A 57,671-nucleotide genomic window follows, 5' to 3' on the forward strand; every position below is an offset into this window, starting at 1 on the left:
GCGAGGCGGTGTGCCAGAACGACCGCGTCAGCCCCTCTCGCCAACAAGTTGGCTCCTACCGGGATCTCGATTGCAGCAGTTCAATTGCAGGGGCATGCGGATGTTATTGACGAGTTAAAGCGCTGGCTTGAGGAAGGTGCAGCGATTTACATCTGCGGCAGCCTTGATCGAGCTTCCGGTAGGAGCGAACTTGTTCGCGAGGCGGTGTGCCAGAACCACCGCGTCAGCCCCTCTCGCCAACAAGTTGGCTCCTACCCGGATCTCGATTGCAGCAGTTCAACTGTAGGAGCATTCGGAGGTTACGACGGGCGCGATCGCGGTGTGTCAGACATACCGCCATCGCTGGCCTCGTAACCTCGGTGAGCTCCTGCAAAAGCCGGTTTAAGCCGCCACAAACTGCTCCGCGTAATGGCAGGCAACCTGACGGTTGTCGACCAGACGCAGGGCCGGTTCTTCAGTGGAGCAGCGCTCGGTCGCGTACGGGCAACGCTTGTGGAAGGCGCAGCCGCTTGGCGGATCGAGGGGGTTAGGCAGTTCGCCGACGATCTTGATCTTGGGCTTCAGTGGGTCCGGATGAATCGTCGGGGTCGCCGACAACAATGCCTGAGTGTACGGGTGCAGCGGACGGTTATAGATCTCTTCCTTCGGACCCATTTCCGCCGGGCGCCCCAGATACATCACCAACACCGTGTCAGCAACGTGACGCACCACCGACAGGTTGTGGGAAATGAACACGTATGCCGTGTTGAATTCCTGCTGCAGGTCCATGAACAGGTTCAGCACCTGTGCCTGAATCGAAACGTCCAGTGCGGAAGTCGGCTCGTCTGCCACCAGCACTTTCGGCTGCAGCATCATGGCGCGGGCCAGGGCGATACGCTGACGCTGACCACCGGAGAACATGTGCGGATAACGCTGATAATGCTCAGGACGCAACCCGACCTGAGCCATCATCGCCTGTACTTTTTCGCGACGTTCCTTGGCAGAAAGACTGGTATTGATCAGCAGGGGCTCACCGAGCTGATCACCAATTTTCTGCCGGGGATTGAGGGACGCGTACGGGCTTTGAAAAACCATCTGAACGTCTTTACGCAGCTGTTTGCGTTGTTCCTTGCTGGCACCGGTGACTTCCTGACCGGCGATTTTCAGCGAGCCGGATGACGGCTCCTCAATCAGGGTCAGTGCCCGAGCCAGGGTCGACTTGCCACAGCCGGACTCGCCAACCACTGCCAGGGTTTTACCGGCTTCAAGTTCGAACGAGACGCCATTAAGGGCGCGCACCAATGCGTGCCCCTTGAACAGACCACGGGATACTTCGTAGTGACGGGTAAGGTCGCGGGCGGTAAGAACGACGCTCATTACGCCACCTCCTGATTCAACGGATAGAAGCAACGCGCCAGGCTATGGGCTTTTGGATCAAGGCCAGGGCGCTGGGTGCGGCAGTTGTCCTGCACGTAAGGGCAGCGTGGCGAAAGCAGACAGCCTTGCGGACGGTCGTAACGGCCTGGAACCATGCCCGGCAATGTCGCCAGACGCTCGGCACCCATGCTGTGTTCCGGAATTGCGGCCAACAATGCTTCGCTGTACGGGTGCGCAGGCACGTCGAACAAGCCGGGCACCTGACCTACTTCCACGGCCTGGCCTGCGTACATCACACAGACGCGTTGAGCCGTTTCAGCAACAACGGCCAAGTCGTGCGTGATCAGCACCAGTGCCATGTCCTGCTCTTTTTGCAGGCTCAGCAGCAGGTCCATGATCTGCGCCTGAATGGTCACGTCCAGCGCAGTGGTCGGTTCGTCCGCGATCAGCAGCTTGGGTTCGCCAGCAATGGCCATGGCAATCGCCACACGCTGACTCATGCCGCCCGACAATTGGTGCGGATAGGCATTGAGACGCGAGGCCGCTCCCGGAATTTCAACTTTCTGCAGCAATTCAAGGGCACGTTGACGCGCCGCTTTGCCGGACAGGTTCAAGTGTTGACGCAGAACCTCTTCGATCTGAAAGCCAACGGTGTAACTTGGGTTGAGCGCGGTCATCGGGTCCTGGAAGACCATCGCCATGTCTTTACCGATGATTTTGCGACGTTGACGCGAGCTGAGCTTGAGCAGCTCGTTACCGTCAAAGTTCAGCGAGTCGGCGGTGATGACGCCTGGGTGATCGATCAGGCCCATCAGCGCCATCATGGTCACGGATTTACCCGAACCCGATTCGCCGACGATGGCCATGACTTCGCCTTTCTCGACGCTCAACGACAGGCCATCGACAACAGGCACAGCGCTGGTATCGCCGAAGCGGACGCTGAGATTCTTGATTTCTAACAGTGACATGCGAATCTCCTCAGGCGGCATTTTTGAGTTTCGGGTCCAGCGCATCGCGCAGCCCGTCGCCCATCAGGTTGATTGCCAGCACGCTGAGCAAAATAGTCAGACCCGGCAGGCTCACTACCCACCAGGCGCGTTCGATGTAGTCCCGAGCCGAAGCGAGCATGGTGCCCCACTCAGGTGTTGGCGGTTGTACGCCCAGACCAAGGAAGCCCAGCGCCGCAGCATCAAGGATTGCCGAGGAGAAACTCAGGGTGGCCTGAACGATCAGCGGTGCCATGCAGTTAGGCAGCACGGTGATGAACATCAGGCGCGGCAGGGTAGCGCCCGCCAGACGGGCAGCCGTCACGTAATCACGGTTCAGTTCGCCCATGACCGCAGCGCGGGTCAGACGAACATACGCAGGCAGCGAAACGACGGCGATAGCAATCACGGTGTTGATCAGGCCAGGGCCGAGGATTGCGACGATGGCCACTGCCAGCAGCAGCGAAGGCAGCGCAAGCATGATGTCCATCAGGCGCATGATCGATGGACCGAGAATACGCGGGAAGAACCCGGCGATCAGGCCCAGGAGGATGCCCGGAATCAGAGACATGACCACCGACGACAGACCGATCATCAGCGACAGACGCGAGCCTTCGATCAGGCGCGAGAGCAGGTCACGGCCCAGTTCGTCGGTGCCCAGCAGGAATTGCCATTGACCGCCTTCAAGCCAGACCGGCGGGGTGAGCAGGAAATCACGGTACTGCTCGCTCGGGTCATGCGGCGCGACCCAAGGGGCGAACAGCGCGCAGAACACGATCAGGGTCATGAACATCAGGCCGGCAACTGCACCTTTGTTTTTCGCAAAGGCTTGCCAGAATTCTTTGTACGGCGAGGGGTAAAGCAGGCTTTGATCGACTGCTACCGAAGGAGTAGGTGTGCTCATAGTCAAGGATCTCAGCGCTGGTGACGGATGCGTGGGTTGGCAAAGCCGTAGAGGATATCCACCACGAAGTTGACCAGGATCACCAGGCAGGCGATCAGCAGAATGCCGTTTTGCACCACCGGGTAGTCACGCGCACCGATGGCTTCGATCAGCCACTTGCCGATGCCCGGCCAGGAGAAGATCGTTTCGGTCAGTACCGCACCGGCCAACAGCGTGCCGACTTGCAGGCCGAACACGGTCAATACCGGGATCAGCGCGTTACGCAGGCCATGAACGAACACCACGCGGGCAGGCGACAGGCCTTTGGCGCGAGCGGTCCGCACGTAGTCTTCACGCAGCACTTCCAGCATCGACGAACGGGTCATCCGCGCGATCACTGCCAGCGGAATAGTGCCGAGCACGATCGCAGGCAGAATCAGGTGATGCAGTGCATCGAGGAAAGCGCCTTCTTCATCGCTGAGCAACGTATCGATCAGCATGAAGCCGGTTTTTGGCGGAATGTCATACAGCAGGTCGATTCGTCCGGAGACGGGTGTCCAGCCCAGGGTTACCGAGAAGAACATGATCAGAATCAGGCCCCACCAGAAGATCGGCATCGAATAGCCCGCCAAGGAGATGCCCATCACCCCGTGATCGAATAACGAGCCCCGTTTGAGCGCCGCGATGACGCCGGCCAGCAGCCCGAGAATGCCCGCAAAAATCAGTGCTGCAATCGACAGCTCCAGAGTGGCAGGAAACAGTGCGGTGAATTCGGTCCACACACTGGTCCGCGTGCGCAACGATTCGCCGAGGTCGCCTTGAGCGAGTTTGCCGACGTAATCGAGGTATTGCGCATACAACGGTTTGTTCAGGCCCAGACGTTCCATGGCCTGAGCGTGCATTTCCGGATCAACCCGGCGTTCACCCATCATGACTTCGACCGGATCGCCCGGAATCAGGCGGATCAGGGCAAAGGTCAGCAAAGTGATGCCGAAAAACGTGGGTATTAACAACCCCACTCGGCGGGCGATAAAACTAAACATCGTGTGGTGTTCCTCATCGGCCGGTTAGGCGTGCTCCAGCGGATCTCGGGTAGTGAGTCCGCCGGATTATTTTTCTACTTCACCCTGGTAGTGGCGAAGTTGTTATTAGTCAGCGGGCTAATTTGATAGCCTTCGACGTTGCTACGCATTGCAGTAAACAGTTTTGGATAAGCAAGGCTCAGCCAAGGCACGTCTTTGGCAAATATTTGCTGAGCTTGTTCGTAAAGTGCAGTCCGTTCAGCCGGATCGGTCTTTTCCCGGGCCTTGGAGATTGCCTCTTCAAACGCCTTGTTACACCAGCGGGCGTAATTTTCACCATTCTTCGCGGCTTCGCAACTCAGGTTCGGTGTCAGGAAGTTATCCGGGTCGCCATTGTCGCCAGCCCAGCCTGCAAACACCATGTCGTGCTCACCGGCCTTGGCCCGTTTAAGCATCTCGCCCCATTCCATGACGCGCAGATTCAACTTCAGACCGATTTTGGCCAGGTCCGCTTGCAGCATTTGCGCACCCAGCGCCGGGTTCGGGTTAGTCACTGCACCGCCGTTACGCAGGAACAGGCTGAACTCCTGGCCTTCCGGTACGCCGGCTTCTTTAAGCAGTGCGCGGGCTTTTTCCTGATCGTGTGCGGGGTTCTTGATGTCGTGAGCATAGCCGAGCAGCGTTGGCGGATACGGGTTTACCCCTTCAGTCGCCTTGCCTTCGCCGAACAGCGCTTTTATGTAAGCCTTTTTGTCGAACGCCAGGTTGATCGCTTCCCGCACACGCACATCGCTCAAATACTTGTGCGAAGTGTTGATGGCGATGTAGCTGGTCATCATGGCTTCCATCTCATCGATCTTGAGCTTGGGGTCTGCCTTGATGGTTGCGATGTCGTCCGGTTTTGGATAAAGCGCGACCTGACATTCGTTGGCCTTGAGCTTTTGCAGGCGCACATTGCTGTCCAGCGTGATCGCAAAAATCAATGTTTCGCTGGGCACTGCACCCTTCCAGTAATCCGGGTTGGCTTTATAGCGAACTTGGGCATCCTTGGCATAGCGAGTCAGGATGAACGGGCCTGTTCCGATGGGCTTACTGTTCAGTTCGCCGGTTTTGCCTGCCTTGAGCAGTTGATCTGCGTACTCGGCGGAGTAGATCGACGTGAACGGCATGGCCAGGTCACGCAGGAACGGTGACTCGGGACGTGTCAGAGTGAACTTGACGGTGTGGTCGTCGACTTTTTCGACGCTTTTAAGCAGGTCATTGAAGCCCATGCTTTCGAAATACGGGTAGCCGGTCAGAGACTTGTCGTGCCATGGGTGCTTCGGGTCCAGCTGACGCTGAAAGCTCCAAAGGACGTCGTCGGCGTTCATCTCGCGGCTTGGTTTGAAGTAATCGGTGGTCTGGAACTTGACGCCTTTACGCAGGTGGAAGGTATACGTCAGGCCGTCGTCGCTGACGTCCCAGCTTTCAGCCAGGTTGGGTTCAGTTTCGGTGGTGCCCGGTTTGAATCCGACCAGTTTGTCGAGGAAGGTTTCGGCCGTGGCATCAGCCGTGACAGCGGTGGTGTATTGAACGATATCGAAGCCTTCAGGGCTGGCTTCGGTGCAAACCACCAAGGGCTTGGCGGAGACGCTCAGCGCCGCGCTGAACAGAGCCAGGGCGATCGAGTTGCGTAGCGATAACAGTTTCAATGTGAACCCTCCGTTGATGTAACGCCTGTGCGACCGATCCGGCGCGGTGTTGGCCCCCGCGCCGGATCGGTCATGGTGCGAGTTACAGGATGTTGAATGGAATGGTGGTTACCAGACGGAACTCGTTGATGCTGCCATCAGCCTGATTTTCGCTGGCGCGGTGTGTGGTGTAGGTCGCGCGGATCGCGGTGGCCTTGAGAGGGCCGGACTGTACAGCGTATGAAGTGCCGATGCCGTACTCGTAGTGGGTTTCGCCGTCCATAGTCCGAACGCCAGTCGCTGCGCCGGTGACTTCGTCGATACCACCGTATGCACCGCCTTTGTAGTGAGTACCGTCGATACCCCAACCGCGGGCCTGGTAGATGTTGAATTTCAGGCCGGGCACGCCGTATTCGGCCATGTTCAGTACATAAGCAACCTGCAGTGACTTCTCGTTCGGGCCGTTGAAGTCCGAGAGCAGGGAGTTGGCCAGGAAGATGGCGTTGGTGTCGTGGGCGTAATCGAAGTATTCGTTACCAGCGACTTCCTGATAGGCAACGCTCAGGCTGTGGGCCTTATGCGTACCGGTGAAGGAAAGGCTGTAGGTATCGTTGTCGATCGGACCCAGTTTGCGCTGGCCCGAATCTTTGGTTTTGTAGTAGTTCAGGTTTGTGCTCAGGCCCACTACGTCGGTGTCACCCATTTCGTGAGTGAAGGCAAAGTAGTACTGGTGCCAGAAGTCTTCGAGGTTGGAGGCGTAGAAGCTGGTGGTCAGGCTTTCGAACGGCTTGTAGTCGGCACCGAACATATCGAGACGATCAGCGGTCTGGCTGCGATCACCGTACTCAGAGCGGAACTTGTCCAGGCTTTGCTCCATACGTGGCGACACACGGTCGAAGCTACCGCCCTGGAAAGACAGGTTGTTGAGCTCGTCGCTCTGCACGGCAACACCCTGGAAGCTGGAGGGCAGTGCACGGTTGCCGATGAAGGCAATAACCGGGGTGTTCACCGACTGGCGACCCATGGTCAGGGTGGTGTTGGAGACACGCGCCTTGACGTTGCCCAGGCCCATTTTGCTCCACTGGCCTACTGCGTCGCCGTCACTGTCTGCCAAGGTGCGGTTGGATTTGCCAGCGAAGTCATCGGTATCACGGTCCAGCGCAATGGCGTTATACAGCGCCAGTTCGGTGGAGAAGCCTACAACGCCTTGGGTGAAGCCCGAGGTGTAGTTGATGATGGTGCCTTGTTGCCAGTTGATGCGACGCGAGGTGGATTTCTCTACGCCGTCATCGTTGTAGCCGAAAGTACCACCGCGGCGCAGCAACTCGTTGGCATACCAGTTACGAGTCGTACCGGTCAGATGTGAATCTTCAATGAAGCCAGCGGCCTCACCCTGTGCGCTTTTGGAACTCAGCTGGGTTGGCACGAATGCCTGGCTGACAGGTTCTGCCTGTGCCATTGCGCTCAGAGAAGCAATGGAAAAAGCGACTGCTGCGGTACTGACTTTTCTCACGATTGAAGCTCCCTTTACTACTTTATAGTTGCCAGTTTTTTGGGTCTGGCTCTGGTGGTGTGGGGCTTTTTTTGCCCCGTTCTTTTTTGATACATCTGCTAACAAAACGAATTTCTGGAACGGTGAAACTCGCCGCCCTGGTCAGGGGCAGCGAACATCTGTTGGTGAGTTGAGTTACTCGGCGACGCTGACGCCGGTGAACGTGTTACGCCCGAACGGGCTGACTTTGAAACCCTGCACTTCTTTACGCAGCGGCTGGTTAACCGTGGAGTGTGCGATTGGCGTGATAGGTACTTGCTGTTTCAGGTACTGCTGGGCCTGTTTGTAGAGGTCGGTGCGCTGGGCGCGGTCGGAAGTGGCAACCGCGGCCTTGACCAGTGCGTCGTATCTTTCGTCACACCACATCGAATAGTTGTTACCGCCAATGGCCGCACAGCTGTACAGCGTGCCCAACCAGTTGTCCGGGTCACCGTTGTCACCCGTCCAGCCGATCAGCGAAATATCGTGCTCGCCGTTCTTGGTGCGCTTGAGGTATTCGCCCCACTCGTAGCTGACGATCTTGACCTTGATGCCCACCTTGGCCCAGTCAGACTGCAGCATTTCAGCCATCAGCTTGGCGTTGGGGTTGTAGGGACGTTGAACCGGCATGGCCCACAGGGTCAGCTCTGTACCTTCTTTAATGCCCGCTGCGCGCAGCATCTCTTTGGCTTTTTCCGGGTTGTACGGCGTGTCCTTGATGGTGTCGTCGTAAGACCATTGAGTCGGCGGCATGGCATTGACGGCCAGTTGACCGGCGCCCTGATACACGGCGTTGATAATGGCTTGCTTGTTGACGGCCATGTCCAGCGCCTGACGCACTTCCAGTTTGCCCAACGGCTCATGGCGTACGTTGTAAGAGATGTAGCCCAGGTTGAAGCCAGCCTGTTCGATTACCTTGAGGTCTTTGTCTTCCTTGAGTTTCTGGAGGTCGGCAGGGCGTGGGTTGAGCGAGACCTGGCACTCGTTGGCCTTGAGTTTCTGCATCCGTACCGACGCGTCGGTATTGATCGCAAAAATCAGGTTATCGATTTTCACGCGGCTCGGGTCCCAGAAGTCCTTGTTGCCCTTGTAACGAATTTGCGAGTCTTTCTGATAGCGCTGGAAAACAAAGGCGCCGGTGCCGATTGGCTTCTGGTTGATGTCGTGCAGGTTGCCGGATTTCATCAACTGGTCTGCGTATTCAGCGGACAGAATCGAGGCGAAGTTCATCGCGACGTTCTGGATGAACGCGGCATCCACTTTATTGAGGGTGAATACCACGGTCAGCGGATCGGTTTTTTCCACTGACTTGATGTTTTTATTCAAGCCCATGCCGTTGAAATACGGGAATTCGGTCGGGTAAGCGACACGAAACGGGTGATCCTGCTTGAGCATGCGGTTAAACGTGAACAGCACGTCATCGGCGTTGAATTCGCGCGTTGGCTTGAAGTAAGGCGTGGTGTGGAATTTAACGCCTTCGCGCAGATGGAACGTGTAGATCAGGCCGTCTTCGGAAACATCCCACTTGGTTGCAAGTGCCGGAATGACGGCGGTGCTGCCTTGTTCGAATTCGGTGAGGCGGTTGTAGATTGGTTCAGCGGCATCGTTGTCGGTGCCGGCTGTGTACTGGGCGATGTCGAAACCGGCCGGGCTTCCTTCCGAGCAAAACACCAGATTGCTGGCGGCCTGCGCCGCAGGCGTCAGGGTCAGCAAGCCAAGGCTGAACAACGACGACATGGCAATGGTTTTACGCATGATGATCCTTATCCTTCAAGTGAGTAGTAAGTGCCCAACAATTGCCAGGCAAAGCATTGCCTGCAAACTGGAAGCCTTGGCGACCGCTCAGTAACAAAATGAAATAGCTTGGCCCGCGCCCACGAAGGTATGTCCGTCAGGCGGGACTGTATGTAGTACCGGATGCCTAAAAACGCGTAGGAAACTTCTGTATGTAATTAGCGCAGTTTATGTAGGAGCTGCCGAAGGCTGCGATAACGTCGTATCTGACGCACCGCAATTCGCAGCCTTCGGCAGCTCCTACAAAATTTGTGCAACTAACTTTATTTAACCGACGAATGGAAATAACTGCGCTGTGTTACAGCGCAGTTATTTGATTCTTACTTGCCGGTAACGCTAACCCCGTAGAACGAGTTCAGACCAAATGGGCTGATCTTGAAGTCCTGAACGGTAGTGCGCATCGGTTGGTAAACCGTTGAGTGCGCAATAGGTGTCATCGGGACGGCATCTTTGAGGAGATGTTGTGCCTGTTTGTACAGCTCAGTGCGTTTGGCCTGATCTGTCGTTTCCTTGGCTTGGTGAATTAAGGTATCGAAAGGCTTGTCGCACCATTTGGCGAAGTTGTTACCTTCCAGGGCATCACAGCCAAACAGGGTGCCGAGCCAGTTGTCCGGGTCACCGTTGTCACCGCTCCAGCCAATCAGCATCGCGCCGTTCTCGCCCGCTTTGGCACGCTTGATGTATTCGCCCCATTCGTAGCTGACGATCTTCACGTTGATACCGATCTTCTTCCAGTCGGACTGAAGCATCTCGGCCATCAATTTGGCGTTCGGGTTGTAAGGACGCTGAACCGGCATCGCCCACAGGGTGATTTCGGTGCCTTCCTTGATGCCGGCCTGCTTGAGCAGAGCCTTGGCTTTTTCAACGTCGAACGGTGCGTCTTTGATGGTGGTGTCGTAGGACCACTGGGTTGGCGGCATGGCGTTGACGGCCAGTTGGCCTGCGCCCTGATACACCGCATCAATGATGCCTTGCTTGTTCACGGCCATGTCCAGCGCCTGACGAACTTCCTTGATGGCCAGAGGGTTTGGCTGATCGCTACCCTTGATCTTGTCCATGGTGTTGTAGGCGATGTAACCCAGGTTGAAGCCTGCCTGATCCGGCATCTTCAGGTCCTTGTCGGCCTTGAGTGGAGCAAGGTCGGCAGGGCGTGGGTAAGCGGTGATCTGGCATTCGCCCTTTTTCAGCTTCTGTGCACGAACCGAAGCATCAGTGGTAATGGCGAAGATCAGGTTGTCGAGTTTGACGTCTTCAGGCTTCCAGTAATCCTTGTTGCCGGTGAAGCGGATGTTGGAGTCTTTCTGGTAGCTCTTGAATACAAACGGGCCGGTGCCGATCGGTTGCTGATTGATCAGTTCAGGCTTGCCTTCCTTGAGCAGCTTGGCTGCGTATTCAGCGGACTGAATGGACGCGAAGCTCATGGCCAGGTTTTGAATGAATGCAGCATCCACAGTGCCGAGAGTCAGTTTGACCGTGTGCTCGTCAACTTTTTCGACTTTCTTGATGTTGGTGTCCATCGCCATGTCGGTGAAGTACGGGAACTCGGTCGGGTACGCCTTACGGAACGGGTCGTCTTTGTTGATCATGCGATTGAGCGTGAACAACACGTCATCGGCATTGAATTCACGGGTCGGCTTGAAGTACGGGGTGGTGTGGAACTTGACGCCTTCACGCAGGTGGAAGGTGTAAGTCAGACCATCCGGGGACACGTCCCAGCTGGTCGCCAGGCCTGGTACTACCGCGGTGCCGCCACGTTCGAACTGGCTCAGACGGTTGAATACGGTCTCTGCCGATGCATCGAAATCGGTGCCGGTGGTGTATTGGCCTGGGTCGAAACCGGCCGGGCTGCCTTCGGAGCAGAACACGAGGTTCGATGCCGCTTGAGCGAAAGGAGCTGCAGTGATCAAGCCTGCACTGAGTAGAAACGGAATGACCGCGTGTTTGAGCATGGTGGCCTCAGTTGTTGTCATTTTTAATTTTGAGGATCTGACCTTGTGAGCCGATCTTGCCGATACTTATGCAGGGGCCATACCCAAAGCAAGGCGTTGGCGCCAGAGAAGTATCAAAGAGTGGCACGAGCGTACAGGAATGTCGCATCAGTGTAATTTTTGACGCATTTGATCGTTTGCGCGTCGTATCTGGAAAGGTTTTGCGCACCAATCGCGAGCAGTCATTTGTGTTGAATGCACTCGATTGGCGCGACAGTGTTACCAATTTTTCTAATGGTTCGTTTATTTGGTCAGGCTTACACCATAAAAAGGCGTGAGTCCGAAGGGGCTGAGCTTGAAGTCCTGAACTTCCTTGCGCACCGGCTGGAAGACTTTGGAATTGGCGATCGGGGTGATCGGCACCTGCGCCTTGAGGATCTGCTGCGCCTGTTGGTAGAGCTTGATGCGCTCGTCGCGATCCGCGGTCAACTTGGCTTTCTGCACCAGCTTGTCGTAGGCCGGATCACACCATTTCGCGTAGTTGCTGCCTTTAACCGCCGCGCAGCTGTACAGCACGCCCAGCCAGTTGTCGGGGTCGCCATTGTCGCCGGTCCAGCCATAAATCATCGCGTCGTGCTCGCCGGCCTTGGCGCGCTTGATGTACTCACCCCATTCGTAGCTGACGATGTTGGCCTTGATGCCAACCTTGGCCCAGTCGGCCTGAATCATCTGGGCCGACATGCGGGCGTTCGGATTGGAAGCTCGTTGCACGGTCATGGCCCACAGATTGATCTGGGTACCCGGTGCAACACCTGCTTCCTTGAGTAACTGTTTGGCCTTTGTCGGGTCGTGCGGTGCGTCCTTGATGCTCGGGTCGTAACTCCACTGGCCTGGCGGGATGGCGTTCTGGGCCAGTTGTCCGGCGCTTTGGTAAACCGCTTTGATGATCGCCGGTTTATCGATAGCCATATCCAGCGCCTGACGCACTTTCAGTTGATCCAGTGGTGGATGGGTCACGTTGTAGGCCAGGAAGCCAAGGTTGAATCCTGGCTGACTGATCACTTTGATATTCGGGTCTTTTTGCATCTCTTCGATGTCTTGCGGGCGCGGATAGCCGCTGACCTGGCACTCACCGGCCTTGAGCTTCTGCATCCGCACGGCCGCATCGCTGTTGATGGCGAAGATCAGGTGATCGAGCTTCACGTCCTCGGGCTTCCAGTACGCCGTATTGGCGTCGTACCGAATCTGCGCGTCTTTCTGATAGCGCTTGAACACGAACGGTCCGGTGCCTATCGGTTTCTGGTTGAGCTCTTCGGCTTTGCCCTGCTTGAGCAACTGGTCCGCATATTCAGCCGATTGCACCGAGGCAAAGCTCATTGCCAGGTTCTGCACGAACGCTGCATCGACATTGTTCAGGTTGAATTTCACGGTCTGGTCGTCGACTTTCTCGACGCTCTTGATCGTGGTGTTCATGCCCATGTCGACGAAATAGGGCGACTCCGAAGGGTATGCCTTGCGGAACGGATGATTGCCGTCCAGCAGTCGCTGGAACGTGAACAGCACATCGTCTGCGTTGAAGTCCCGGGTCGGCTTGAAGTAATCAGTGGTATGAAACTTCACGCCGGGGCGCAGGTGGAAGGTGTACGTCAGACCGTCATTCGAGACATCCCAGCGAGTGGCAAGCCCGGGCTCTACTTCGGTGCCGCCGCGCTTGAACTGCGTCAGACGGTTGAATACGGTTTCAGCGGAGGCATCAAAATCAGTGCCGCTGGTGTACTGGCTCGGATCGAACCCTGCCGGACTGGCTTCGGAGCAATACACCAGCGTGCTGGCTGCCTGAGCAATGGGCATGCAGGCCAGAAGGGCGGTGGTCAGGAGCAGTGGTTTGAATACGTTTTTTCCCATGGAACCCTCGCGAGTGCGGCAATGGCTGCCTGAATTTCCGTCTGGCAGTTGGACAGCGCAGAATGTCGCACTGGCAGGTTGCTCACAAGTGTTGCGTCTCGCGATTCGAAACTGCACCCGATCACCGCTTTGCTCAAACCGCTTTGCTGCTGCCCATCGCCTTGACGCTTTGACGCTGCTTTATCTCAGCGACATCTTTGAGCCCGATGCTGCTACCGAGTTTCTTGAGATAGTCCCACGTGCCGAGACTTTCTTTCGCGAACCCCTGAAAGTTCTTGCGCGCTACCTCCAGCAATTCCTGCTGCAGATGTTCGAGTTCGGTTAACGAACTGGCACGTTTGATTTGCTCGGGATTTTTGCTCGCCCACTCGAGAAAGATATCGTCCAGTTGGTACGTGTCTTCCGGGTGTACAAAATAGCTGAGGGCAATCTCTGTCGGTTTCATCTCCGAGCCAAAACGCCAGTAATTGAGCATGGCGCCCGCCACTTCCCTGATCGCGCTCGACGCGCAGTTCGCTGCCAGCTTGTGCAGCGGATGATTCGCATGATCTTTGGATAACTGGGAGTGCGACGGATCCGTATTGCCGGGCCGATGGGGGTCAGGGCCGGTATGGGTCTGTATGTCATCAATACTGTTGCCGATGAGTTGCAGGATTCCCTGGAAAATCGCGCTGTAGGCGTTGCCTGCCAAGCGTAAGGGGCTGGAGATAACCCAATAGTAGAGTTCCAGCAAGTTGAAACCGGGAATTGAACTGGCTTTGTCACGAGCAGCGAGGAAGTCCTGGAACGCCTCCAGTAACCACGCTTCGTCATGTTCGTTGAGCAGGATCAGCAGCATTTGCTCCGAGTCCGAGCGAGCGCCGGGTTTCGTCGGGGTGAACTTCCATAGCTCGGCGGGGGCCAGAATCTTGGCGATTGGTCCTGCAAGGCTGGCGACAGTATCACTTCCACCAAATGTCCCAGTCACTAATGGCAGCTTGTGTTTGCAGTCCGCCGGGCCTGTCCAGGGCAGGACGCCTTTATGATTCAGGCTGATCAGGTTCAACTCGACAAAATTGGAGTGGGCGAAAAAGTCTTCGAGAATATGCAGGGCACCGCCCAGCTTGCGCAGCCCTTCCGGGGTGTAACCCTCTCTCATGGCGGCCGACAGCTCCCTGTACATCTTTGCCGCTGAGCGATGTATGTAGGATTTCATCGACGTCTCATAGTCGACTTCCAGCAAGGGATCATCGGCGAGCACCCAGGGCTCGAACTCCGGATCGCGTTCAGCGGGATCAGCGGGCGTGGGATTCTCGACTTTCGGGTTGTCGATGTGGTGGCTCGGGCGGTAAACCCCCAGTTTTTTCTCGGTCACTTTGTAGCTGAAGCTGTCTTTGGCGCGTAACCCGGAAAACTTTCTGGCTGCCATTACGTCGACGACTGCCGTCAGCGCTTCACGGGACATGACCGCGGGGAAATCTTTCTTTTGATCTTTGCCCCGGACGATCTTGGGGTCCAGTAATTGCGCATGATCCCGAAGCCAGTTGCCGAAATACATGGCTTGTAGATCCTCATCGGCAAAGCCGATCGCTTGCAAGCCTGCTTCAATCCGCTCGTGGCTGAAAAGCCCGTCGCCGCTGCCATCTGCCTCGAACGCTTCTCGGTCGGGGTCTATCGCGTCTCCATCCATCCGCGCAATGTCGCTTTGTCTTTCCCTTACCGCTCGCATGCCTTGGGCGTAATTGATTTTGATGACGTACTCCACGTTGTCCCCTTCGACGTACGTGCCCAGGATCAGATCGCCATCTTCCTGCATCCCGGACCTTGCCATATGCGTGGCATAGCGGGCGCCTTCTTCTCCGACGGAATCCGAATGCAGGTCCAGAGTGTCTTGTGCGTGAAGGGGGGCGATGTCCCGGCGGATGACATCATCCAGGTGGTGGCCGAACTCATGGAGCAGCACCGCCAGCAGTTCCCATGCCGCTTGGGGGTGTTTGACGATGTGTTCCAGCGCCTGAGCGTGAATCCGGACAGTCCGGTCGCGGTTGTTGTAGTCGGCGGGATACGTCCCTGACGAAACAATCTTGTAGCGGGGCAGGGGAATTGCGTCTGCCAACAAGGCCTTTTGTAGTTCCAGGTACACCTTGGGAGGGATGTCCAGGCCGAAGATCGTTGCCATTTCCATGATGAATTGCGGCGCGGCCCGGTCGTGCGCCAAACGGGTCAGGAGGTCCAGGGCAAATGTACTGTCCAGTCGCCCAGGTTCCATACGGAGCGCAAATGCGAACGCGTTGCCAGTTTTACCGCCACGCATCAGTTGGTTTATGTAGCGATTGTTTTTTTTCGGTGAAGCAATTGGAGGATTCATCCGTGAGTCCTTGAAAGTGTGCGAACGCGGACGCCCACGTCGCATAGAAATGATTGGGGGTGGTGCCGGATGAAGTTTACGGACGCGTCCTGACCGAAAAAGCAGGACATGCCTTCAATTGCTGTAAGGTGGGGAGTCGAACGGTGTGCGAGTGGTGGGAGCGGGTATCAGGAAACGGCGGCAACCACGGGCTGCCGCCTTTCAGCTTACAAACGAATAGCTCAATGAGCTGCCTGAGATGCCATCAAGGGATTGCGACTTCGATCACGCCATCAGCGGCAACGGTCACGTCGCTGGTGCCGGCTTCAACGTCCGGGGTCGGTGCCCTATCCGCACTGGCGGCTTTCATCATCATGACCGGTGCACGCAGGTACGGTTGCGGATAACCGGACGTGTTGAAGTTCAGGTTGACCACTTTGTAGCCAGTGCCACCCAAGGCTTCGGTGACCAGTTGGGCGCGGGCGCGGAACGCCGTCACGGCTTCTTTGAGCAAGGTGTCTTCACTGGCCTTGCGGGTCGGTTTGGAGATCGAGAAGTCCATGCCGCCCATTTTCATGTCGCCCAGCAGTTCGCCGGTCAATTTGGACAAGGCCGCGAAGTCGGCGCTTTCCAGGCGAAGCTCTGCGCGCTCACGCCAGCCGGTAATCTTCTGGCCTTTGTCATCGTAGATCGGGTAGCTGTTGCGATTGCCCTGACGAATCGTGACGTCTTTGACCTGACGTGCCTGACCCAGGGCTTTATTCAGGGTCTCGGTGATTTCGGCAGCCAGTTTGGCCGGGTCAGTGTTCTGCGCTTCGCTGTACACAGTAACGTTCATCAGGTCGCGGGTGACTTCCTGATTGACCTCGGCGTGTACGGAAACCTGGTTGTAATTGATGCTGTCTGCCAACGCTGGAACGCTGGTCAATGCGGTGGCGCCCAGGGCTAGCAGGGCGGCAGTAGGGCGAAGGCTGAACATTGGAAACTCCTTGTTATGAGGCATGCGTATAGCAGGCAGGCCTGCGACGGACGCCGGCAGGGCGCAAAGCTATAAGACTGTGAGTGTGAGGTGTGGTTCCGGCAGCTTCATGGGTTGCCGGGCGGTCTGATCGCGGAGGCGAAAGGTAAATTATTCATGAAACCTGTGGTGGTTTGCCGCAGTTTGCGCAGTTTTTATTGTTGCTTGGTTATACTCGCATCGATTCGCCTGGAGCACTCATCAGGAGAGCTCATGCTCGCCCCCGTCAAATTGTTGTCCGCTACTCGTCAGAACCTCTGGCGTCTGACCTTTATCCGTACGCTGGTACTGGCCGCTCAGGCCGGTTCTGTGGGTATTGCGTACCTGTTTCATTTATTGCCGCTGCCGTGGATGCAACTGGCGATCACCCTCGGATTCTCGACGATCTGGTGTGCGGTGACGGCGGTTCGGCTGCGTACGTCGTTGCCGGTGACGGAGCAAGAGTACTCCGTGCAGCTGGCATTCGACCTGTTTATCCACAGCGCCCTGCTTTATTACTCCGGCGGTTCGACCAACCCGTTTGTTTCTTATTACCTAGTCCCGCTGACCATCGCGGCGGTCACCTTGCCATGGCGCTATTCGCTGATACTGTCGGGCATCGCGCTGGCCCTCTATAGCTGGCTGATGGGGCATTCCTATCCTTTGGACACTTATCCGATCTCGCGGGAAAACCTGCAGGTCTACGGGATGTGGCTGAGCTTCGCCCTGGCAGCCGCAGTGATCACGTTCTTTGCGGCAAAGATGGCTGAAGAGCTGCGGCGTCAGGAGCAACTGCGCGCCGAGCGTCGTGAAGAAGGGCTGCGCGATCAGCAACTGCTGGCGGTTGCGACGCAGGCTGCCGGTGCGGCCCATGAACTGGGCACGCCGCTGGCGACCATGAGCGTACTGCTCAAGGAAATGCGTCAGGACCATAAGGACCCGGCGTTGCAGGATGATCTGGAAGTCCTTCAGGAACAGGTCAAACAGTGCAAGCAGACACTGCAACAGTTAGTGCGCGCCGCAGAGGCCAATCGCCGTCTGGCCGTTGAAATGCAGACCGTCAGCCACTGGCTCAACGAATCACTGGACCGCTGGCATTTGATGCGTCCTGAAGCCAGCTACCGGTTTCAGTTGCTCGGCAAGGACGCAGCCCCCATGCTTGCGCCGCCGCCTGACCTGACTCAAGCGCTGCTCAATCTGCTTAATAACGCCGCTGATGCTTGCCCAGAGGGCCTGGAAGTGAGTCTGAACTGGGACAGCACAGAAATCTGTATCAGCATTCGCGACCACGGCCCCGGCGTGCCACTGGCAATTGCCGAACAAATCGGTAAACCTTTCTTTACGACCAAAGGCGGCAAAGGCTTCGGCCTTGGTCTTTTCTTGAGCAAAGCCAGCGTGACCCGCGCGGGCGGCTCGGTCAAACTCTACAGTCATGAGGATGGCGGCACGCTCACCGAGCTGCGCCTGCCCCGTGACGCCCGAGGAGATGATGCATGAGTGACGAAACCCAGGTTGAAGGCGAAGAACTGCCGCATCTGTTGCTGGTTGACGATGACGCCACGTTCACCCGTGTGATGGCGCGGGCAATGTCCCGTCGCGGCTTCCGTGTCAGCACGGCCGGCTCCGCTGAAGAAGGCTTGATCCTGGCTCAATCGGACATCCCTGAGTTCGCGGCGCTGGACCTGAAAATGGACGGCGATTCCGGTCTGGTGCTGCTGCCCAAGTTGCTGGAGCTGGACCCTGACATGCGTGTCGTGATCCTCACCGGTTATTCCAGCATTGCCACGGCCGTTGAAGCCATCAAGCGTGGCGCGTGCAACTACCTGTGCAAACCCGCCGATGCTGATGATGTACTTGCGGCTCTGCTGTCGCAGCATTCGGATCTGGACACCCTGGTGCCGGACAACCCGATGTCGGTGGACCGCCTGCAATGGGAGCACATTCAGCGTGTGCTGACCGAGCACGAAGGCAATATTTCCGCTACCGCCAGGGCGCTGGGCATGCACCGTCGTACCTTGCAGCGCAAATTGCAGAAGCGTCCCGTTCGCCGCTAACGGCCGCTGTTTGTCATGGATGATCGCGTAGTGCGTCCGCCGCTCACGCCCGGACGTTGAACTTCACTGTGAAGTCGAGGCATCACCATGAATCGCAATGCCGAGTACACAACTGTAAATGACAGCGTGCGGGAGAAATTCTTCTCCCGCGTCTGGAAACTGATCACCCCCTACTGGCGTAGCGAAGAGAAGGGCCTTGCCTGGGTCCTCCTGATTGCTGTAATTGCGCTTTCGCTGTTCAGCGTGGCCATTTCGGTGGTGCTCAACAGTTGGTATCGAGACTTTTACAACTCGCTGGAAAAGAAGGATCTTGAGGCCTTTACCCAGTCGATTCTGTATTTCTGCGGTATCGCCACCGTGGCTATTCTGGGCGCGGTTTACCGTTCCTATCTGACGCAGATGCTGACCATTCGCTGGCGGCGCTGGCTCACCGAGCAGCATTTTGCCAAATGGCTCAGCCACAAAAGCTACTACCAGCTGGAGCAGGGCGGTTACACCGATAACCCTGACCAGCGGTTGTCCGAAGACCTCAACAAATTCACCAGCGATACCCTGACGTTGGGGCTTGGGCTGATCAAGACCATCGTCAGTCTGGTGTCTTTTTCGATCATCCTGTGGGGTGTGTCCGGCAGCATCGAATTGTTCGGCATCGAGATCCCCGGCTACATGTTCTGGGCCGCATTCCTTTACGCGGTGGTGGGCAGTTGGCTGACGCATGTGATCGGTCGGCGACTGATTCCCCTGAGTAACCAGCAAGAGCGATACGAAGCAGACCTGCGTTTTTCGCTGGTTCGTGTCCGCGAAAACGCTGAAAGCATCGCGCTGTCGGACGGCGAGCCCAACGAGAACGAGCGTCTAAGCTCCCGCTTCGGCATGGTCTGGAGCAACTTCTGGTCTATGATGCGCGTGCAGAAACGTCTGACGTTCTTTACGGCCGGTTATTCACAGATCGCGATCATCTTCGCCTTCGTGGTCGCCGCGCCACGCTACTTTGCGGGCAAGATAGAGCTGGGCGAGCTGATGCAGATCAACTCTGCCTTTGGCAACGTGCAGGAAAACTTCAGCTGGTTTATCGATGCCTACGCCACGTTGGCGTCGTGGCGGGCAACCTGTGATCGTCTGCTGAGTTTCCGACAGGCCCTGGACCATAACGAAGCTCACGTTTCAGCTATCGAGATCAGCCATACAGGCCAGTCGCTGAGCCTGGCCGGGCTGGCGTTGCAACTGGGGGCGAGCCGACAGTTGCTGAAGAACACGAGCCTGAACATCGCAGCGGGGGAGCGGGTCATGGTGGGCGGTCGATCCGGCAGTGGCAAAAGTACCTTGCTGCGTGCGTTGGGCGGGTTGTGGCAAAACGGTAAAGGCCACATTCAACTCCCTGCCGAACCCTATCTTTTCCTGCCGCAGAGGCCTTATCTGCCCATCGGTACGTTGCGCGAGGCCATGAGTTATCCACAGGCCGTTGAAGCTTACCCGGTGGAGCGCTTTGCCGAGGTGCTGGAAACCTGTCGACTGGGGCACCTGATTCCGCGTCTGGACGAGAGCAATCACTGGCAACGCATGTTGTCGCCGGGTGAGCAGCAGCGTGTAGCGTTTGCGCGTGCGCTGCTGTTCCAGCCACGCTGGCTTTATCTGGATGAAGCGACCTCTGCAATGGATGAAGAAGACGAGGCGTTGCTGTATCAGGCGCTGATCGATGAGTTACCGGATGTAACGCTGGTCAGCATCGGCCATCGCAGCAGTCTTAAGCGGTTTCATAGACGGTTGCTGCGTATCGAGGACGGGGATTTGCGCGAACAGCCGCATTCTCTGGCTGTTGTATGATCGGGGCGTACTATCCATTCGGTTTTTATGAATGTGTTCGTATAACCCGGTGAGCTATCATCACTTCTTTCATTGCTCGAGATCGACGTTGGATATGGAAAATCAAAGCGCACTGCCTCGCGCACGCCGCAAGCACCGCAGCCTTGCGCAAGAGCTGGTAACTGAACTGTCCGAGCGTATTCGCAGCGGGCTGCTCAAGCGTGGCGACAAACTGCCCACCGAATCGGCCATCATGGAAGAACAAGGCGTCAGCCGCACGGTGGTACGCGAGGCTATCTCGCGTCTGCAGGCGTCCGGTCTGGTGGAAACCCGCCACGGCATCGGCACTTTCGTGCTGGATACGCCAAGCCCGAGCGGCTTCCGTATCGACCCGGCCACTATTGTCACGCTGCGTGATGTACTGGCGATTCTCGAATTGCGTATCAGCCTTGAGGTCGAGTCGGCCGGATTGGCGGCGCAGCGCCGTACCGATGAGCAATTGCTGGCCATGCGTCAGGCGCTGGACGCACTGAATGAAAGTGCCGCCCATGCCGCCGACGCGGTGGGGTCGGACTTTCAGTTCCACCTGCAGATCGCGCTGTCGACGGGCAACCGCTATTTCACCGACATCATGACCCACCTGGGTACAAGCATCATTCCGCGTACCCGTTTGAACTCGGCGCGCCTGGCCCATGACGATCAGCAGCACTATATGACCCGTCTAAGTCGTGAGCACGAAGAAATCTACGACGCCATCGCCCGCCAGGACTCCGACGCCGCCCGCGCCGCCATGCGCCTGCACCTGACCAACAGCCGCGAACGGTTGCGCCATGCGCATGAAGAGGCTGAATCGCAGCGGGCTTGATCGGATGGCGGTTGCGCTTGCCCGCGACGAGGCAGGACGCGATGGACCTGCTATCTGAGTCCCCTTATCCCGCGCAAGCCCCGCAGACAGGATTCAATGATGACGTGGGACCGGCTTCAGCCGGGAAGAGGCCGGGACAGACGCTGGATTTTTATCTGCACAAATACCGCCTTCCCGGCTAAAGCCGTTCCCACGTCGTCAGCTTGCGGGCAAACATAGAATCTCCCACAGAACCCACACAGTCCCGTAGGACCGGCTTCAGCCGGGAAGAGGCCGGGACAGACGCTGGATTTTTATCTGCACAAATACCGCCTTCCCGGCTAAAGCCGGTCCCACGTCGTCAGCTTGCGGGCAAACATAGAATCTCCCATAGAACCTGCGTATTCCCGTAGGACCGGCTTTAGCCGGGAGGACGTCCGGATATTCGCTAAATTTTCTTCGGCAGGAATACCGCTCTCCCGGCTAAAGCCGGTCCTACGGGGAAACGCGTATCATCAGGTCCGCCTGCCCCCCATTTGGCCCGGTGATCATACGACCTTAGTCTATTCAAATCCCCGTCAAGGCCCATTCCTCCGGGGCCTGCGCTAGTATCTGCCACAGCTTAAGGAAAAAACCAAAAATCCCTGTTGAGTGATTTTATGATCAGTTGTACGATGACTTACGACATCGGCAGACGACCGGTGATCCATTCACAATAAATGCTCCCAGGGTGTTCGAATAATGAATCCACAAGAACTGAAGTCCATCCTCTCCCACGGTCTGCTGTCTTTTCCGGTTACCGATTTCAATGCGCAGGGCGACTTCCATCGCGCTGGCTACGTTAAACGTCTTGAGTGGCTGGCCCCTTACGGCGCAAGCGCTCTGTTCGCTGCCGGCGGTACAGGTGAGTTCTTCTCCCTGGCAGCCAGCGAATACTCCGAAGTAATCAAAACCGCGGTCGATACCTGCGCCACCAGTGTGCCGATCCTGGCGGGCGTTGGCGGTTCGACCCGTCAAGCCATCGAATACGCTCAAGAAGCCGAACGTCTGGGCGCAAAAGGCCTGTTGCTACTGCCGCACTACCTGACTGAAGCCAGCCAGGACGGCGTAGCCGCTCACGTTGAAGCAGTCTGCAAGTCTGTGAAAATCGGTGTGGTCGTTTACAACCGGAACGTCTGCCGCCTGACGGCTCCGCTGCTGGAACAACTGGCCGAGCGCTGCCCGAACCTGATTGGTTACAAAGATGGCCTGGGTGATATCGAGCTGATGGTTTCGATCCGTCGCCGTCTGGGCGATCGTTTCTCTTACCTGGGTGGTTTGCCGACCGCTGAAGTCTACGCTGCTGCCTACAAGGCGCTGGGCGTACCGGTCTACTCGTCTGCGGTGTTCAACTTCGTGCCTAAACTGGCGATGGACTTCTACCACGCCATTGCCAAGGACGATCACGTTGCCGTTGGCAAATACATCGACGACTTCTTCCTGCCTTACCTGGACATTCGTAACCGTAAGTCCGGTTACGCCGTCAGCATCGTCAAGGCGGGCGCAAAAATCGCCGGTTACGACGCCGGTCCAGTGCGTACACCACTGACCGACCTGACTGCCGAAGAGTACGAAATGCTCGCTGCGCTCATGGACAAGCAAGGCAAGCAGTAACACACCACGGAAACAAAGCCGCTGAGCGATCAGCGGCTTTGTGCCATGGGCGGGTTGCCAACAACACAGGGCTGATGAGGTCTGCGTCAGTTCGTAGGGATGCGTATCAACTGTGGGTGGGGAGTGTCGCTAACCACGACTTTTTCCAAGGGGCCGACAGGCGCAAGCAACACGAAAAAAACAGATATACCCGCGTAAAAAAAATAATTAGTGGGAGTTCACACACATGCAACAGTCCAAGCCGACTCACGTCCGCTATTTGATCCTGCTCATGCTTTTTCTGGTGACCACGATCAACTACGCCGACCGCGCCACCATCGCTATCGCGGGCTCCAGCCTGCAAAAAGACCTTGGTATCGACGCTATCACTCTCGGGTACATCTTCTCTGCGTTCGGCTGGGCCTATGTGGCTGGTCAGATTCCGGGTGGCTGGCTGCTCGACCGTTTCGGTTCCAAGAAAATCTACGCACTAAGCATTTTCACCTGGTCGCTGTTCACCTTGCTGCAAGGCTATGTTGGCGAGTTCAGCATTGGCTCTGCGGTCATCGTGCTGTTCATGCTGCGTTTCATGGTGGGCCTGGCCGAAGCGCCTTCCTTCCCTGGCAACGCGCGCATCGTTGCGGCCTGGTTCCCGACTGCCGAGCGCGGTACCGCCTCTGCGATCTTCAACTCCGCACAATACTTCGCCACCGTGCTGTTCGCTCCGCTCATGGGCTGGATCGTTTACAAATTCGGCTGGCAGCATGTGTTCGTAGTGATGGGTGGCATCGGTATCGTGTTCTCGGCGATCTGGATGAAAGTTATCTACAGCCCGCGCGAACACCCACGCATCAACAAAGAAGAGTTCGATCACATTGCCGACAACGGCGGCATGGTCGATATGGATCAGGACAAAGGTAAAGGCAAAAGCGGCGGCCCGAAATGGGACTACATCCGTCAGTTGCTGACCAACCGCATGATGCTCGGCATCTACCTGAGCCAGTACTGCATCAACGGCATCACCTACTTCTTCCTGACCTGGTTCCCGGTTTACCTGGTTCAGGAACGTGGCATGACCATCCTCAAGGCGGGCATGATCGCCTCGTTGCCAGCCATCTGCGGTTTCATCGGTGGTGTATTGGGCGGCGTGATTTCGGACTATCTGCTGCGCAAAGGCCACTCGCTGACCTTCGCTCGCAAAGCACCGATCATTGGCGGCCTGCTGCTGTCGACCACCATCGTTGCCTGTAACTACGTTGATATCGAGTGGATGGTCGTTGGCTTCATGGCCCTGGCATTCTTCGGTAAAGGTGTAGGCGCGCTGGGCTGGGCGGTGATGTCCGACGCTTCGCCGAAGCAGATCGCCGGCTTGAGCGGTGGCCTGTTCAATACCTTCGGTAACATTGCTTCGATCACTACGCCTATCGTGATTGGCTACATCATCAGCTCCACCGGCTCGTTCAAATGGGCACTGGTGTTTGTGGGTGCCAACGCAGTGGTTGCGGTGTTCAGCTATATCTTCATTGTTGGTGAGATCAAACGCGTTGAACTGAAAGAGCCTCCAACCAAGGGGCCACTGACTGGCGATGACGCCAGCGACCTTTCTCAAGCTAAATCCTGAGGAAACCGTGATGAACCTGATTCAACATGCCGACTCCCCACGCTACATCCGGCTGCACGAGCTGGATAACGTGGTGGTAGTAGTCAACGACCAGGGTGTGCCTGCCGGTACCGAATTTGATAATGGTCTGGTGACCGTCGATAACGTTCCGCAGAGCCACAAAGTCAACACCGTCGATATCGCTGAAGGCGAGCCGATCATCCGTTACGGACACACCATCGGATATGCCTTGCGGCCGATTCCACGGGGCAGTTGGGTCAGGGAAGATCAGCTGCGTATGCCATCGGCGCCGGCGCTGGACAGCCTGCCGATGTCAGACGCGGTGCCGGAAAGAGGCGCGCCGCTGGAAGGTTTTACCTTTGAGGGTTATCGCAACGCCGACGGTACTGTCGGCACGCGTAACATTCTGGGCATTACCACCACGGTGCAATGCGTGACCGGAGTGCTTGATCATGCGGTCAAGCGCATCCGTGAAGAGCTGTTGCCCAAGTACCCCCACGTCGATGACGTGGTGGCACTGACTCATACTTACGGTTGTGGTGTGGCTATTACCGCGACCGACGCTTACATCCCGATCCGCACGGTGCGTAACCTGGCGCGCAACCCGAACCTGGGTGGCGAAGCCTTGGTGATCGGCCTGGGCTGCGAGAAATTGCAGGCCGGGCAGGTCATGCACGAAGACGACCTTTCTGTTGATCTCAGCGATCAGTGGATGTATCGCTTGCAGGACTCCAGCCATGGCTTCAACGAAATGATCGAGCAGATCATGGAGTTGGCTGAAGTGCGCTTGAAGAAGCTTGATCTGCGACGTCGTGAAACCGTGCCTGCATCAGAATTGATTCTAGGCATGCAGTGCGGCGGCAGTGACGCGTTTTCTGGCATCACTGCCAACCCGGCATTGGGTTACGCCTCGGACTTGCTGCTGCGCGCAGGCGCCACCGTGATGTTCTCGGAAGTGACTGAAGTACGCGATGCCATCTACCTGCTGACGTCCCGCGCCGAGACTCAGGAAGTCGCCGAGGAGCTGGTTCGGGAGATGGACTGGTACGACCGTTATCTGGCAAAAGGCGAGGCAGATCGTAGTGCCAATACCACGCCGGGTAACAAGAAGGGCGGGCTGTCGAACATTGTCGAGAAATCCCTCGGGTCGATCGTCAAGTCGGGCAGCAGCGCCATCAACGGCGTGCTGGGCCCTGGCGAACGCTTCAAGCGCAAAGGCCTGATTTTCTGTGCCACACCGGCCAGTGACTTTGTCTGCGGCACCCTGCAACTGGCGGCCGGGATGAACCTGCACGTGTTCACCACCGGGCGTGGCACCCCGTACGGTTTGGCGATGTCCCCGGTGGTCAAGGTATCGACCCGTACCGAGCTGGCGACGCGTTGGCCTGATCTGATCGACATCGATGCCGGTCGTATTGCGACGGGTCGTGCAACGATTGAGGACCTGGGCTGGGAGCTGTTCCACTTCTATCTGGACGTGGCCAGCGGCAAGAAAAAAACCTGGACCGAGCATTATCGTTTGCACAACGACATCACGCTGTTCAACCCTGCGCCGATTACCTGATATCAGCGCTTTCGAATACAAACTGTAGGAGCTCACGAGCACCGCGAGGCAGCGATGGCGGCCTGTCTGATACACCGCGATCGCGGCCTCGCGGTGCTCGTGCGCTACAGAATTGGTTCCTGGCGCAGAGCCGATGTGCTGTTTGCAGGAGCTGCCGCTTTAGATAAAACACCCTCACTTAGTTCACCCCATCGGCCCGGCGGCGACAAGATTAACCACTGGTCATCTTTGCTTTAAGGCCCTCTGAACTTACATCTTCTTCGCGTTTTCCCTTGTTAGTTCCGGGCGCTTTTGCCCGACTGGCTTTATCGCCTGCAAGGAGAGAAAAATGCGCGCACTGACTTATCACGGGTCTAACGATGTCCGGGTTGATACCGTTCCTGATCCGGTCATTCAAGAGGTCGATGACATCCTGCTGAAGGTTACTGCCACAGCGATCTGCGGCTCTGACCTGCACTTGTATCGCGGCAAGATTCCAGCCACGGAATCGGGCGATATTTTTGGTCATGAGTTCATGGGTATCGTGGAAGAGGTGGGTTCACAGGTCACCACGGTCAAGCCTGGCGACCGGGTTGTTATCCCTTTCGTGATCGCCTGCGGCAGTTGCTTCTTTTGCCAGCTTGACCAGTTCGCTGCATGCGAAACAACCAACACCGGACGTGGCGCGATTCTGAACAAGAAGTCCATTCCGCCTGGAGCTGCGCTGTTTGGTTTCAGCCATTTGTACGGCGGCATCCCGGGTGGTCAGGCTGAGTACGTGCGCGTGCCCAAAGGCAACACCGGCCCGTTCAAAGTGCCGGGCACACTGTCCGACGACAAGGTGCTGTTCCTTTCCGACATTCTGCCAACCGCGTGGCAAGCGGTGCTCAACAGTGGGGTAGGTCAGGGTTCGAGCCTGGCGATCTACGGTGCCGGGCCGGTGGGTTTGCTCAGCGCTGCCTGCGCAAGAATGCTGGGCGTCGAGAAAATATTCATGGTCGATCACCATGCGTATCGTCTGGCTTACGCGCAAAGCACTTACGGCGTGATCCCGATCAACTTCGATGAAGACGATGATCCAGCTGACACCATCATCAAGCAGACCCGTGGCATGCGCGGCGTGGATGGTGTGATCGATGCGGTCGGGTTCGAAGCCAAGGGCAGCACGACTGAAACCATTCTCGCGACCCTGAAGCTTGAAGGCAGCAGCGGCAAGGCTTTGCGCCAATGCATCGCCGCTGTGCGACGCGGTGGTGTGGTGAGCGTGCCGGGTGTTTATGCCGGTTTCATCCATGGCTTCCTGTTCGGCGATGCGTTCGACAAAGGCCTGACGTTCAAAATGGGCCAGACCCATGTACAGCGTTATCTGCCCGAGTTGCTCGAACACATCGAAAGCGGGGCGCTGGCGCCGGAGGCGATCATTACCCATCGCATGTCGCTGGAAGATGCCGCCGAGGGTTACAAGATCTTCGACAAGAAGCAGGAGGAATGCCGCAAGGTGATTCTGGTGCCGGGGATGAGTAGCGCTACAGCGACCTAAACACCGACTGTAGGTGCTGCCGAAGGCTGCGATAGCGGTGTAACTGAATAATCGCTATCGCAGCCTTCGGCAGCTCGTACATAGGTTTACGGATCCGTCAGGAATACTTCGCCGAATGGTGCGGGTAATCCACAAGACGGGCACCGATGACCATCTCACTGATCCAGTTGGTCAGCATCGAGCTGTAGATACTTTGGCTCAGGTCGCTGCTCAACGCATGGTCGGCGCCGTCCACCAGGCGGTAGGTCAGGGAGTGAGCCAGTTCGAAGGCGCCGCGGTAGCTCATCAGCGTCGCGTGAGGCACATAGTCGTCCTGTTCTGATTCAATCAGCAGCACATCCCCGTGAAATTCTTTGCAGGCTGCCAGTGCACGGTTGTCGGCGGCGGTCACCGCTGAGCGGCGATAATGGGCCAGCTTGTCGCGATCCAGTTCCTGCTTGGGCATCTCCCAGTCAGCATCCCAATACAGCGCCGGTACACGCAACGCCAGCCATTTGACCGGGCGCATAGAGCTGAGGATAGTTGCCAGATAACCACCATAACTGCTGCCGATGACGGCGATGGCATCGCTGTCGACCGCCGGGTGGCTGACCAGCCGGTCGTAAGCTGCGAGCAAATCCGCCAGGCTCTGCTCCCGAGACACCTTGCCACGCATTTCGTGAGTGCGCTCATGTCCCCGCAGGTCGAACGTCAGGCACACGCAACCCAGGCCAGTAATATTTTTGGCGCGTGCCAGATCCCGTTGCTGGCTACCGCCCCAGCCATGGACGAACAAAATACCTGGGATTTTCGCCCCCGGCGTCAGGATCGTTCCGGAAATGGATTGGCCATCTACTGCAATCTCAATGCTTTCACTGCTGACACTCATAAGGTTTGACCTTTGTGAATTTGCTGATGAAACCAACCTCGGGATCGTCGCCTTCGTAAAGGACGCTGGCGTCCGCCGGGATTGTGGTTTCGCCGTATATTTCGTGAGTCGACGCGCAGATACGTTGCAAGGCTGGATCGGCCGCAAAAGCCAATAAAGCCTCGACCTCGGCCGGACTTGCACCCCCGATCCGCCAGGATTGTTCCAATACGCCGGAGCAGCGTTCGCCCTTGGCGTTGGTGCCTTGAGCAATGTCGTAGTTACGCCTTGAGGAGATGAAGTCGGGGAAATGTTTGAGCGCTGCGTTCTCGTAGTGCATGGCTTGAGTCACGGCGCGCCGAACCGGCTCATCCAACTCAAGTGCAAGCAGTGCTTCATAACCGCCGCGCACGATCCACAACGTGGAGCCGCCGTAAACCGTCTCGCCCTTGTTGTCCTCAGTCAGGCATTGGGTACCGTGATAACTGGCGGTGATGCCGGCGACCTGAACCAGGCCAACACTCAGGGTGACGACGTCAGTGAGGTCTTCTTCGATCACCAGCCCCCATGTTGCGACTTCCTCCATGTCTTGCTCGGCAATCGCCGTCTTGAGTTGGTCCTGATCAGTGACCACGATTTGCCCACGTCCAGCCGTCGCCAGCACCGGTTTTATCCGCGCCGGTCCATTGGCCAATACCCGTTCACCGGCACGCACTGCGTCGGCTTCATTGAAAACGGTAAAGCCTGCGAGGACGGAGTCAGCGGCATCCTCATGAATGTGTCGCGACCAGCCGGGGGGCTGCGCCGTGGCGTCATCCAGCAGGGGATGGGAAATGGCCTTGGTGGCCATAAAGGGCTCGGCGATCAAACCACCGAACAGGTCGTCGTAAGACCGAATGTTCAGGGCGCTGTTTTCTTGCTTGCCAATCAAGGTGTCAGACGGGATGAAGTACAGATTCATGCCCTTGTGGATGGTGCTGTCGTACAGCCCGAGAAATTCACAACCCAACAGCATCGCGATTTTCTCGGCCAGTTTCTGATGCACTACGACTTCGTGTGTGGCCAGTTTTTTGTGTGTAGGCAGAAGAACTACGGCAGCTTTTTCAGTGCTCGTTCCGGATCCGCTCATGGACGACTCCCTGTGTAGGCCAGTGGCTCGCTACGAGGTTTTTATACGTCGACTACCTGTTTTATGAACGGAGGGGCGGTTATAGAGTTCCCCGGCGCGGACCGCCGGGCCGTCGCATCAAGGCTCGGTTTTAGCCGGTGAGCCGAGAGCCTCGGTATCACCAATCGCTCTGTATTCCTTGCGCAGCGCACGAAGCTCTTTGTGATCCAGCTTGTCCAGGCTCAGCAATGCGTTTTGCGCGTCCTTGGTCGCGCGCAGCAGTTCGTCGATCTTGATGTGCAGTACATCGTTGTCGCGGTTCTGGGTGTTCTGAATCAGGAACACCATCAGGAAGGTGATGATGGTCGTGGACGTATTGATAATCAGCTGCCAGGTATCGTTGTAATGAAACCAGGGGCCGGTGATGGCCCACAGGCAGATCAGGGCAATCGCGGCGATGAACGTTCGTGCGCTGCCTGCCCATTTGGACAGCCCTTGGGCAAATCGGGAAAACTTCATGCGGTGTGGCCTTTCGTAGAATCTGTGAACTACAGACCACACCTGTTTCTTGAAATTTCTTCTTACAAATACTTTCATCTTCGTCAGCGGTGAAACCCTTTTGCAATGCTTAGCTGTTTACATCAGCGCATTGAATACTGGAAAGGGAGAAGTGCTATGCCGATGATCGCGAGATGGGCCCTGCAAGGTGTGGCGCTGTTTTTGTTTGCCTGGATGGCAGCGATGACAGGGCAGTGGAGCAGCGAAGTCATGGATGGCAGCCGATCAGACCGGCTAGCGGTGTTGGGCGAGGCGGCGTCGGTCAACAGTAAAACGGTTGCCAGCAATGAGGCCGCAAGCACCGCGCAGTAGTCTTTCAGAGCCGGATGAAATGGGTTTTCTGTAGGAGCTGCCGAAGGCTGCGAAGCGCTTATCCTGACGCGCCGCTATCGCAGCCTCCGGCAGCTCCTACAGGTCCAATGCTCAAATCCCAGACAAAAAAAGACCCGCTACGAGGCGGGCCAGGAGATTCAACAGGAGTGACGCTAGGTTAAAAGCGCTGCCGTGAAAATCATGTGAAAAGGATGTCGCAGAAATGGAAAGCCCGGCGAGTGAGCCGGGCTTTTTTGTTCCTGATCTTTAACCTGATCTCAGCCGACATGCGCCGCCGTCTGGTTGACCGATGTCGAACTGAACCTGCCGGGCAACGAATGCGGGGCGTTGATTCGTGATTGCATTTTTTCAGCAAATTCGCGGGCTTCATCCCTGCTGCGACATTTGACGGGGTAGTTATCCAGCTTCACGACCCAATTGGCGCCGTGGGTCCCTTCTTCTATTTGGATTAGCATCGGTAAGCATCTCCATCAGTAGTGAGGTGAACGAAACGCCGAGTCAACGGCGGCTGAAAACGTCGGGAAAATCCTGCGCCGAAAATGGCAAATGGGCTACACAAAAATTACCTATCCGATGAACGTAATAGCCCCGCATTTATTGGCCGAAACGGCTTATGTTCAAGATGGCAAAAATGCCGCTGTTCAGGTGCGTAAGTGGCGTTTTAATATCGTCTCGGCGTTATAAGGACGGTGAGTTGCGGGAGCTCCCAACTGTCCCTGACACCACGCTGTCGCGAAGCAAACACAGGACCTGTAGGAGCTGCCGAAGGCTGCGATCGCGGTGTATCAGAAGAAATGCTTCGCAGCCTTCGGCAGCTCCTACAGAAAATGTATTTCAATCTAGTGGCTTGCACGTTGTTTGATGAGAACAAGCTCTGCCCCCACAGACTCACGTCAGCCCGGATCATGCCGAAACCGACTGATATCCGGAGTAAAGGTCGTTTGGTATTGCCCTTGCATCGGATCAAGAATGAAGCCGTTATTTTCGTGTGCAGTTCTGGCGGGGATTAGTTCGAGATGGATCAGTTGCGTGAAAAGTGTTTGTGGGAACAAGTCACGACTCGTCAGATTCAATCTGCTGCGCTGAGCGAATCGCTCAAGGTCGATGTCTGCGTGATCGGCGGTGGCATCACCGGTTTGTCGGCGGCATTGCACCTGCTGGAAGGCGGCAAGTCCGTCGCGCTGCTGGAAGCCTCGCGCATTGGCACCGGAGGATCGGGGCGCAATGTCGGGTTGGTCAATGCCGGTAGCTGGATTGCACCCGACGATGCTGCTGCGGTTCTCGGCCCCGGCGTCGGGGAGAAATTCAACACGGTCATGGGCCTCGCCCCGGCACTGGTCTTCGACCTGATCGAAAAATACGCCATCGACTGCCAGGCCCGTCACGAAGGCACCTTGCACATGGCTCACAACGCCAACGGTGCCAAAGACATCCAGGCGCGCCACGATCAGTGGAGGCGTCGCGGTGCCGACGTCGAACTGCTGACCGGCGCCAAGTGCCGTGAGTACTGCGGCACTGACAAAATCCCTACCGCATTGCTCGATCGCCGTGCAGGCACCATTAATCCGATGGGTTACACCGTTGGCCTGGCAGAAACCGTGCTCAAGCTCGGCGGGCAGATTTTCCAGAATTCGCCCGTGCAGGCAGTCACTCGCGAAGGCTCCGGCTGGCTGGTCAGCACCGCAGACGGCGCGGTATCGGCTGACAAGGTCGTGGTATCAACCGGCGCTTACACCGAAGGCGAGTGGGCGGGCATCAAGCAGAACTTCTTCAAGGGTTACTACTACAACGTCGCCTCCGAGCCACTGACCTCAAGTGCTGCGGATGAAGTGCTCAAGTACGGCCAGGGCTCGTGGGATACCCGCCTGGTGTTGAGCAGTATTCGTCGCGACAACGAAGGCCGTTTGATCCTGGGCAGCATGGGCAAAATGAACAATAAACCCGACTGGTTCATCAGCCGTTGGGCTGATCGCATACAAAGCCACTACTTCCCGCAACTGGGCAAAGTCCAATGGCAGATGCACTGGACGGGCTGCATCGACTTCACCCCGGATCACATGGTCAAGTTGTTCGAACCCGCACCGGGGCTGGTGGCCGCCAATGGCTACAACGGTCGCGGTAATACCACGGGCACAGTCATGGGCAAGGCTTTCGCGGACTTTCTGATCAAGGACGATCCAAGTGTATTGCCGATTCCATTTGCCCCAGCGCCAGAGCTGAAAAGCGCGGGCGTGCGGGCGCTGGCTTATGAAACAGGTTTCAACCTGTACCATGCGGGGCAGTGTTTGCGGGTTATTCTTTAAGGCGTTGACAGTCGTCTAAGCTGAGCCACATTTTGTAGGAGTTGCCGAAGGCTGCGAAGGCAGTGCGTCTGACACCCCGCAATTCGCAGCCTTCGGCAGCTCCTACAAGTCACCGTTCCAATTCAAGGAGTCTTCCCATGCCCACCGACTGGCACAGCAACGCCATCACCCGAGCCACTCCGGTGGACAAGACCTACAAAAACACCCAGAACGTTCGACGGTTCATGCTTGAACAGTGCGGTGAAAAATTCAAATTCGACCGGGATTTCATGGCCTGGGTACGCAACGACATTCCCAAAACCATGGGCGATGTCGCTGATGAGTGGCAGCGTCGGCAGGCGTAGGAGCTGACGAGCACCGCGAGGCTGCGATGGCGGTTAGTCTGACACTCCGCCATCGCTGGCCTCGTAACCTCGGTGAGCTCTCATCAAACAAAATATAACGACCTGATCTGGAATACTTTTTACTGTAGGAGTGACCGGGGTGGCGATCCACATTGCTCGCGATTGCGTAACGTCAGGCAACAATTTATCGAAACAAAAATTGAATCGCGAGCAAGCTCACTCCTACAGGGTTCATGTTTGCTGCGCGACTCCCGGATCAGGCCAACGGTGCGATGCCCAGCGCTTGCGAGCACTCCAGCAGCGAGCGGCGCTGGGTGTCGGCGTAGAGCTTGAGATCATTGATGGTGCCGCGACCTAATGCGCGTTCGAAATCCTGTTGATTGGAGCTGGTGCCGTAGTGGGACTGCGCGTCATCGCCCAGGTTGGACTGGAAAATCCCCGCCGCACTGACCGGTAAAAAATCTTCATAAACCAACGGCTCGAAGTGCACGTCACCCGCGTTGATCAACTGCTCAAGGTCCACGTTCTGCTCTATGCCTGCGCCCTTCGCAATACCTTGTTCAGTTGGGAAGTAACGGAAATAAGCCAGACCCTGATCGCGCATCTGCTCGTAGCTGTCCGGGAACGCCTTGAAGGTTTGCCCCAGCAATTCGGCGTAACGCACGGCATTGCCTTCGTTGGGGAATTCACCCAGCGCGTCCCGAGCCTCGTTCAGCAACTGGTCATACAGCTCGCGGCCTTTGGGCGTCAAAGCTGCGCCACGCTGTTCGATTTCACCGAAGCGCGCCGAGTGGCTGCCTGCCTCGTGAGTGGATTGGCCGATAAACGTGATGGGCTCTTCCAGCGCTTTGAAACTGGTCTGGCGCAGCAGGATCGGGCAGTTGCGGCGCGGCGGTCCTTCAACCACAGCTTTGGGCGTGATGCATTTTTTAGGCATGCCTTCCTGCACGGCGTCGATGTCCAGCGTACGCGGGGTCAGGTGGTTGATGTGCGGACCATGAAACGCCACCACGTCCGCGATCAGACGATGCTGGGCATTGAGTTGCTTGTACTGATCCAGACTCACCGTGGCAGTGCTGTGCCAGCGAAATGTTTCCAGTGCTTGCTCGACGAAGTCCTGCGCGTCGGCTTCGGTCAGGCCGCCGTCCAGCTCAGACTTTTCAATCAGCTCAAGGGCGCGTGGGGTGAAGATCTTGCGCTGGCTGAGCACCTGACTGGCGAAGTCGCGCAGCTCGGGATTATCGATCAGCTCCAGACGCAGCAATGATGTGAACACCCGAAACGGGCTGACTTGCAGGGCGTGCTCATGCACGGCGCGAAAAGCCGTGGAGTGCACCGGTACGCCCGCGGGCGTCAGGTCGTAATAGCCCACCGGCTCCATGCCCATGACTGCAAATAACCGACTCAAGGTTGCCAGCTCAGTGGCGGTGCCGACCCGGATTGCGCCATGGCGCTCCATGTCCAGGCGCTGGATTTCACCGGTCTGTTTCAAGTTTTGCGCAACCTGCGAATTGCTCGCCAGCACACCTTGGTTGGTTTCCGCGACCAGTTCCATCAGCGTGCCGTACAGCGGCACTTCGGTCTTGTACATGTCCGACATGGCTCGGGAAAAACGGGCACGGATCTCGTCACGGTTGGCGAAGCTTGAAGCTGTCATTGCGGTGATTCTCCTGTTATTCGCATTAGGCGTCGTCCGCCTTTATCGACGACGTAATCCACGGCTGCCGGAGCTGTAATGCCATCTATGTGGGAGCTGAGCTTGCTCGCGATTCAGGCATCTCGGTTTACCTGATGCACCGGGTTGCCTGAATCGCGGGCAAGCGTCGCTCCCACAGGTGCTCATGCAGTCTGTAGAAATGATGATTACTCCAACCCCGCCAGACACCGCTCAAAAATATCCAGCCCTTCGCGCAACACTTCTGGCTCGATCGTTAGCGGTGCCAGCAAGCGAATGATGTGTCGCGACTTGCCACTGGGCATCAGCAAAAGACCTTCTTTACGGGCCGATTCCAGCAATTGCGCGAGCTGTTGAGTGCCCGGGGCACCGTCAGCGTTGATCAGCTCGATACCGCGCATGGCCCCCACGCCTGTCAAACGCCCCAGATGAGGCGACAACTTGTTGGCCTGCCACGCCTCGTAACGGCTGACGATCATGCTTTCCTGCAGCTCGCCCCAGGCCGACAGGTTCGCGTCGTTCAACTGGTCGAGGCTGGCGATACCCGCCGCGCACGCAATCGGGTTGCCGGAATACGTGCCGCCAAGGCCGCCTTTGGGCAGCGTGTCCATCAATTCTCTGCGACCCACCACTGCGCCCATCGGAATGCCGCCTGCAATGCTCTTGCCCAGCAGAATCAGATCGGGCTCGATGCCCAGTCGGCTGAACGCAAAGCGCTGCCCGGTGCGGCCGAACCCTGACTGGATTTCATCGGCAATCAGCAGAATGCCTTTGTCATCGCAGAACCTGCGCAGCGCCTGGGCAAAATCAGGCTCCATGGCCAGAAAACCGCCTTCACCCTGTACGGCTTCGAAGATGAAACAGGCAACGTCGCTCACGTCTATTTCGACGCTGAACAGCCGGTCCATGGCCTTGAGCGCTTGCTCGGTGGTCACGTCGTTGTCTTTACTGGGGTAGGGGATATGAAACACCGGGCCGGGCAACACGCCGACTTTTTGCTTGTACGGCGCGACCTTGCCATTGAGGTTAAGGGTCGCCAGGGTGCGACCATGGAAGCCGCCATCAAAGGCAATCACTGCGGTTTTGCCCGTAGCACCACGGACGATCTTCAGCGCATTTTCTGCCGCTTCTGCACCGCTATTGGTGAGCATGCCGCTGAGCGGATACGACACCGGGACAAATTGCTCCAGTTTGTCCATGAATCTGACGTAGGGTTCGTGAGGCACTGCGTTGAAGCAATAGTGTGTAAGTTTCGTGGCCTGATCCTGAATCGCCGCCACCACTTGTGGATTGGTATGCCCCAGATTGAGCACACCAATGCCGCCGACAAAGTCGATATAGCGCTTGTTATCGGTGTCCCACACTTCGGCGTTTCTGCCGTGGGACAGCGTCAGCGGGTGAACATGAGAAATGGATTGGCTGATGTTTTCGCGACTCATGATCAGTTTTTCTGCCAGAAGAGATTGCCCCTATATAAGCGAGTAAGGCCAATCACCCACAAGCGAAATAAACTCGCGGCGTCATTCCAATAATTCGGGACGTGGTACACCTGACCTATTCCCCAAGGAGCTCACGAGCCCCGCGAGGCAGCGATGGCGGTCTGTCAGACAAATCGCTATCGCTGTCTCGCGGGGCTCGTGAGCTCCTACAGGTTGTGTATTAAAACCGGCAAGGCGCTCGGCTCACAGGGCAAATCGAGAGACAAGCCTGTTCAAACCGACAGCCAGTTTCGACAGCTCGGTGCTGGCGATGGACGTCTGGCTGGCGGCTGACGAGCTCTGGATGGACAGATCGCGAATACTCACCAGATTCTGATCCACCGCCCGCGACACGTGAGCCTGCTCTTCAGAGGCCGTGGCAATCAGCAGGTTGCGCTCGTTGATATCAGACACCGCCGACGCGATGTCGCCGATGGCGATATTCGCTTCTTGTGCGATGGTCAACGTCAAGACGGCCTCGCTGTTGCTTTGCACCATGGAGTGCACCGCTTTGGCCGAGCCTGTCTGAATACCTTTAACCATTTGCTCGATTTCAAGGGTCGATGTCTGGGTGCGATGCGCCAGTGCGCGGACCTCGTCAGCGACCACGGCAAAGCCTCGACCCTGTTCACCCGCGCGCGCCGCTTCGATGGCGGCGTTAAGGGCCAACAAGTTGGTTTGCTCGGCAATCGAACGAATCACGTCGAGTACCTTGGCAATGTCCTGGGTTTGCGTCGCCAGGCCTTCGATTTCAAGGGTGGTCTGTTGCACGGTCTGGCTGAGTTGCTTGATCGATTTAATGGTTTCCGCGACTTTACCTTTGCCAATCGTTGCGGATTTTTCCGAGTCCTGGGTGTATTGCGAAGCCGCCACTGCGTTACGTGCCACTTCTTCAACGGCCGCTGTCATCTGGTTCACGGCGGTCGCGGCCTGTTCGGTCTGCATGTTCTGTTTCTGAATACCCGACAGCGACTCTTCGGTGATGGAACTCATTTCTTCCGCCGCCGCTGCCAATTGGCCGGAGGAGTCCGAGATATGCTGAATCGTGCTCTTCAGGCTTTGAAGCATGGCGTCGGTGGAGAGCTGTAACTCTGTTAATTCATCTTTGCCAGACACTTCGACGGTAGATCTCAAGTCACCTTCTGAAATCTGCTTGATGGATTGCACCAACTTTTTCACCGGCGCGCTGATGCTGTGGGTAAAGAGAAACGCAATAAACATCGACAGAATAATCGTGCCAATCATGATCGCAACGGTAAACGTAAAGCCCTGATCGTATTGCGTCTGCGCAGCAAGGCCTGATTGAGTGGCGCCGCTATCATTCACACTGATCAGATTGTCGATCGAGGTTTGCAGGGCAGTAGCCAACGGCACAGTGACGGTATTGATATAGACGGTGGATTCTTGTGTTGAACGGGTTTCGCTTTGAGCGATTAATACATCCAGTGTTTCTTCATAGCGCTTAAGGCCTTGCATTATATCGTTGTAAAGACGCTGTTCTTCTGGACCGGATACCAGCCCGGCGTAATCGCTTACCTGTTCATCCAGTTCTTTTTTCAACTGACCCATCTTGATGATCGACGCAGCTTTTTTGTCGTCCCCATCAGCGGTGTAATGCAGCGCTTCAAGCCTCAGGCGCAACAGCGTGGCGTCTACCTTGCCTGCCTGACGTATGCTGGGCAGCCAATCGGTTTCCAGCTCTACGGTGGATTTGTGAACCTCGCTGATCTTGTAGAGCGAGAGGCCACTCAGGCCCAGCATCAGCAGGCAAATGGCGCCAAAACTGAGCAGCGCCCTAGGGGTTAATTTGAAATTTCTCATGAACATGAGTTCACCTGTAAGGAAAGACTAGAGCGTTTGAATGACTTAATGTCCATGTGCCATCACTCTTGCCGCCTAAGATCTTAAAAAAAGTCTCTATATGCAAGAAATTTCAGAGGAGTGGAGATTGTAAAATTCAATCGCGAAGATAGTTAAATGGTTGACTGGAAATAAAAGCTTTTTTGACGTCGGCTTTAAGTTTTTTTCGCGCCTGATTTTATTGGTGTTTTCACAGGCGAGTATTGCGAATGTTTATTATTAATAAAAATGCTATCACCAAAGTATTAAGCAAATCGCTGGTTTTGCGACTGTGATTAATTGAATAGTTGTTCAGCTTGGGTTCAGGAAGTGCAACGTGCCTGTGATGTTAATAAAGGTTAGTTGTGCAGGGAGCACTCGTCGACCGATGATCGCTGCCGTGCCTGAGATCGCCGATCCAGCAAACCGGGAGCCCCTGGTCGGAATGCCAGGGCACAGGCACGCTAAGCCAACTTCATTCCGAACGGAATAGACAGCAGATGCAGGACGAACCCTGCTACGAGGCTGAAGATCATCACATTCCGGTATGTCCGCTCGTTAAACCTTTTATCGTAATGATTGACGACCAAGGCCAATGCGCCAGTGGCCCAGAAAAGAAGTGAAGCAACCGGCCAGATGATGTCCCGACCTGCAAAGTAAAACCATGTCGAATGGCCGTGCTTGCTCGGATAAAAAATCTCTACTTCTTGATAGATCAGTGCTTTTAGCACAATCGTTATGAGCCACAAGGAAAGCGCACACAGCAGCACGCGCACGGCCAATGGCAGTCGCTTCTTGATGTACAGCTCGGGGTGCAACGTCCAGATCAGCGGCTTATGGCAACGCAGACACTTTGCTTCCTTTACCCCGTTGGGCCGCACCTTGTTGTGCTTTCTGCAATTTCGACACTTTATATCCAGTGTCCAATCCATGCCCTTATGACAACTCACGCAGTCGCGCGACAGGCTTGGGGATTCCCACTGGTTTACAGCACCACAGTGGTCGCACTTCTTTTGCCTTGGTTCCATTGATCGCCAGACCTTTTTCGATAACTGAGCATACAGCGGCTGGTCGTTTGATTCGAGATCGATGAGGGTCTGGGGAGTTATGGCTGTGACCTTTCAAGACGACAGGCCGGAGATCAGGTTTAATCTCAACTCACGTATTCAGCCTGCTTACGATCCAGCAACCCATCCACCATCGCCTGAGCCATTTCCACCAGATGCATCACCGACATGGCATGGTCCCGTTGTGCGCCGTGCAGGTTATCGGCGGCTTCGTAGGCGGTGCTGGTGGCGCAGCGCAGCAGGTCCGCTGTGTGGGAGAGGACGTCTTCCTGGCTGATGTCCGTGCGGACGGAAAAGAAGCGGTTAAGGGTGCAAAGTTCGGTTGGGTTGTTCTTCACCGTGTTGATCTCCTTATGCGTAACCGGTAGCTGCAACCTTCATGATTTATGAAGGGGTGGCAGCTGTATGAGGGTTAGTCGACCGATCACAGAAAATCGGCGCACTCGAAAGTGCCCCGCATACAGCCGCCATAACTTAGGCTAGTAGATGCCTATCGCGGGATGCTTAAGATTTACTGTGAGTCAGGCGACTAAACCCGTTCGCTGCTGAGCAGCGACGGGCGGGAGGTTAGACGCGCAACTTCCCGCAAACAACCCAGTGAGCGACTCTGTCGAAAATTGAGACCAGTCCTACAAAGGCCCGTGCTGATGGATGACAGCGCTGGGTAACGTATGATTACCGTCTTATCGCAAATCACCCAAGGACCCCGCCATGCCGCCGTTAAGCAAACGCGATCAGGCACGTATCGAGCGTCGCCTGGCGTCTACCCTGACCGAGGCGTGCGAAACCGCAAAATCGGAAATCGTCGGCTTTTCGTGGTTGACCCACGAAGTGGATTACGCAGCGTTTCCTGCCAGCCTGCGCGTGGTGTGGATATTCGAGACAGAAGTCGAGAAAGACCAGGCCCTCGCCAGCGGCCAGCGTGAACGCATGGTTGATCTGACAGCCCAGGCACTGGAAGACGCCGATATCGTTATCGCCGATGTCAGCAAACGGGTGCAGTTCGACAGCGAAGAACAATGTCAGCGCGCCAATGGCGGCAACTGGCAGCAGCGTCTGGCGCGGGGTTGAAGCGTGGCAAAGGACATTGAGAATCCCTGTACCTCGGTTTGCCAGCTCAGCGGCGACCTTTGCGTGAGCTGCGGCCGCAACAAGGAAGACATCCGCAAATGGCGTCGCATGAATCGCCCCGAGAAAATGGCCGCCGTGCAGCGCGCCAGTCAGCGCCTGAAAAGCCTGAACAAAAAGAAAGGTTGAGAGCCCTCAGTCAGCGGTGTGAAAGCGGCTTCCCTCTGCAATACTCCGAACATCTACACCCGACTGTCGCCAGGAAAAATCATGAAAACAAAAAACCTGATGTTCTTGATTCTGTTCAGCGTGCTCGGTGCCTTTCAGGCGAACGCCGCTGATAAATCCTGCGCTGAAGCCATCGGTGACAAGCGCTCGGCATTACTCGTAAAACAATGCATCAGCGTATCGCCTGCCACCCGACCACCGTGCAACGCGGCCAACAGCTGCGAAATGATCAACAGCGAAGTGGAGCGCGGCTGTGGGATGTTGGCCGATGACGGAACCGCGCCGGACTTCTGCAAATTCGGCCTCACCAAGCCCGAAACCTTCCAGGGCGCGCTGATTTCCGGCAGCGGTATCGAGGATCACACCGTCACTGTTCTGCTGAACGACGGCCGCCGTTTCACGGCGTATTGCGATGGCAAATGCGGCTCGTGGTTTATCGCTGAAGACGAAGGGGAGGCCACCTTGCTGCCCAATATCGTGGGCAGAAACGTCAAGGTCACTGTGGCGAGTGAAGCCAACAAAGACCGCATCGCCGGGCCCGCAGAGGATGAGCAGTTGGTTTTTGTGAAGAAGATTGAGTTGGTTAAGTAACAGCCCAACTTCTGATTTGCAGGATTCGCCCCGGTGCCACTGACATCAGGCTTTTGCGCGGCGGGGAACCTGTAGGAGCGCGCTTGCCCGCGATTGCGTCGGCACAGGCGACGTATTTATCGACTGACATACCGAATCGCGGGCAAGCGCGCTCATCAAACAAAATGCAAATTAATAGGTTGAAATGCATTTCCTGTAGGAGCTGCCGAAGGCTGCGAAGCATTTCTCCTGATACACCTCGATCGCAGCCTTCGGCAGCTCCTACAAGTCCAATGTTTGCTTCGCGACAGCGCTGTGTCAGGGCACAGAGCGATCTCCTGCAGGAAAAAAGCATTTCGATTCAGAGATAGGTGTGTTGATGTCGCGAGGCGTTGGGGCGAATAGGCGATCTTGTTGCGGCAACCACCTACTTCTCCGGCCCAAACGCCTCAAGCCGCGCCTGCACTGCATCGTCGAAAATCATGTAAAGCGCCTCTACATCACTGGGCCGCAAGCGCTTGGCGGTTTCCAGTCCGAGGATAAAAGCGATCTGCAACTCACCCTCGCTTTCAACATCTTCGCGAGTACTGGCAGCATCGAGAGAGCGAAGCAGCTTATCAATAGGCCCACGAATAGGCTTTGGCAGCCGTAACAGGTCCAGCCTTTCTTGTGTCATTACGCGCTCCAGAACCATCGACTCGGGTCGAGGGCGGTGAGTAAGCCGACCATAGTGGGCCAAAACGGGTGTGAAGGGGATAGAAAAAGCGACGTAATGTTTGGGTCGTGTGAAGGGCAAGATCTGTAGGAGTGAGCTTGATCGCGATAGCGTCAGGTCAGGTGGCCGATCAAGCCTCCGGCTTTACGCGCTCTATCAAGTCATTCAATACGTAAGTATCCAGAAACGCCTTCGCTTGCGTGATCTGCCCATCCTTGAACGTCAGGTGCCACAGGTAGCTGTTTCTGTACGGCTGCTGATCCAGTGCCGTCGCTTCACCGTTCCACAGCACAACCACCACATCGCCTTCGGCAACGATACTCAGAACAACAGGTCTGATCGGGCTGGCCAGCCGCGCGCTGATCGGTTTGACCGCCCGCTCCAGCAAGTCCTGCTTGCCCTTATAGATGCCAGAAACAGGGCTGGACCCAGCGACAGTCCACTCAGCGTCAGGCGCCAGCAGGTCGAAGGTGGTGCCTTTGCCTTGCTGCCAATTCACAAACGATTGGCGGACCAACTCGGCATTTGAAGGCTGTGCTTTATTGTCAGTCGCCCATACCGTGCCCGTTAAAAACACAGACAGCAGGGCAGCAGCTTGAAGTCGAAAAACCGTGTTTAGCCATGTGCGCATGTCGTTCACTCCGTTGCGGTTATGAGGATTCTTGTGGAGAAGAACCTAACCCGCATCTGAGCTGACGGCGTAGCTCGATACTGCGAGGGCTTTGCCTGATGCTGCGTTTTTTGCCTTCAGGATTTGCGCCCGCTGATCTCCAAGTGACCATCACAGCTCATTAACGCCTGAAGCCTCTTTGGCCCGATGTCGAACGGGACTATCCACCAGTTCGTTCTGGAGTCATACGATGCCCCTGGCTGTAGTTCGTAGGGTGTTGTTTTTACCTGCTCAGGGTGCCGTAAAAAATAGGCATCCAGTGATTGCAGCCAGAACTGCTCGCCGTTATCGGGGCAGGACATTTCAGTTGATTCATCGCATCCGGAAAGCACAACCGACAGCAAAATGGCCGAAGCTTTAAAGCGGGATTTCATTGGCTATTCCTTGTGAGGTCGGGCTTAGCCTAACAGAGGTTCTTTCAAGGTTGGCGGCGCATGGCAGGTGGCTTGCGAGGGAGAGCGTCTGTATCTACCGGATCTACAGGCACAAAAAAGACGCCCTGAGGCGTCTTCTTCTAAATGGGTGGGTCGGGATAATTTGAATCCGTTTATTAACTTAATAATTTGTGGGGTAATCGAGACGGTCGTGGTCTCTCTATTGCGCTGACGACGGGTCGAAAACAGTAGTGCTACTGTGACTAAAGCAACTGCCCACCCGAAATATCAAATGTCGTCCCGTTAGCCCACGCCATGTCATCGGACAGGATAGCCGCGACCGCACGGCCGATATCGTCCGGCAAGCCGACACGTCCCAGCGCGATGCCTTGTGCCACATAGGCGTTCACGTCTTTGTTGTCGCGCACCACGCCGCCGCCAAAATCGGTGGCGATGGCACCGGGGGCAATGGCGTTCACCCGAATCTGGCGTGAGCCCAGTTCCACGGCCATGTAACGGGTCAGCACCTCGACTGCGGCTTTTACTGCCGCATAGAGGCTGTAACCCGGCAACGTAAAGCGCACAAAGCCGGACGAAACGTTCAGGATGCGACCGCCATCTTCAACAAACGGCAGCAGCTTCTGCGTCAGAAAAACCGGACCGCGAAGGTGCGTGGCGACCAACGAGGCAAACTGCTCTTCGGTCGCGTCAGTGAAGTTCGCGAAGAGACCATTGCCAGCATTGTTGACGAGGAAGTCGAAGCGCTCGCGGCCGAACTCGGTCTTCAACGTATCCGTCACAGCGCTTGAAAAAGCCGGATAGCTCGCGGTGTTGGTGATGTCGAGCGGCAGCATCGCTACTTTGCCACCCAGTGCCTGGATTTCCTGCTTCAGCGATTCGGCTTCTGCGACGCCGCTGCGATAGGTGCCAATGATGTGAACGCCGCGTTTGGCAAGGTGCAGCGCCATATTGCGACCAAGGCCACGGCTGGCGCCGGTGATGAGTGCGATTTGATTAGTCATGAGTTATCTCAGCCAGGTTCGGGCGCGCCTTTCGGCACGTTTTTGACCCGCTCAAGATAGGCAAACACAGATATATAACCCACGCCCAATAAGCTCAATTCATTGCCTGATTGTCTCAATCGTATTGCGCGGTGACTCGGCGCAGGCATAATCGCGCCATGAACAGAGACTTAGAGCCGCATCTCGACATAGCCCTGCGTCACGCGCCTCCGGGGCTGACCATCACGCCGATTCCGCGTGTGGACATCTGCGTGGGGCAAGGCTCTACAGACAAGGCGCCATGCCTGTATCGCTCAATGATCTGCTTCATCCTGCAAGGCTCGAAGCGCGTTGCGATCAACGACGACCTGCTGAGCTACGACAGTGAGCAATACCTCATCAGCGCCCTGGACCTGCCCTTGATCGGGCAGATTCTGGATGCAGAAGATGGGCAGCCCTACGTGGCGGTATCACTTGTGCTCGACCCGGCGATATTGGCGGAATTGGCAGCGACCATGCCTGCGGTTCGCGAGAGCGAACAAAAAGGCATTGGCATCGCGATAAACCCAATGAGCGCTCCGCTGCGCGACACATTGCTGCGCTTATTGTCATTGCTCGACACGCCCGGCGACATCCCGGTGCTCGGCCCCATGGTCGAACGGGAATTGCTTTATCGTCTCCTGCAAGGTCCCCAAGGTCGACTGCTACGCCAGATCGCCCAACCCGATGGCGCACTGGGTGGCATCCGCCGAGCCGTTGCCTGGATCCGCGATAACTACAACGCCCAACTTCGCATCGACGCGTTGTGCAATGCCAGCGGCATGAGCCGCGCAAGCCTGCATCGCCACTTCCTGTCCATGACCGGCCTCAGCCCCCTGCGATACCAGAAACAACTCAGACTGCAGGAAGCCCGCCAGCTTCTGCTGGCCGGTGAGCATCGGGCGTCTGACGTAGCGTTCGCTGTGGGCTATGAAAGTGCGTCGCAGTTTAGCCGCGAGTATTCACGGCAATTTGGGGCGTCGCCTGCGCGGGATGTGCGGGAGATACGGGAGGCAATCGGCACTCCGACCAGGGCGTAAAAGGGAGGTTGGCTATCAACAACACGACCTGCTTTGAAAACAGATTAACCATTAGTTTTCTCGGCAGGGCATTGAGTTGGCGTGGAGCGAGCGTAATTAAAGTGTCGGCTTGGGGACTGGAGTGTCAGGAATCGACTTGGCATTTTCAGGTCTTACCGGACAGCCGTCGGACAAGCCCCACCGTGTGATGACGCCACCCTCGACAAGAAATCTTTGAACGCACCAGACATACCTTGGGTTATATCCACCGGCGCCTGCAAGCCAGAGGTATTCATAAGACAGCATGCTGGAACCATCCGCCATCTTATAGCTGTTTTTGGGCGTTCCCCATGACATGACCAAATCATCTGCCGAGGAGCCTACCCATGAGGCCTGTACATCCTCGGTCGTCTGAAAACGCTGGTTGTACAGCAGATTTCCCAACGGAGAGTTTGAACACCCGGAGAGCATGACCCCCAACAACACGACACCCAATAACTTCATACCCTGACTCCGTTAATCAATATTTAACCCGCGACAGGCTTATGGTTAGCGCCGAGTGATTCTTGATTTTTCACGTGGTTAACCTGAATGAAGAATTCCACTTGCATCTTCCGATGTTAAAACTCGTAAGTAGATTCAGGCTGTTAGATCAGTCATTTGATGAAGCTTTATACGCCCCGTCCTCAGCGTGAAAAATAGTACACGTGTACTATTTTGCTGAGCGCAGAAACACCCTAAGTTGAAGAGGCCGCGCAGGGCTGCTGGTTATTTCGACGGCCGTCAAAGTGCTGGGTGAGCTGTCGGGGGCGGTGTGGTGCAATGCTGGAGCGAATCTCAAGTGGAGAGTGCGGTTACCTGACTCAGGACGGAACCGGCGCTTCAGCATCAATCAGGCTCTGGCTTTTCAGGTCTTCCCAAAAGGCTGCAGGAATGCCGACCTTCATCGCCTGCACATTGGCAATGATCTGCCCCGGCGAGCGCGCCCCCGGAATGATTGCAGACACTTGCGGATGCGCTGCGGCGAACTGCAAGGCGGCCGTATGAATGTCGATACCATGTTGACTGGCCACCGCCATTATTCGCGCACGCTTTTCTACCGCACCAGCGGGTATATCCGGGCTGAAGTTGTATCGGCTACGTCCTCCCAGGAACCCATCATTCAGGGGCGTTCCAACCACGACACTCGTGCCCTTGCTTTTCAATGTGGGAAAGGTGTTACGCAACGCATCGCGGTGGTCGAGAAGAGAGTATTGGCAGGCGAGCAGCACGATATCCGGAGTCGGATCATCGCGTGTCAGCGCCTGAACCACAGCATTCGGCGTATTGACACCGAAGCCCCATGCCTTGATTAACCCCTCGGCCCGCATCTTTTCAAGCTCGACCATTGCCCCTGTGCGCGCCACTTGATACGCCGCCTCCCATCCGCCTTCCAGTTCAGTGTTGTCGGGCGAAAGGTCATGGATAAAGACGATATCGATACGCGGCAGGCCCAATCGCTGCAGGCTGTCTTCCACAGAGCGACGCGTACCCGCTGCGGTGTAGTCATACCGATAGTTGAAGGGCGCGGGTGACTTCCAGATGGCATGATCCGCGCGCACGCCACCCGCCGCCGTCAACACTCGGCCGACTTTGGTGGAGATCACATAATCGGCTGGATTTTTACCGCGTAGAAAACGGCCCAGACGATATTCACTCAGGCCAAACCCGTAGAACGGCGAGGTGTCATACAGCCTTACGCCGGCATTCCAGGCCGCCTGCAAAACGGAATTCGCCTGCTCGTCACGGATGGGTGCAAAGATATTGCCGATCTGCGTCCCGCCCATACCGAAGCGTTGCGGGGTCATGTAACGCATCTTATGCGAGGGCGAATTGAAGGGCAGGTCTGCGCGCACAATCCGCCCTTCTGTACGCATTACGCTTCCACGCTCCGTCAGCGGGGAGGGCGCGGGCGCTGTAGCCAGCGAACTGGCGATACTCGATGCCGGTAACAAAGCGGCTGCTACTGCGCCCGCTGCCGAATAGGTAAGAAAATCTCGTCTGTCCATACAGCACTCCGTTCGCGGCTGAAGTTCTACGGGCTCATCGAAGCCGATATTCGCGATAGAAATTAGAGCAACGAGGGATAGGCGAGTGACCCTAAATCGCCATTGTTTATGCATAATCCTGCCGATAGGCTTGTGCTGAGCATGCACTCTCAGCAGACTCCAACCTTCCATTAACTGGGGCGCATGTGATGACGAGCGGTTCTCTCTCGCAATTCGGTTTCGACCATGCACACTCCCTTGTCTCGCGCGAATCCGTTGAGCCCAACGAGCGTCTCCAGTCACTCGGACGGCTTGTCGAAAAAGTCACCCGGCAGATCGGTCTGAACGAGATCTGCAAGACGTCGATTCCAGACCTGACCTTCTACCGAATGGCTGAATTGGGCACGCCCACTTACTGCATTTATGAGCCTTGCGTGGCAATCATTCTGCAGGGGGCGAAGGAAATCACGTTCGGTGAAGAGGCCTGTGATTTTGGGCAGGGAACGTTCTTTGTCACATCGGTCGACATTCCGACACTGGCTCGCGTGACCGCTGCGAGCGAGCAGACACCTTATTTATCCATCGTGCTGAAGCTCGACCTGGCCTTGCTTAACGAAGTCATCCAGATGCAGGCACCTTCCAGACAGGACGTGCCTTCTCAAGCTCGGGGCTTCGCATCTGGAATGGCATCAAGCGAGATGCTCGACGCATTCACTCGCCTCGCCACACTGATTGAGCAGCCACTTGAAGCTGGCTTGATGTCGGACCTTATCAAGCGAGAGATATGCGTCCGACTGCTGCTGAGCAGTGCGGGCCAGTGGTTGCGCAGTGTCACCCGCGATGGTCATCGAGATAAAGGCATCGTCAGAGCCATTGAATGGTTGAAACTCCATTACGAAAAGCCGCTTCACGTGGCCGAACTCGCCGAACGATCAGGAATGGCCAGCTCCACTCTGCATCACAACTTCCGCAAACTGACCGGCACCAGCCCTGTTCAATATCAAAAGTCGTTACGGCTGCAAGCTGCACGCAGCCTGATGTTGACCGACAGGGTAGACGTGAACACCGCCGCGCTGCGGGTCGGTTATGAAAGCGTCGCCCAATTCAGCCGCGAATACACCCGACGTTTCGGAGCCCCGCCGTCGAGAGACATCAAGCACGCAAGGGAACACGGTGGGAGGCTGGAATAGCGGCCCCATTCATATCGACCAAAAAACCAAAGGATGGAAAGGAATGTTCCTATGAAGGTGATACAAGCTGGGCTGTTTGCATCGTTGCTAGCGATTTGGTCTAACGTGACCGTTGGAAAGGAATCGCCGATCGAGGCCAGCGGTATACGCACAGACTTCGTGTGTACGCAGGATACGGGTCCCTCGGTCGTGCCTCAGGATTCAGATGCACAACGTTTATTCCTCTACGCTCGCCATCTTGAATCGTTGCGCGAGGGGGATTACACGAGTGGGAGTCTCGATGAATTCAATCGCATCAGTCGCTATTACCGTATCGCGTCCGCGTATGGAAACGCCGATGCGACCGAGGCATTGAGGTCCCTACAGTGGAAGTTGATCGATGACAGCTACGACGGTGTTGTCACTGAACTTCGCCGCAATCGCCAGAAAGAGAGCGACCGCCTGACGACGCTGCTCACACAGCAGTATCCGTCGCGAGGTTACCTGCTCCAGGCCGCTATGTATGCCCAGGCATGGAATCTTACCGAGGCATTAACCCTGTATCGCAAGGCAGCGGACCTGGGCAATGCCCAGGCGCAGCACCGACTGGCCGAGTATCTCGACGTCAACTCGATCGCAATGTCCAAGGCATTCGGGGCGAAGGCCAAGGACATCGCATTCGCGTTGCCGCTCTACCGCTGTGCCGCCCAGCAAGGACACGGTGGTGCGATGTACGAGCTTGCCATCAAACAAGCCAAAGACCGGCACTACGCCGAAGCGATGGCGGGATTCCAGCAAGCAGTAATGATGGGGGAAACTGCTGCTGCAGCCAGACTTGTGGATGCTTTTAACGAGAAAGCGAGCGGGCCTGAAACACTAGGAATGAAGAGTGACGCCGCGCGTTATGAACGATACGAGAAGATCCGTATTTTCTTGATCGATGAGCAAAAATTCGACCCGCGCGTGCCCGAACTGAACCAAATTGTGCCGCTGCCTCCTGCAGCGCTGCCCGAATGGGACGGGACCTTTCAGTGGAAGAAAGAGCAGCTCGCACCGCAGGAGGCTCCGTCGGAGACGTTAATGGCCAGCATGGCCAAAGCCAAGGGGTTGGATCCGCAGACAGGATTACCGAAGGATGCCGTGCGGTGAAAGTGGCGTAGCTTGTGGGTGGTGAATAGCCTTGAAAAACTTGGGGTCAGAGCACGTTTAGAACAAAGGTGGTCTGACCCCGATTTTCGCGCTGTAGTCGCCAGCCTGATTAACCCCGTAGCGGGTTTCAAACCCATCCTCATGCTGGCGGCAACGATGCAAATAGCGGCTGCTTTATTGGCGATCTTGCGAGTTAGAACTCAGCGCTGAGGTGAAAGATTGAGAGCTGTCCATAGCGTCCGCAGACGTAGACAGCTCACAGCGCTGGAAACTGTTTAGTTTTTGTTTACGCAGCGTCTCACGGGCAAGGAACGCTGTGGCTGAACTTCACAGCGTCTTCCATCTTGCATCGCGCCATTTCAATCAAATGCACCACTGAAAATGCATGATCACGCTGACTGCCGTTCAGGCTGTCGGCGCTTTCGTAAGCCGTCGCCTTGGCGCAGCGAAGCAGCTCGTCTGTGTCATTGAGCAGTTGTTCAAGGGATTGGTGATTCGTCATGTTGAGCTCCTGGAGTAATGGAGCTGCCAGAGGCCTTCCTACGGGCTTTGGGTGGCAGCTGTGCGCAGGGTAGGAATACCGGAACTCTAGGAACCCGGCCACGCCGAAGCGTGCCCACGCACAGCCACCATGATTGACCGGGAAAAGAACCACGTTCTTCCAGTCGTAACGGTTGGCATGTGCATACCTAGATAGTTCCGGGTTCCTACACCCAGGCCGCTGAATTGGCAGCGGCGGGAGGAAGGGTAGCGGGGTGTGGAGGGGCGAGCAAGGATAAGTTTGGAATGCGGGGTTGTGATCAGTGGGGCGGCGCGAGGTTTGGGGGACGTGACAGTCTATGAAATAAAAGGGAGGGGATTCACAACTTCACATGCTCGCCCCGAGTGGGTGTCTCGCCAAACTCATCAAGCAGATCCGCCGTATCGATATAAGATGTGCGGATAATGCCCCTGCTTGATTTCTTCAGGTTCATGAGCGGAGAAACAGACGTTGAAAAGGCCTGTCCGAACTTTGCGTACTTTGATGGGAGGACGAGAAAAGTCAGCAGTTTAGCTGTCTAGAATTATTTACAGGCAACTGCATGTCCACAGAAACAACAAAGGCCTGCATCGATGCAAGCCTTTGCGCTTTGGACATTTACGACATCACATAGAATATGACTCAAGCATCTCTCGTGCGCTGAGTTTGCTGTCCAGTTTTTGCAACAGAATCGAATACTGCTCAGATTTCGCTTCTTGGTGGTTTAGTCGCGCAGGACGAATCTGCTGATTTTCACGGCTGAGCGAATCTCTCGCAGCCAGTAGCAGATCATCCGGCTGGAGGGGCGACGTAAAGTAGGTCATTTTTACTCCATCACTCTGGTCGTTTGAAAAATCTTGGGTTGAGCTCGGGCTTGAAATAATGCTTACGATCAATCCAGACAAAACCGTCATGCTTGCTAATCACCGCGACATCAATTGGGCCCGATACCGATTCACTTGGCTTCGTGACCCTTTCCTTAAGCGATTCTAGCTCGATTAAGCTTTTGGCTAGCCCTGCCATGTCGGGCAGGGGAAGCGAATGTATGATATTCGACAGTGGAAAGAAATGCTGGTTGCGGATTTCCTTAAACCATTTGTCGGTGTGACCGTCTCGCGCCTCTGTCACCATATCAACTAACCTCTGGTCGTCAAGCTTGTCCGGCACACCGCACTCAGCCATTACTCTCTTGCCGAAATCGGCCAGAGCTGAACGGGTGGAGTCAAACACCGCGCCGAATACGTCTGGCGCAACCCCCATCCTGAAGGTGTCGATCATGCTGGTGGTTGCAAACGGCTGGATCACGGCTGGTGAGCTAGCGTCCATAACCCTAGGCTCTTGACGATCAAGAATCAATCTGTCTCCAAGGAAACCATAGCACTCGAATACCTCCAACGTCGGAAAATAGTCATCTTTTCCGTAGCCAGCAATTACTACGCCAGTTCTATCCGCAAATTTGCAGAAATCTTTGACCGCGAAACGAATCAGAGTGTGAACAAATCGGGTAATTAGCGGCTTACGAGAGTCATGATTTATGAATAGAAGAATCGAATCGCCGGCGGCATCAATAAAACCGGCTGCGGCCTTTGCGATCGCGCTGGCTATGTCGGCCTCGGTAAGAAGAGGGTCCAGCGGGGATGTCTCCACCTCCGATTCGACCTTCGCCAAGGCGTCTTCCAGCTCAGCGTCCGTGAGTGATTCAAGTTCATGAATGTGCTCTCGTCCAGCGGCAGTGGCTATCTGCTCGTGAAGGCGCCAAGCAGCCGACCCTATCAATGTGATCATCGAGTTGTTTTTGAGCTCATCACTGAAAAGTCTGTCGTGATGTTGGACGAAGTCAAAAAACCTCGTTGGGTAGGCTTCTAGCCGATCGTGCTGCTCGTTACCTAGATCGTCTCGGAAAGCTTTGATTGCGAGTTCCCATGGCACACCTTGCAACCCTGCTGATCCGTAAATCATGAGCCCTACCGGGGCCGCACGGGAGAGTTCAAAGAGCTTGTTTGCTCCTTTGAAGTATCGGCGCTCTTGCTGACCATCTTTCCAGGAAGTAACAGTGGTTGCACTATCGGCCGCCAAAACCACGGCAGTCCGGCTCATAATAGCGATTTCAGCGGTCATTTTAGAGGACTCTATTCCATTAGAGCCACCAATTGGCTCGTAGTGGCAATATGCACTGATTACTCTCCCCGTGCTACAGGCGTAAAGGAGGGGCTGACCTCATATTCCTCTTGAAGGTTGTCATTTCACAGCCAGGATAGGTAAAAAAAGGCACAAAAAAAGCACCTGCGTCGCCGCGAGGTGCTTTTTTGTACTGCTGAATTTGGTGGAGCCGGGGGGATTTGAACCCCCGTCCGCCAGTACTCCGCTGTCGGTCCTACATGCTTAGCCGTGTCTATTAAGTTAACCCTCAGCGACCCGACGGGCAGGGTGCTTTGGGCGAGCTGTGTAAGTTTTAGCCGATTCGTCCACAGCGTACTGCACGGCGATTCTGTTCTATATGACAATCACTTCGGGTTTACAGACATCCCCTAATGATTGCTGGAGCCGAAGCTACCAGAAGTGCGGGCTAGGCTGCTTACGCAGCTAGTTGAGCACCGTAGTTATCGTCATTGGCAACTATAGAAAGTTGCAACAGTGGATTTACGACTTCTGTTACCAAGTCGGCATGCACCTAAAGTTTCATCACCGGCGTCGAATCCTAATCGGCCCCAGGTGACTGCTTTCGCAGTCAGGCCGCGGAGTGTACTCCAATGAGGTCCTCGCGTCGACCTTCTGTCGCATCCGGTTTTGGCCAACCATGGGGCTGGCCGAAACGCGTATTACTTGGCACCGTCGGCAGACGAGCCTGTGTTTTTCAGCTTGGTGATGGTCTGGGTGGTCAGCTCTAAACACTTTTTCTCGTCGCCAGCTTTTTGAGCTGCCAGTGCTTCGTCGTGGGTTTTTTGGATTTCAGCCTTGGTGTCGGTCGACAGATTGGCCGCTGACGACTTATTCGCATCCTTCAGAGCCTGCAGGTTGGCACCACAAAGGTCATCGGCGGCGAACGCCGGGGAACCCAACAGGGCAGCGGTGAGGAACAATCCAGTGAGTGCTGTGCGCTTCATTGTGTATCTCCTTTTATCGCCTGTGGACTCGGTATGGCCGGTCGATGAGGCCCGTCGCCGAGGTCTGTGAGTAAGCCCGGCTCAGATTGGCGGGCTTACTAGACTGACTGTGCGCAAACGCAGGGGTTCTATTTAATTTACAGTCTCATGTGAAAAAGCCATATTTCGCGATATAGGCACCAAAATGGGGCGATTACCGCTGCTGTGTCGTGATCAGCCGATTTTCGCCTGTGTGACGCGATCTACCAGATAGACCAGCCCGTGGTAGTCGATCCCGCCATGTTGCGACAGGCCAATCTCGCAGGTGCGGCTGGTGGAGATGCCTTCGCTGCAGTGTTGGACCGCGTCTTTAAGGGTGCGCAGTGAGTGGGCGTTCAGCTCCGGCGTCGTGAAGCCTTTATCACCCGCGAAGCCGCAGCAATGAATGCCTTCCGGGATGACCACGTTCATGCTGCACAGGCGCGCCAGCTCAATCAGTGCCTGGCTTTCGCCCAGATGCTGGGTGCTGCAGGTGACGTGTACGGCGATGGCTTCTTGCTGGGGTGTGAAGGTCAGTTTGTCGAGCAGATGCGTGCGGATGAAACGTACGGGATCGTATAGATCCAGGCGTGTGTCTTTGAGGTTTTCCATCAGGCGCAAGGTGCACGGGCTGGTGTCGCAATAGATCGGATCGAGCCCGCCGCGACTGGCTTTGCTCAGTGCAGCGAGCAGTTGCTGGCGCTTGTCGTCGGCCTGTTCTTTGTAACCTTTTGAGGCAAAAGGCTGGCCGCAGCACAGGTTGTCCTGATCGTCGGGGAACACTACTTGGTAGCCGGCTTTTTCCAGCAGGCCACGGGTTTTGTCCATCAGCGACATTTGTTCTTTATCACCCGCAGCAGGGCCCATGACTCGCGACACACAGGCGGCCAGATAGACCACGCGCGGGCGTTGATTCTCAATGGGCGGATTGAAACGAATCGCTTGTTCGGGCTGCGGCATGGCGGGGGACCACTGGGGCACGCGCCCGGCAGACGCTTTGCTCAGTGCGGCGGATATTTTTGCCAGCCTTGGCGCACCCAGCAGCATGCGCGCGCCATTGGCGGCGTGCAGGGTAAAGCGCGCACCTTGCAGTATGGTTTTGAAGTGATTGGCCATCCAGTCTGCGGCCTGTGCGTGACTGGCTTCCTGGCTGCGCAGCTTTTTGATCAGCTCGCCGGTATTGATGCCCACCGGGCAGCGTTGCGCGCACAGGCCGGTGGCGGCGCAGGTTTCGATGCCTTGATAGTGATAAGCCTTTTCCAGTTCGTCGGTGTTGATGCCCGCACGTTTGCGCGCCTGAATGTCGCGCCAGATGACGATGCGCTGCCGTGGGCTGAGGGTCAGGCCTTTGGAAGGGCACACGGGTTCGCAGAAACCGCATTCGATGCATTTATCGATGATCTCGTCGGCGGCGGGCAGTGGTTTCAGGTGCTTGAGGTGGATCTGCGGATCGGTGCTCAGCACCACGTCAGGGTTGAGAATGCCGTTGGGGTCGAGCAGCCGTTTGAGTTGCCACATCAATTGATAAGCGTCGTGGCCCCATTCCAGTTCGACGAAGGGCGCCATGTTGCGGCCAGTGCCGTGTTCGGCCTTGAGCGAGCCGCCGAATTCGACCCCCACCAGTTGCGCGACGTCTTCCATGAACGCCTGATAACGAGCCACTTCCTCTGGGTTGTTGAAGCCTTGGGTGAAGACGAAGTGCAGGTTACCTTCCAGCGCATGGCCGAACAGGATGGCTTCGTCGTAGTGGTGTTTGTCGAACAGCGCGATCAGGCGACGCACGCCGATGGCCAGTTGTTCGACGGGGAAGGTCACGTCTTCGATGATCACCGTGGTGCCGGTTTGCCGGACTGCGCCGACGGCGGGGAAGGTGTCTTTGCGGATGGCCCACAGACGGGCGTTTTCCAGTGGGTCTTCGGTGAAATCGACCTGTTTCTCCACTGGGAAAGACGCTAGCGAGGCCATGATCTGCGCCAGCTGTTCATGCAGTAAAGGTCGGGACGCGGCGCGGGCCTCGATCAGCAGCGCGCAGGCATTTGCTGACAGTTCACGTACGAAGGCGGGCATGCCGGGTTTGTCCTGCACCGAGCGCATGCTGCGTCGGTCGAGCAGTTCGACGGCGGCCACGGGTTGGCCTTTCAGGACCGTGACGGCGTTGCAGCAGGTCTCCACGTCCGGGAAGACGATCAATGCTGAGGCTTTGTTGGGATGGTCGATGACGGTGTCGTAGGTCACTGCGCTGATAAAGCCCAGCGTGCCCTCGGAACCGACCAATAGGTGGCTGAGGATATCCAGTGGCTCATCAAAATCCACCAGGGCGTTGAGTGACAGGCCGGTGGTGTTTTTCAGGCGATATTTGTGGCGGATTTTTGCAGCAAGCTCGGCGTTGGCGCGGGTTTCACGGCCCAGTCTGGCCAGCTCTTCCAGCAAGTCTGCATGGCTGATGCGAAAGGCTGCGACGCTGTTCGGGTCTTCGGTGTCGATGCGGGTGCCGTCGGCCAGTATCACGCGGATACCTGCGAGAGTGTGGTAAGTATTTTGCGCGGTGCCACAGCACATGCCGCTAGCGTTGTTGGCGACGATGCCGCCGATTTTGCAGGCGTTGATGGACGCCGGGTCCGGGCCGATCTTGCGGCCATAGGGTGCGAGCCAGGCGTTGGCTTGCGCACCGATCACACCCGGTTGCAGGCGGATTTGCGTGCCGTTGTCGCGCACTTCGCGGCCGTTCCAGTTGTCGCCCAATACCAATAGCACTGAATCGCTGATGGCTTGGCCCGAGAGGCTGGTGCCCGCGGCGCGAAAGGTCACCGGGACGTTTTCGCGATGGGCCAGTTTGAGTAAGGCGATCATTTCATCTTCGGATTCAACGCGGATCACCAGCTTGGGAATCAACCGGTAGAAACTCGCGTCGGTGCCGAAGGCCAATGTTGAAAGCGGATCGTCGAAGCGGCGATTGGCGGGGATCAGGCGGTGGGCTTCGGTCAGGAAGGAAGCAGGGAGGCTCATGCGGTCTTCCTCAGGCAGTCAGGGGCTCAGGTTTTCAGGATTAGCGACGTCGCGGCATCTGGCGTGCCGCGTACGTTGTGATGCATGAGTTCAGACGCCCAATTCACGGACAAGGGAATCGCGGGAAATTTCGCTGATGGATTTGGCTCCGGTCAGCACCATGGCCACGCGCATTTCTTTTTCAAACAGGTCGAGCAGGTTCTTTACGCCAGCCTCGCCGTGGGTGGCCAAGGCATAAATGAACGCGCGGCCGATCAGCACGGCGTCCGCACCCAGGGCGATCATCCGTACTACGTCCAGCCCGCTGCGAATGCCGGAGTCAGCGAGGATCTTCAGGTCGCCTTTCACGGCGTCGGCGATGGCGGGCAGGGCGCGAGCACTGGACAGCACGCCGTCGAGCTGGCGGCCGCCGTGGTTGGACACAATGATGCCGTCAGCGCCGAATTTCACAGCGTCGCGGGCGTCTTCCGGGTCAAGAATGCCCTTGATCAGCATCGGGCCGTCCCAGGTGTCGCGGATCCATTCCAGATCCTTCCAGGAAATGGACGGATCGAAGTTGTTGCCCAGCCAACCAATATAGTCGGCAAGGCCGGTCGGGTTACCACGGTAGGTCGAGATGTTGCCCAGGTCGTGGGGGCGGCCGTTTACGCCGACGTCCCACGCCCATTGAGGATGGGTCATGGCTTGCAGCACGCGGCGCATCGGGCCGTTTGCGCCGCTCATGCCGTGATGGGCATCACGATAGCGTGCACCGGGCACCGGCATGTCCACGGTGAACACCAGCGTTTTGACCCCGGCGGCTTTGGCGCGCTCCAGGGCGTTGCGCATGAAGCCGCGATCCTTGAGCACATAGAGCTGAAACCAGATGGGGCGGTCGATGGCTGGTGCGACTTCTTCAATCGGGCAGACGGACACTGTGGACAAGGTGAACGGAATACCTTTGCTGGCGGCTGCGCGTGCTGCCTGAACCTCGCCCCTGCGGGCGTACATGCCGCACAGGCCGATGGGCGCCAGGGCCATGGGCATGCTCATGGTTTCGCCGAACAGTGAGGTTTCCAGATTCAGCTCGGACATGTTTTTCAGGACGCGCTGACGCAAGGCAATGCTGGCAAGGTCCGAGACGTTGTGGCGCAAAGTGTGCTCGGCGTAAGCGCCGCCGTCAGCGTAGTGAAACAGGAACGGCGGCAGCTTGCGTTGCGCTGCTGCGCGGTAGTCAGTGGAAGCGGAAATAATCATGGGCTCTCACAACTCGAGTGGGTGGGCAGCCGGGCGCGCTCAATGCACCCGGCGCTTGTTTCATCAGTGCACTAGCATGCCGGTGAACCAGTACGCCTGGGCGTAGGTCATGCAGCCGATGATGGTGGCGAAGAAAATGCTGTGCTTGAGGGTGAAGCGGAACAGGTCCGATTCCTTGCCCACCAACCCGGTTGCGGCGCAGGCAACGGCGATGGACTGCGGGGAAATCATCTTGCCCGTCACGCCGCCGGTCGAGTTGGCCGCGACCATCAGCACATCACTGACGCCCACCTGATGCGCGGTGGTCGCTTGCAGTGAGCCAAACAACGCGTTCGACGAGGTGTCCGAGCCGGTCAGGAACACGCCCAGCCAACCCAGGAATGGCGAGAAGAACGGGAAGGCTGCGCCAGTCCCGGCCAGTACCAGGGCGAGAGTCGAGGACATGCCCGAGTAGTTCATGACAAAGGCAAAGGCCAGCACCATGCCGATGGACACGATGGCCCAGCGCAATTCTTTGAGGGTTTCTTTGAACGTTGTCAGACCGGTGCTCGGGGTAATCCGCAACACGATCATTGCGAGGATGGCGGAGAACAGAATCGCCGTACCCGATGCCGCGATCAGATCGAACTTGTACACCGCAGGCATGGCTGTGGCGTTGGCGACGATGGGCGCGGTTTTCATCACCAGTTGGTCGAGGTACGGAATCGGGATGTTCATCGTCCACGCCTGCATGGCGCCACCGGCCAGAAACATCGCTTTGAAGGGCTTCAG

At 56.6% G+C, this 57,671-nt stretch carries 50 protein-coding genes and 1 other RNA gene (1 of these 51 running past the window's edge); 17 read left to right on the top strand and 34 right to left on the bottom strand.

Annotated elements, in window-relative coordinates:
• Window positions 1-381: 381 nt before the first annotated feature.
• From H8S59_RS05145 to H8S59_RS05195, 11 genes are all read right to left on the bottom strand, one after another.
• The gene (locus H8S59_RS05145; protein WP_027901140.1) at window positions 382-1,356 is read right to left on the bottom strand and encodes a peptide ABC transporter ATP-binding protein; all 975 of its coding nucleotides are present in this window, start codon (window positions 1,354-1,356) and stop codon (window positions 382-384) included.
• Window positions 1,356-2,324 carry an ABC transporter ATP-binding protein gene (locus tag H8S59_RS05150; protein WP_187520708.1) on the bottom strand — a complete coding sequence of 323 codons (969 nt, stop codon included), beginning with the start codon at window positions 2,322-2,324 and terminating at the stop codon, window positions 1,356-1,358. The genes H8S59_RS05145 and H8S59_RS05150 overlap by 1 nt, the downstream gene beginning before the upstream one ends.
• Before the next feature lie 10 nt (window positions 2,325-2,334).
• Window positions 2,335-3,246 carry an ABC transporter permease subunit gene (locus H8S59_RS05155; protein WP_187520709.1) on the bottom strand — a complete coding sequence of 304 codons (912 nt, stop codon included), beginning with the start codon at window positions 3,244-3,246 and terminating at the stop codon, window positions 2,335-2,337.
• A gap of 11 nt (window positions 3,247-3,257) precedes the next feature.
• Window positions 3,258-4,268, bottom strand: a complete 1,011-nt coding sequence (locus tag H8S59_RS05160) for an ABC transporter permease subunit (protein WP_187520710.1) — start codon at window positions 4,266-4,268, stop codon at window positions 3,258-3,260.
• 74 nt (window positions 4,269-4,342) lie between these two features.
• Window positions 4,343-5,938, bottom strand: coding sequence for an ABC transporter substrate-binding protein (locus tag H8S59_RS05165; RefSeq protein WP_187520711.1), 1,596 nt, complete (start codon window positions 5,936-5,938; stop codon window positions 4,343-4,345).
• Window positions 5,939-6,020: 82 nt separating this feature from the next.
• A complete protein-coding gene (locus H8S59_RS05170; RefSeq protein ID WP_187520712.1) occupies window positions 6,021-7,430 on the bottom strand; it encodes an OprD family outer membrane porin in 1,410 nt (469 codons plus the stop codon).
• A 174-nt stretch (window positions 7,431-7,604) separates the two neighbouring features.
• Window positions 7,605-9,203, bottom strand: coding sequence for an ABC transporter substrate-binding protein (locus H8S59_RS05175; RefSeq protein ID WP_187520713.1), 1,599 nt, complete (start codon window positions 9,201-9,203; stop codon window positions 7,605-7,607).
• A gap of 359 nt (window positions 9,204-9,562) precedes the next feature.
• A complete protein-coding gene (locus H8S59_RS05180; RefSeq protein WP_095098444.1) occupies window positions 9,563-11,191 on the bottom strand; it encodes an ABC transporter substrate-binding protein in 1,629 nt (542 codons plus the stop codon).
• Between the two features lie 282 nt (window positions 11,192-11,473).
• A complete protein-coding gene (locus tag H8S59_RS05185) occupies window positions 11,474-13,075 on the bottom strand; it encodes an ABC transporter substrate-binding protein (protein WP_187520714.1) in 1,602 nt (533 codons plus the stop codon).
• A 133-nt stretch (window positions 13,076-13,208) separates the two neighbouring features.
• Entirely contained in the window at window positions 13,209-15,422 is a 2,214-nt protein-coding gene (locus tag H8S59_RS05190) for an HET-C-related protein (protein ID WP_187520715.1), read from the bottom strand.
• Between the two features lie 244 nt (window positions 15,423-15,666).
• On the bottom strand, window positions 15,667-16,380 hold the full coding sequence (locus H8S59_RS05195; protein WP_187520716.1) for an SIMPL domain-containing protein: 714 nt from the start codon (window positions 16,378-16,380) through the stop codon (window positions 15,667-15,669).
• Between the two features lie 252 nt (window positions 16,381-16,632).
• Between H8S59_RS05195 and H8S59_RS05200 the strand changes: the two genes are divergently transcribed.
• From H8S59_RS05200 to H8S59_RS05235, 8 genes are all read left to right on the top strand, one after another.
• Window positions 16,633-17,895 carry an ATP-binding protein gene (locus tag H8S59_RS05200; protein WP_095098435.1) on the top strand — a complete coding sequence of 421 codons (1,263 nt, stop codon included), beginning with the start codon at window positions 16,633-16,635 and terminating at the stop codon, window positions 17,893-17,895.
• Entirely contained in the window at window positions 17,892-18,452 is a 561-nt protein-coding gene (locus H8S59_RS05205; protein ID WP_122395569.1) for a response regulator transcription factor, read from the top strand. The genes H8S59_RS05200 and H8S59_RS05205 overlap by 4 nt, the downstream gene beginning before the upstream one ends.
• Window positions 18,453-18,539: 87 nt before the next feature.
• On the top strand, window positions 18,540-20,276 hold the full coding sequence (locus tag H8S59_RS05210; RefSeq protein WP_187520717.1) for an ABC transporter ATP-binding protein/permease: 1,737 nt from the start codon (window positions 18,540-18,542) through the stop codon (window positions 20,274-20,276).
• A gap of 94 nt (window positions 20,277-20,370) precedes the next feature.
• A complete protein-coding gene (locus H8S59_RS05215; RefSeq protein ID WP_027901127.1) occupies window positions 20,371-21,120 on the top strand; it encodes a FadR/GntR family transcriptional regulator in 750 nt (249 codons plus the stop codon).
• A gap of 720 nt (window positions 21,121-21,840) precedes the next feature.
• Complete coding sequence (kdgD, locus tag H8S59_RS05220; RefSeq protein ID WP_027901126.1) at window positions 21,841-22,752, top strand: 5-dehydro-4-deoxyglucarate dehydratase; 912 nt, start codon at window positions 21,841-21,843, stop codon at window positions 22,750-22,752.
• Between the two features lie 226 nt (window positions 22,753-22,978).
• The gene (locus H8S59_RS05225) at window positions 22,979-24,352 is read left to right on the top strand and encodes an MFS transporter (RefSeq protein WP_095098427.1); all 1,374 of its coding nucleotides are present in this window, start codon (window positions 22,979-22,981) and stop codon (window positions 24,350-24,352) included.
• 10 nt (window positions 24,353-24,362) lie between these two features.
• Entirely contained in the window at window positions 24,363-25,916 is a 1,554-nt protein-coding gene (gene garD, locus H8S59_RS05230; RefSeq protein WP_187520718.1) for a galactarate dehydratase, read from the top strand.
• A 328-nt stretch (window positions 25,917-26,244) separates the two neighbouring features.
• Entirely contained in the window at window positions 26,245-27,435 is a 1,191-nt protein-coding gene (locus H8S59_RS05235; RefSeq protein WP_187520719.1) for a zinc-dependent alcohol dehydrogenase, read from the top strand.
• 97 nt (window positions 27,436-27,532) lie between these two features.
• Here H8S59_RS05235 and H8S59_RS05240 read toward each other — a convergent pair whose 3' ends face one another.
• From H8S59_RS05240 to H8S59_RS05250, 3 genes are all read right to left on the bottom strand, one after another.
• Entirely contained in the window at window positions 27,533-28,303 is a 771-nt protein-coding gene (locus H8S59_RS05240; protein WP_095098421.1) for an alpha/beta hydrolase family protein, read from the bottom strand.
• On the bottom strand, window positions 28,287-29,411 hold the full coding sequence (locus H8S59_RS05245; RefSeq protein ID WP_187520720.1) for a DUF3182 family protein: 1,125 nt from the start codon (window positions 29,409-29,411) through the stop codon (window positions 28,287-28,289). Before H8S59_RS05245 ends, H8S59_RS05240 begins: the two co-directional genes overlap by 17 nt.
• A 117-nt stretch (window positions 29,412-29,528) precedes the next feature.
• A complete protein-coding gene (locus H8S59_RS05250; protein ID WP_187520721.1) occupies window positions 29,529-29,909 on the bottom strand; it encodes a low affinity iron permease family protein in 381 nt (126 codons plus the stop codon).
• 156 nt (window positions 29,910-30,065) lie between these two features.
• Between H8S59_RS05250 and H8S59_RS05255 the strand changes: the two genes are divergently transcribed.
• Window positions 30,066-30,260, top strand: a complete 195-nt coding sequence (locus H8S59_RS05255; protein ID WP_187520722.1) for a hypothetical protein — start codon at window positions 30,066-30,068, stop codon at window positions 30,258-30,260.
• A gap of 278 nt (window positions 30,261-30,538) precedes the next feature.
• On the opposite strand, the gene H8S59_RS05260 is transcribed toward H8S59_RS05255, so the two are convergent.
• Window positions 30,539-30,736: a hypothetical protein gene (locus H8S59_RS05260; RefSeq protein ID WP_095098410.1), complete on the bottom strand. Its 198-nt coding sequence runs from the start codon at window positions 30,734-30,736 to the stop codon at window positions 30,539-30,541.
• A gap of 561 nt (window positions 30,737-31,297) precedes the next feature.
• Between H8S59_RS05260 and amaA the strand changes: the two genes are divergently transcribed.
• Complete coding sequence (amaA, locus tag H8S59_RS05265; protein ID WP_187520723.1) at window positions 31,298-32,584, top strand: L-pipecolate oxidase; 1,287 nt, start codon at window positions 31,298-31,300, stop codon at window positions 32,582-32,584.
• Between the two features lie 137 nt (window positions 32,585-32,721).
• Complete coding sequence (locus tag H8S59_RS05270; protein WP_187520724.1) at window positions 32,722-32,928, top strand: DUF6434 domain-containing protein; 207 nt, start codon at window positions 32,722-32,724, stop codon at window positions 32,926-32,928.
• A 256-nt stretch (window positions 32,929-33,184) separates the two neighbouring features.
• Here H8S59_RS05270 and hglS read toward each other — a convergent pair whose 3' ends face one another.
• The 5 genes from hglS to H8S59_RS05295 form a co-directional block, all read right to left on the bottom strand.
• Entirely contained in the window at window positions 33,185-34,585 is a 1,401-nt protein-coding gene (gene hglS, locus H8S59_RS05275; RefSeq protein WP_187520725.1) for a 2-oxoadipate dioxygenase/decarboxylase HglS, read from the bottom strand.
• Window positions 34,586-34,791: 206 nt separating this feature from the next.
• Window positions 34,792-36,042, bottom strand: coding sequence for a 2-aminoadipate transaminase (locus H8S59_RS05280; protein ID WP_187520726.1), 1,251 nt, complete (start codon window positions 36,040-36,042; stop codon window positions 34,792-34,794).
• Between the two features lie 243 nt (window positions 36,043-36,285).
• On the bottom strand, window positions 36,286-37,908 hold the full coding sequence (locus H8S59_RS05285; RefSeq protein WP_095098399.1) for a methyl-accepting chemotaxis protein: 1,623 nt from the start codon (window positions 37,906-37,908) through the stop codon (window positions 36,286-36,288).
• A gap of 476 nt (window positions 37,909-38,384) precedes the next feature.
• On the bottom strand, window positions 38,385-38,948 hold the full coding sequence (locus tag H8S59_RS05290; protein ID WP_187520727.1) for a hypothetical protein: 564 nt from the start codon (window positions 38,946-38,948) through the stop codon (window positions 38,385-38,387).
• A 125-nt stretch (window positions 38,949-39,073) separates the two neighbouring features.
• Window positions 39,074-39,325: a DUF6124 family protein gene (locus tag H8S59_RS05295; protein ID WP_343073035.1), complete on the bottom strand. Its 252-nt coding sequence runs from the start codon at window positions 39,323-39,325 to the stop codon at window positions 39,074-39,076.
• A gap of 373 nt (window positions 39,326-39,698) precedes the next feature.
• Between H8S59_RS05295 and H8S59_RS05300 the strand changes: the two genes are divergently transcribed.
• The 3 genes from H8S59_RS05300 (at window position 39,699) to H8S59_RS05310 (ending at window position 40,874) form a co-directional block, all read left to right on the top strand.
• A complete protein-coding gene (locus H8S59_RS05300) occupies window positions 39,699-40,058 on the top strand; it encodes a hypothetical protein (protein WP_187520729.1) in 360 nt (119 codons plus the stop codon).
• Between the two features lie 3 nt (window positions 40,059-40,061).
• Window positions 40,062-40,244 (top strand): DUF1289 domain-containing protein, encoded by a 183-nt coding sequence (locus H8S59_RS05305; RefSeq protein WP_027901417.1) that lies wholly within the window; start codon window positions 40,062-40,064, stop codon window positions 40,242-40,244.
• Between the two features lie 81 nt (window positions 40,245-40,325).
• On the top strand, window positions 40,326-40,874 hold the full coding sequence (locus H8S59_RS05310) for a hypothetical protein (RefSeq protein ID WP_187520746.1): 549 nt from the start codon (window positions 40,326-40,328) through the stop codon (window positions 40,872-40,874).
• Between the two features lie 406 nt (window positions 40,875-41,280).
• Here H8S59_RS05310 and H8S59_RS05315 read toward each other — a convergent pair whose 3' ends face one another.
• From H8S59_RS05315 to H8S59_RS05330, 4 genes are all read right to left on the bottom strand, one after another.
• Window positions 41,281-41,529, bottom strand: coding sequence for a hypothetical protein (locus tag H8S59_RS05315; protein WP_095098386.1), 249 nt, complete (start codon window positions 41,527-41,529; stop codon window positions 41,281-41,283).
• 169 nt (window positions 41,530-41,698) lie between these two features.
• Window positions 41,699-42,199, bottom strand: a complete 501-nt coding sequence (locus H8S59_RS05320) for a nuclear transport factor 2 family protein (RefSeq protein WP_187520730.1) — start codon at window positions 42,197-42,199, stop codon at window positions 41,699-41,701.
• Window positions 42,200-42,315: 116 nt separating this feature from the next.
• Window positions 42,316-42,612 carry a hypothetical protein gene (locus H8S59_RS05325; protein ID WP_187520731.1) on the bottom strand — a complete coding sequence of 99 codons (297 nt, stop codon included), beginning with the start codon at window positions 42,610-42,612 and terminating at the stop codon, window positions 42,316-42,318.
• Between the two features lie 263 nt (window positions 42,613-42,875).
• Window positions 42,876-43,634, bottom strand: coding sequence for an SDR family NAD(P)-dependent oxidoreductase (locus H8S59_RS05330; RefSeq protein WP_187520732.1), 759 nt, complete (start codon window positions 43,632-43,634; stop codon window positions 42,876-42,878).
• 158 nt (window positions 43,635-43,792) lie between these two features.
• Here H8S59_RS05330 and H8S59_RS05335 point away from each other — a divergent pair, with 158 nt between their 5' ends.
• Window positions 43,793-44,692 carry an AraC family transcriptional regulator gene (locus H8S59_RS05335; protein ID WP_187520733.1) on the top strand — a complete coding sequence of 300 codons (900 nt, stop codon included), beginning with the start codon at window positions 43,793-43,795 and terminating at the stop codon, window positions 44,690-44,692.
• Between the two features lie 96 nt (window positions 44,693-44,788).
• Here the strand turns inward: H8S59_RS05335 and H8S59_RS05340 are convergent, their stop codons facing one another.
• The gene (locus H8S59_RS05340; protein WP_187520734.1) at window positions 44,789-45,175 is read right to left on the bottom strand and encodes a hypothetical protein; all 387 of its coding nucleotides are present in this window, start codon (window positions 45,173-45,175) and stop codon (window positions 44,789-44,791) included.
• Between the two features lie 359 nt (window positions 45,176-45,534).
• Window positions 45,535-46,719 (bottom strand): aldo/keto reductase, encoded by a 1,185-nt coding sequence (locus tag H8S59_RS05345; protein WP_187520735.1) that lies wholly within the window; start codon window positions 46,717-46,719, stop codon window positions 45,535-45,537.
• A 188-nt stretch (window positions 46,720-46,907) separates the two neighbouring features.
• Here H8S59_RS05345 and H8S59_RS05350 point away from each other — a divergent pair, with 188 nt between their 5' ends.
• Both H8S59_RS05350 and H8S59_RS05355 read left to right on the top strand, forming a co-directional pair.
• Window positions 46,908-47,888 (top strand): AraC family transcriptional regulator, encoded by a 981-nt coding sequence (locus H8S59_RS05350; protein WP_187520736.1) that lies wholly within the window; start codon window positions 46,908-46,910, stop codon window positions 47,886-47,888.
• Window positions 47,889-47,939: 51 nt separating this feature from the next.
• Entirely contained in the window at window positions 47,940-49,016 is a 1,077-nt protein-coding gene (locus H8S59_RS05355) for an SEL1-like repeat protein (protein ID WP_187520737.1), read from the top strand.
• A gap of 298 nt (window positions 49,017-49,314) precedes the next feature.
• Here the strand turns inward: H8S59_RS05355 and H8S59_RS05360 are convergent, their stop codons facing one another.
• The 8 genes from H8S59_RS05360 to H8S59_RS05395 form a co-directional block, all read right to left on the bottom strand.
• Window positions 49,315-49,518, bottom strand: a complete 204-nt coding sequence (locus tag H8S59_RS05360) for a DUF6124 family protein (RefSeq protein WP_187520738.1) — start codon at window positions 49,516-49,518, stop codon at window positions 49,315-49,317.
• A gap of 644 nt (window positions 49,519-50,162) precedes the next feature.
• Window positions 50,163-50,360, bottom strand: a complete 198-nt coding sequence (locus H8S59_RS05365) for a hypothetical protein (RefSeq protein WP_187520739.1) — start codon at window positions 50,358-50,360, stop codon at window positions 50,163-50,165.
• 10 nt (window positions 50,361-50,370) lie between these two features.
• Complete coding sequence (locus H8S59_RS05370; protein WP_187520740.1) at window positions 50,371-51,654, bottom strand: hypothetical protein; 1,284 nt, start codon at window positions 51,652-51,654, stop codon at window positions 50,371-50,373.
• Window positions 51,655-51,857: 203 nt separating this feature from the next.
• Window positions 51,858-52,246, bottom strand: a transfer-messenger RNA (tmRNA) gene (gene ssrA / locus H8S59_RS05375).
• A 109-nt stretch (window positions 52,247-52,355) separates the two neighbouring features.
• Window positions 52,356-52,640 (bottom strand): hypothetical protein, encoded by a 285-nt coding sequence (locus tag H8S59_RS05380; protein ID WP_187520741.1) that lies wholly within the window; start codon window positions 52,638-52,640, stop codon window positions 52,356-52,358.
• A 213-nt stretch (window positions 52,641-52,853) separates the two neighbouring features.
• Complete coding sequence (locus H8S59_RS05385; RefSeq protein WP_187520742.1) at window positions 52,854-55,664, bottom strand: FAD-binding and (Fe-S)-binding domain-containing protein; 2,811 nt, start codon at window positions 55,662-55,664, stop codon at window positions 52,854-52,856.
• Window positions 55,665-55,754: 90 nt separating this feature from the next.
• Window positions 55,755-56,900: an FMN-dependent L-lactate dehydrogenase LldD gene (gene lldD, locus H8S59_RS05390; RefSeq protein WP_027901437.1), complete on the bottom strand. Its 1,146-nt coding sequence runs from the start codon at window positions 56,898-56,900 to the stop codon at window positions 55,755-55,757.
• Window positions 56,901-56,963: 63 nt separating this feature from the next.
• A protein-coding gene (locus tag H8S59_RS05395; protein ID WP_187520743.1) for a lactate permease LctP family transporter crosses the window boundary here: on the bottom strand, window positions 56,964-57,671 show its 3' portion. The gene runs 984 nt beyond the window's last position; 708 of the gene's 1,692 nt are visible here — the last part of the coding sequence; the start codon falls outside the window, past its right edge — the gene reads right to left on this strand; its stop codon occupies window positions 56,964-56,966.

Source organism: Pseudomonas folii, assembly GCF_014357575.1.
Taxonomy (GTDB): domain Bacteria; phylum Pseudomonadota; class Gammaproteobacteria; order Pseudomonadales; family Pseudomonadaceae; genus Aquipseudomonas; species Aquipseudomonas folii.

Coding starts and splice junctions, on each gene's coding strand:
- H8S59_RS05145 (WP_027901140.1), bottom strand. CDS start 1,356: ATGAGCGTCGTTCTTACCGCCCGCGACCTTACCCGTCACTACGAAGTA.
- H8S59_RS05150 (WP_187520708.1), bottom strand. CDS start 2,324: ATGTCACTGTTAGAAATCAAGAATCTCAGCGTCCGCTTCGGCGATACC.
- H8S59_RS05155 (WP_187520709.1), bottom strand. CDS start 3,246: ATGAGCACACCTACTCCTTCGGTAGCAGTCGATCAAAGCCTGCTTTAC.
- H8S59_RS05160 (WP_187520710.1), bottom strand. CDS start 4,268: ATGTTTAGTTTTATCGCCCGCCGAGTGGGGTTGTTAATACCCACGTTT.
- H8S59_RS05175 (WP_187520713.1), bottom strand. CDS start 9,203: ATGCGTAAAACCATTGCCATGTCGTCGTTGTTCAGCCTTGGCTTGCTG.
- H8S59_RS05180 (WP_095098444.1), bottom strand. CDS start 11,191: ATGCTCAAACACGCGGTCATTCCGTTTCTACTCAGTGCAGGCTTGATC.
- H8S59_RS05185 (WP_187520714.1), bottom strand. CDS start 13,075: ATGGGAAAAAACGTATTCAAACCACTGCTCCTGACCACCGCCCTTCTG.
- H8S59_RS05190 (WP_187520715.1), bottom strand. CDS start 15,422: ATGAATCCTCCAATTGCTTCACCGAAAAAAAACAATCGCTACATAAAC.
- H8S59_RS05195 (WP_187520716.1), bottom strand. CDS start 16,380: ATGTTCAGCCTTCGCCCTACTGCCGCCCTGCTAGCCCTGGGCGCCACC.
- H8S59_RS05200 (WP_095098435.1), top strand. CDS start 16,633: ATGCTCGCCCCCGTCAAATTGTTGTCCGCTACTCGTCAGAACCTCTGG.
- H8S59_RS05205 (WP_122395569.1), top strand. CDS start 17,892: ATGAGTGACGAAACCCAGGTTGAAGGCGAAGAACTGCCGCATCTGTTG.
- H8S59_RS05210 (WP_187520717.1), top strand. CDS start 18,540: ATGAATCGCAATGCCGAGTACACAACTGTAAATGACAGCGTGCGGGAG.
- H8S59_RS05215 (WP_027901127.1), top strand. CDS start 20,371: ATGGAAAATCAAAGCGCACTGCCTCGCGCACGCCGCAAGCACCGCAGC.
- kdgD (WP_027901126.1), top strand. CDS start 21,841: ATGAATCCACAAGAACTGAAGTCCATCCTCTCCCACGGTCTGCTGTCT.
- H8S59_RS05225 (WP_095098427.1), top strand. CDS start 22,979: ATGCAACAGTCCAAGCCGACTCACGTCCGCTATTTGATCCTGCTCATG.
- garD (WP_187520718.1), top strand. CDS start 24,363: ATGAACCTGATTCAACATGCCGACTCCCCACGCTACATCCGGCTGCAC.
- H8S59_RS05235 (WP_187520719.1), top strand. CDS start 26,245: ATGCGCGCACTGACTTATCACGGGTCTAACGATGTCCGGGTTGATACC.
- H8S59_RS05240 (WP_095098421.1), bottom strand. CDS start 28,303: ATGAGTGTCAGCAGTGAAAGCATTGAGATTGCAGTAGATGGCCAATCC.
- H8S59_RS05245 (WP_187520720.1), bottom strand. CDS start 29,411: ATGAGCGGATCCGGAACGAGCACTGAAAAAGCTGCCGTAGTTCTTCTG.
- H8S59_RS05250 (WP_187520721.1), bottom strand. CDS start 29,909: ATGAAGTTTTCCCGATTTGCCCAAGGGCTGTCCAAATGGGCAGGCAGC.
- H8S59_RS05255 (WP_187520722.1), top strand. CDS start 30,066: ATGCCGATGATCGCGAGATGGGCCCTGCAAGGTGTGGCGCTGTTTTTG.
- H8S59_RS05260 (WP_095098410.1), bottom strand. CDS start 30,736: ATGCTAATCCAAATAGAAGAAGGGACCCACGGCGCCAATTGGGTCGTG.
- amaA (WP_187520723.1), top strand. CDS start 31,298: ATGGATCAGTTGCGTGAAAAGTGTTTGTGGGAACAAGTCACGACTCGT.
- H8S59_RS05270 (WP_187520724.1), top strand. CDS start 32,722: ATGCCCACCGACTGGCACAGCAACGCCATCACCCGAGCCACTCCGGTG.
- hglS (WP_187520725.1), bottom strand. CDS start 34,585: ATGACAGCTTCAAGCTTCGCCAACCGTGACGAGATCCGTGCCCGTTTT.
- H8S59_RS05280 (WP_187520726.1), bottom strand. CDS start 36,042: ATGAGTCGCGAAAACATCAGCCAATCCATTTCTCATGTTCACCCGCTG.
- H8S59_RS05285 (WP_095098399.1), bottom strand. CDS start 37,908: ATGTTCATGAGAAATTTCAAATTAACCCCTAGGGCGCTGCTCAGTTTT.
- H8S59_RS05290 (WP_187520727.1), bottom strand. CDS start 38,948: ATGGAACCAAGGCAAAAGAAGTGCGACCACTGTGGTGCTGTAAACCAG.
- H8S59_RS05300 (WP_187520729.1), top strand. CDS start 39,699: ATGCCGCCGTTAAGCAAACGCGATCAGGCACGTATCGAGCGTCGCCTG.
- H8S59_RS05310 (WP_187520746.1), top strand. CDS start 40,326: ATGAAAACAAAAAACCTGATGTTCTTGATTCTGTTCAGCGTGCTCGGT.
- H8S59_RS05315 (WP_095098386.1), bottom strand. CDS start 41,529: ATGACACAAGAAAGGCTGGACCTGTTACGGCTGCCAAAGCCTATTCGT.
- H8S59_RS05320 (WP_187520730.1), bottom strand. CDS start 42,199: ATGCGCACATGGCTAAACACGGTTTTTCGACTTCAAGCTGCTGCCCTG.
- H8S59_RS05325 (WP_187520731.1), bottom strand. CDS start 42,612: ATGAAATCCCGCTTTAAAGCTTCGGCCATTTTGCTGTCGGTTGTGCTT.
- H8S59_RS05330 (WP_187520732.1), bottom strand. CDS start 43,634: ATGACTAATCAAATCGCACTCATCACCGGCGCCAGCCGTGGCCTTGGT.
- H8S59_RS05335 (WP_187520733.1), top strand. CDS start 43,793: ATGAACAGAGACTTAGAGCCGCATCTCGACATAGCCCTGCGTCACGCG.
- H8S59_RS05340 (WP_187520734.1), bottom strand. CDS start 45,175: ATGAAGTTATTGGGTGTCGTGTTGTTGGGGGTCATGCTCTCCGGGTGT.
- H8S59_RS05345 (WP_187520735.1), bottom strand. CDS start 46,719: ATGGACAGACGAGATTTTCTTACCTATTCGGCAGCGGGCGCAGTAGCA.
- H8S59_RS05350 (WP_187520736.1), top strand. CDS start 46,908: ATGACGAGCGGTTCTCTCTCGCAATTCGGTTTCGACCATGCACACTCC.
- H8S59_RS05355 (WP_187520737.1), top strand. CDS start 47,940: ATGAAGGTGATACAAGCTGGGCTGTTTGCATCGTTGCTAGCGATTTGG.
- H8S59_RS05360 (WP_187520738.1), bottom strand. CDS start 49,518: ATGACGAATCACCAATCCCTTGAACAACTGCTCAATGACACAGACGAG.
- H8S59_RS05365 (WP_187520739.1), bottom strand. CDS start 50,360: ATGACCTACTTTACGTCGCCCCTCCAGCCGGATGATCTGCTACTGGCT.
- H8S59_RS05370 (WP_187520740.1), bottom strand. CDS start 51,654: ATGACCGCTGAAATCGCTATTATGAGCCGGACTGCCGTGGTTTTGGCG.
- H8S59_RS05380 (WP_187520741.1), bottom strand. CDS start 52,640: ATGAAGCGCACAGCACTCACTGGATTGTTCCTCACCGCTGCCCTGTTG.
- H8S59_RS05385 (WP_187520742.1), bottom strand. CDS start 55,664: ATGAGCCTCCCTGCTTCCTTCCTGACCGAAGCCCACCGCCTGATCCCC.
- lldD (WP_027901437.1), bottom strand. CDS start 56,900: ATGATTATTTCCGCTTCCACTGACTACCGCGCAGCAGCGCAACGCAAG.